Genomic DNA, 56214 nt, shown 5'->3' on the forward strand with positions numbered 1-56214 from the left:
TCGGCTGGTCAAGGTGTTGCCGGGCCAGTCTGCCTCCGGGGAGCCTTACTGGGGCAGTGAGCACTGGTCCATCGCGGGTTTGCCGGTGCAAAAGGTGGGTGATGTCGAGGTCATTGGCCCGCTGCTGCCAAAAGCGGGGGGCTCGGGCAGCTTTCTAATCCGCAAGAGTGTGCGCAGTGGCCGTACCAATCAGCGGGTGCGGATTGCGCTGCATTTACGCCTGGCGTCCTTGACCGAGCTGCTGGTCAGTGCGGGCATGAGCGGTGTGGTTGCGCCGCTGTTGCGCGTACCCGGCGCAGCGTTTGTCGACCCTACTGGGCGACAGGTCAAGGCGCCGGTCCAATGGCATGAAGGGCCGGTCATTCTGCCGGGCTGGCAGTTGGTGTTCAGCGTTGAACCGGGGGCGATCCTCAAGCCGCTCAACGATGCCCGATGGTGGCTGTACTGGGTCGCTGCGGGTTTCATCGGGTTTATCCTGGTCGTATTTTTCACCCTTTCCCGGCAATTGCGTTCACGGGTCAGCACGCTGTTACAGGGCGCCCATCAACTGTCCATGGGCGACCTCACCTATCGTCTGGCCCAGCAACCCCGGGATGACGAAATCAGCCATGTCGCCCGGGCGTTCAACGTGATGGCCGAACGTCTGGCCCAAGTGATGGAAAAAACCGTACGCACAGAAAACCTCGCGGTGCTCGGTACCTTTGCCACCGGTGTTGCCCATGAGGTGCGCAACCCGCTGGCAACCATGAAAACTACCGTCCAGGCCCTGCTGCGCCGTGAGCAAGAGCCGCAACGGCGCCTGTTGCTGAGTGATCTGGTCCAGGAAATCGACCGCCTTTCACGGGTGACCAATGACTTGCTGGAGTACGGCAGACCGCGCCCGGCCATGCCGCGAGAGGTGGCAGTGGCGCAACTATTTGCGCAGACCGCTCACTTGGTGACGCCGCAGATGCAGGCGCGCAACATCGATTTCCAGTGCACTGCGCCACCTGACTTGCGGGTGTTTATCGACCCGGATCAGGCCCAGCAGGTGTTGCTCAATCTATGCCTGAACGCCCTGCAAGCCAGCAGCGAGGGGCAAACAGTCAGGCTCGACGCCGAGCAGTGGCAAGGGCGGGTACGTATCGTGATCACGGATCAGGGGTGCGGGATTTCCGCCGCCGACTTGCAGAATATTCGCCAGCCCTTTTTTACCCTTAAAGCCCGTGGCACGGGGTTGGGGCTGAGCATTAGCCAGCAACTGCTGGAGGCCAACGGCGCCCGAATGGAAATCGCCAGCACCGTGGGCGAGGGCACTCGGGTGGTACTGGATTGCCCGGCTGCTGCGAATGACACAGGCGATGAGCATAATTCGTAGCAGTTGCCGAAGGAACGAAGCCGCGTCCGGCGTGATGCGGCACCCCGACCAAGCTGTCATAAAGTCGGGGCATGCGCGGAGTCAGGTAAATCACACATTCAGGTTTTACGATCGATTCGCAATCGAACGCAGCCTTCGGCTACTGCTACGGGTTTTGTATCGGCCTGAAATCTACAGAGAACGAATTGAAGTGAGTCGCTGATGCCCGATGTTCACGTTTTAATCGTCGATGATGAAGAAGCGCTGGTGCGCTCGCTCAGCTATGCATTGCGCGAGGAGGGTATGCGCATCAGCACGGCCAGCAGTGGTGAAGCGGCACTGCAACATCCCCTGGATGACATCGACATTGTCCTGCTCGATCTTGGCCTGCCGGGCATTGATGGCATGGCCACCCTGGACGGCTTGCGCCAGCGCAGCCCGTTGCTGCCGGTGATCATGATTTCAGCCCATGGTGACACTCGGGCCGCGGTGCAGGCAGTCAAGGGCGGGGCAACGGATTACCTGACCAAGCCATTTGAGCTGGATGACTTGCTTGCCACTATCAGCAGCACTCTGGCCCTTGATGTGCCGGAACCAATCACCAGTGGCGAGTTGGCGGCAGGCCTGCAAGGGCAGAGCGCGGTGATGTTGGCGCTGCATGGGGCCGTGCAGCGTATTGCCCGCAGTTCGGCAACGCGAATTCTGCTGCTGGGCGAATCCGGCACTGGCAAAACGCTGGTGGCCCAGGCCCTGCACGGCTACAGCTCGCGCGCTGGCAGCGCCTTTATCGAGGTCAACTGCGCGGCCTTGCCGGAGCAGTTGATTGAGGCTGAGCTGTTCGGCTCCGAAAAGGGTGCCTACACGGGCGCCCACCAAAAGCGGGCCGGGCTGGTCAGTCAGGCCAATGGCGGGACGTTGTTCCTGGATGAAATTGGCGAGTTGCCCCTGAGCCTGCAAGCCAAGCTTTTGCATTTTCTGGAGAACGGCAACTACCGCGCCGTGGGTGCCAGTCAGGCCAGCAGCGCGGATGTCAGGGTTGTGGCCGCCACTAATCGGGACCTGGCCGACGATGTGCGCCTGGGGCGGTTTCGTGAAGACCTGTTCTATCGTCTGAACGTGATCACCCTGGATATCCCGGCCTTGCGTGAACGTGAAGAAGATCTGCTGCTTCTGGCCCGGTATTTTGCCCAGCGTCAGGCGCTTGAAGAGGGCGTGAGTCCGATCCGGTTCTTGCCTGACAGCGTCGAGCGGCTGCGCCGTCATCGCTGGCCCGGCAACGTGCGCGAGCTGAAGAACCTGGTGGAGCGTCTGACTATTCTTTTGCCGGGGCAGGGGATCAGTGCCGCGATGCTGCCCGTGCAGTTGCAAGAGTCTGCATTGCCCGACAACACGGCGCTGGTGCTGGGCGATCAACTCGAACGTGCCGAGCGTGAGCTGGTCACCGATGCCTTGACCCGTACGGCGGGCCACAAGGGCCTGGCCGCGCAACTGCTGGGGATTTCCCGGCATGCACTCAAGCGTCGCCTGCAACGCCTGGGCATTGAGCGCTCGCCCGAGCGCTAACCGCTCAGGGTTGCGCGCATGTTGAGCGGTTAGCGCTCAACATGCGCGCCAGACGCCAATCTGTCGCCGCGGCCGCAGGCTGCGTCCGGCGTTCATGATTTTCGGTCGCTTCGCAACCGGACGCAGCTTTCGGCAGCGGCTACAAGGCCGTGTTCGCTCTGGTTTACCGGCTTGGCACACCCTTTGCTGTATCCCTCTCGCTGCTTAACAAGAGGCGTTTTCAACGCCCAAAGGAATTTATGCACCCGATGCGTTCATGGCATTTTTGCGTCCTGGCTTTGGCTGGTCTGCTGATGGGTTCGCCTGTGTGGGCCGAGGTCGGTCGACTGGAGCTCGGCGTGCCGGCGGCCCAGGCCGACCTGACGATGGGTTGCCTGTATCCGATGACCGAACGTGCGGCCATCTACGGGCGAGACAGCATTGCCGGGATTCAGGTTGCCCTCGACGAATTGCAGGCCCGCCAGCAGGCCGGTGAACCCGTGCCACGCTTGCGGGTGATCATTGATGATGACCAGTCCAAGGCCTCGTACGGGGTCAGCCTGGCCAAAAGCTTCATCCACAAGGATGGTGTGCAGGTGCTGTGCGGCATGGTCTCGTCCGGGGTCGCGCTGGCAGTCAGCCAACTGGCCCGCCAGGAAAAAGTATTGATGATCGGCACTGATCATGCGTCTTCGCGCATGACCCTTGAAAACGGCCACCCCTATTATTTTCGCGTGACCAACGATACCTGGACGTCCATGGCGGCCGGTGCCCGTTACCTGCAAGCACTGCAGAAAAAAACCGGCTGGAAGCGCCTGGCCTTTATCGGCCCCGATTATGAATACGGTCACGTGTCGCGGGATGACCTGCATGCCGCCCTGAACCAGCTGGGCGTGAAATTCGACGATGTGATTGAGCTCTGGCCGCGCCTGTATGAGCCTGATTACTCGCCCTACATCACCGCGCTGGAACAGTCGAAACCCGACATTATCGTTTCGGCCATCTGGGGCGGCGACTTCCATGCCTTCGTCAAACAGGCCGCGGGTTCCCGCTTGCTGGAAACCTCGCGACTGGCGAACTTCGACACTGGGGCCAATTTCGATTTTCTGGTTGCCCTGGGCGACAAGGCCCCGGCGGGGCTGATCCTGTCTGCCCGGCATCACAACAATTGGCCGGACACCGAGCGCAACCGCTCGTTTGTTGAGCGCTTTCATCGGTTGAACGGGCGCTATCCAACCTATGCCGCCCAAGGCGCCTACACCGGCGTCATGGTGTTGGCCAAAGCCTTTGAAAAGACCGGGGGCGTAACTGACAGCCAGGCGTTGATCCGTGCACTGGAAGGCCTTGAAATCGCCTTGCCGGAAGACCCGCCCGGCACGTACTCGCGCATCGACCCTGTGACCCATCAGATCCAGCAGAGCCAGGCCATTGGCTCGCCGGTCCCCACTACCGCTTACCCGCCTGCCCAACTGATGCTGGGTGACTGGTCGGTGTATTCGGCGCAAGAGCTACAGCTCGACAGCGCCACGCTGAAGCGGCGACTGGCCGCACGAAAACCCGTTGACGAGCCTTAGCCGCTCACTCATCCATCGAGAACCAAGCATGAATAATTCCAAGAAAAGCATGTTGAAACACCCTTTGGCATTTGCCATCACTGCTGCCGGTCTGGCCCTGTCCTTGAGCGCGGGTGTGCAGGCCGCTGAAAACGGCAAGTTCCGCATTGGTATCGTGACCTTCCTGTCCGGTCCGGCGGCCGGTCCGTTTGGTGAGCCGTCGGCCAATGCCGCCAAGGTGCTGGTCGAAGGCCTGAATAAAGGGCAGTTGCCTGCACCCTACGACAAGCTGGGGATCAACGGCGCTGAAATCGAAGTGGTGATCATCGATGAGGCAGGCGGGGCCGCCAAGCAGGTCGAGGAATTCCGCAACCTGGTGCAGCGTCAGAAGGTCGATGCGGTGGTGGGGTACATCTCGTCCGGCGACTGCCTGGCCATTGCGCCGGTGGCTGAAGAGCTGGGGGCGATGACGGTGTTCTACGATTGCGGCACGTCGCAACTGTTCAAGGAAGACAAAACCCCGCAGTACGTATTCCGTACCAGCCTTGATGCGGCAGTGGACAACATCGGCGCGGCGCGATACCTGGCCAAGGTTCGTCCGGATGCGCAGAAGGTCGCCGGCATTCAGCAAAACTACGCCTGGGGCCAGGACAGCTGGAACGACTTTACCCATTCCATGGAGCAGTTGATGCCCAAGGCCAAAGTGGTTGAGTCGCAGATGCCCAAAGTGTTCCAGGGCCAGTACGGCGCTGAAATCTCGGCGATTTCGGTCAAGCGCCCCGACATCATTCATTCCAGCTTCTGGGGTGGCGACATGGAAGCGCTGGTGCTGCAAGCCAACGCCCGAGGTCTGCTCGAAGACGCAACGGCCGTCCTGACTTGCGGCGAGTCGGCCATCGACCGCTACAAGGATCAGGCACCCAACGGCATGATCATTGGCGGCCGTGGCCCGTTCGGCGCCTTTGCCCCGGATAACGAACTCAACCGCTGGTTCAAGGACAAGTACGTAGCGGCTTACAAGACCGCGCCGACTTACCCGGCCAGCAAAATGGCCCAGGCGATTCTCGGCCTCAAGCACGCGGCTGAAAATGCCAAGGTCGAGTCCGGAAAAATCCCGACTCCGCTGCAAATCGCCACGGCGTTCAAAGGCTCAACCTTCGAGTCGGTGTCCGGCACTGTGCAAATGGCTCGAGCCGATGGTCACCAGGCCATGCAGGGCATCGCCTACGGCGAGTACCAGTACGACCCGGCGAACAAAAAAGGCAGCGTGCAAAACGTCATCGCCTTTTCCGGTGAGTGCGTGACCCCGCCGGATGGCACCACTGCGCTGGAGTGGATCAAGGCCGGTTTCCCTGGCGCTCAGTGCAACTGACCACTCTCGGGGATGTGCGTCCTGAACCGATTTTGTAGCAGCTGCCGAAGGCTGCGTCCGATTGCGAAGCGATCGTAAAACCCCGCTCCGGGTTTTGACTGAATGATCGCGTGCGCGGGTTTACGACGACTGCGTCGCCGGACGCAGCCTGCGGCAGCTGCTACGAGTTATCGGGGCGCCTCACGTCCTCCTGCAGAATCAAAGACAAGGTAGGACCTCTATGATGAGTCTTTTCGCGGTGCTGATTGACGGCACCATCTATGCCTCGTGGCTGTTTCTGGTTGCGGCAGGGCTCACGGTGATTTACGGGGTGATGCGCATCCTGAACATGGCCCACGGCAGCTTCTATGCCATTGGCGCCTACACCGCTGCGTCGCTGGTGGGCTGGTATTTCAACAACGGCATTGGCCCGGTCTGGGCTGGCTATCTGCTGATGCTGGGTTGCGCGCTGGTAGCGGGCCTGATCGTCGGCCTGATCATCGAGCGGGGCCTGTTGCGCTTTATGTACGGACGCGACGAAGTGCTGATGGTGATCATCACTTACGCGCTGCTTCTGGTGCTTGAAGACACCATGAAGATGATCTGGGGCGTGAACCCTTACTTCGCTTATCAGCCTTACGCCGAGATGGGCCGCAGCGCCCTGGCCGGACTCAAGGTCTCCAATTACGACCTGATGCTGGTGGGGGTTTCCGCCGTGCTGGGGCTGTGCCTGTGGCTGTGGCTGGAGCGCACGCATCAGGGCAAGGTGCTGCGCGCCGTGATTCACGACCGCGAAGTGGCAATGGCCATGGGGGTCAATGTGCGGCGCATGTTCACCCTGGTGTTTGTGCTGGGCACCATGCTCGGCACGCTGGCGGGCGCGCTGACTGCGCCGGCTATTTCGGTGGTGCCGGGCATGGGGGTGGAAGTCATCGTGCTGGCATTTGCCGTGGTGGTGATCGGCGGTATGGGCAGCATCGAAGGCGCCGCGATCGGTGCATTACTGGTGGGCTTGAGCCGGGCCGCGGCGGTGCATTACGCCCCGGAGTTCGAACTCTTTGTGATTTACGGGGTAATGGCGCTGGTGCTTGCAGTGCGTCCTCAAGGGCTGTTCGGCCGTGTACTGGCGAGGAAAATTTGATATGCGCCTGAGTAAAACCGAATTGATTCTGCTCGGCGTCGCCGTGCTGCTGGCCGCCGGTGGGTTTATCGCGCCGCAATGGCTGGTGTTCCTGCTGACGATGGCGCTGGCCAAGGCCATGGTGGTTCAGGGCGTGGTGATGCAAATGCGCGCCGGTCTGGTGACCTTCGGCCAGGGCCTGTTCTTCTGTGTGGGCGGTTACGCCGTGGGCATGAGCGGGCACTTTCTGGACATCACCGATCTGGCCATGTTGTTGGTGATCGGGGTGGGCGCCGCGGTGCTGTTGGCCATGCTGCTGGGGCTGTTGATGACCCGCTACCGGGAGATTTTCTTCGCCATGCTGTCCTTGGCGTTCTCGATGATCCTCTACGGCGTGCTGGTAAAAAGTTCGGCGCTGGGCAGCACCGACGGCTTTAACGTCAAGGCCTGGACCTTGTTCGGCTGGACCCCGGCTTCAGGGCAAGCGCCGCTGGCGTTGTTTGTCATCATCGTGGCCTGCTCGGGATTGCTGGCGGTGTTGCTGCATCGCTACAGCCGTAGCAGCGCCGGGATGATGTGCGAAGCCATCCGTGAAAACGAAGTGCGGGTTGAATACCTGGGCCAGTCCCCACGCTGGGTGCTGTACATGAACTACGTTGCAGCGGCAGCGGTGTCGGCATTGGGCGGTGGTTTCATGGCCCTGTCTGCCGGGCATATCGACCCTGAAATGGCCTACTGGATCACCTCGGGCGAGTTCGTCTTTATCGCGCTGCTGGGCGGCACAGCCCATGTGGCGGCGCCGTTTATTGCGGCCATTTTGTTTGCAGTGGTGCGTACCTACGCCATCGAGCTGGTGCCACACAGCTGGCAGATGATTTTGGGCTTCACCTTGTTGGCAATCATCATCTTTCTGCCTAAAGGCTTATGGAGCCTGTTCACCGGGCAAGCACGGAGAGCAAAAGCATGACTTGCATCCTCGAAACCAAGGGCCTGTGCAAGTCGTTCGGCGCAGTCACGGCTGCCAAGGATGTGAATGTTCGCATCCATAAAGGCGAAGTGGTCGGCGTGATCGGCTCCAACGGCGCGGGTAAAACCACCTTTATCAACATGGTCACCGGCTACCTGAAACCCAGCAGTGGCGAGATTCTGTTCAAGGGTCAGTCGATCATTGGCCATACGCCCCGGGCAATCACCCGTTCCGGCATGGCCCGTTCGTTCCAGGTGGCGCAGTTGTTCCCGCAACTGAGCGTGCTGGATAACCTGCTCATCGCCGTGTCGGCCGCACAAAGTCCGTTTCCATCGTTACTGGCACCGATGCGTAATGCGTCCCGCATCGCCCAGGCGGATGCGATCCTCGCCGAGTTCGATATCAGCCGCTGGCGGGATACGCCGGTCACGGCTGTGCCGCAAGGCGTGCGCAAACTGATCGACATTGCCATGGCGCTGATCGGCGACCCGCAGATGCTGCTGCTTGACGAACCCACCAGCGGAGTCAGCGCCGAGGAGAAAACCGCGCTGATGGACACCGTGATGCGGGTTGTCGCTCAGCATCAGGTCACGGTGCTGTTCGTCGAACATGACATGGACGTGGTTCGCCGCTATGTGTCGCGGATCATGGCTTTCTACAGTGGTGAAGTCCTGGCCGATGGCGCCCCCGAGGACGTGCTGGCCAACGCACGGGTGCAAGAGTTTGTGACCGGTGGCCCGAACGCTCACAAGAGGGCAGCGCAATGAGTCTGGATATTCGCAATCTGCAAGTTTCGATCGAAGGCGTGCCCATCCTCCATGACGTCTCCCTGCAGGTGGGAAGCGGGCAGATGGTGGGCCTGATCGGCCACAATGGTGCGGGCAAAACCACCCTGATCCGCGCCATCATGGGTCTGCTGGACGCCGATTCAGGCTCGATCACCTTTGCTGGTCAGGACCTGCGCAGCCTGGCCGGTTTCACCCGCGCCGGGGCGGGTATCAGCTACCTGCCCGAAGACCGGCGCCTGATCCCGTCGCTGACCGTGGAAGAAAACATCCTGCTGCCAGTCTGGGCCAACAAATTGGCTGACAGCCAGCGCCGCCTGGAATGGGTCTACAGCCTGATTCCAGAAATCGCCCAGTTCCGTGACCGCAAGGCCATGCAGCTGTCCGGCGGGCAACAAAAGCTGGTGGCACTGGCGCGTGCATTGATGCCGGGCAACAAGTTGCTGCTGCTCGACGAGCCTTTTGAAGGTGTGGCGCCGGTGCTCTCCCGCCGCTTGAGCGAAGTGATCGCCAAGCTGGGGCAGGAAGGACTGTGCGTGCTGATTTCTGAATCTGATGACACTCACTCTGCCGATCTGGTCGATGCGTTGTTTCGCATCGAGCGCGGCAGTGTGACCGTAGGGTAGGGGCCACCATGTCAAAATTTATCTTTGAAACCACTGCGCGGGTGATCTGCGAAATCGATGGTGCGTTGCGCCTTGGCGCCCTGTGTCGCGAATTGAAAGCCGAGCGCGTGCTACTGATCAGCGACCCGGGACTGCTGCGTGCGGGGCTGCTGGATGCGCCGTTGCAAGCCATGCGCGACAGCGGTTTGCAGGTCACGTTGTACAGTGACGTGCAGGCCGATCCGCCTGCGGCATCAGTGCAGGATGCGGTTGAGGTTGCGCGTCAGTGCCGGGCACAGGTGGTGATCGGCCTGGGTGGCGGCAGTTCCCTGGACACGGCCAAGCTGGTGGCCTTGCTCTGCGGCCAGACGCAGTTTTTGGAGGACATCTACGGTATCGGTCTGGCCAAGGGGCCACGCTTGCCGCTGATTCAGGTTCCGACCACGGCAGGAACGGGGTCAGAGGTGACGGCGGTAGCAATTGTCACCACCCCCAGCCATGAGAAAAAGGGCGTGGTCAGCCCCTTGCTTTATCCCGACATCGCTTTGCTCGATGCCCGGCTAACGGTCGGCTTACCCCCAGCGGTCAGCGCCATGACCGGGGTCGACGCCATGGTGCATGCCATCGAGGCGTACACCAGCGTGCACAAAAAGAACGTGTTGTCCGATGGTCTGGCCGTGCAGGCCCTGACCCTGCTGGCCGCCAACATGGACCGGGTACTGGCCGAACCGGACGACTTGCAGGCGCGTTCGGACATGCTGTTGGGCTCGATGCTGGCCGGCATGGCATTCGCCAACGCGCCAGTGGCCGCGGTGCACGCGCTGGCTTATCCACTGGGCGGGCATTTTCATGTCCCTCATGGGTTGAGCAATGCCCTGGTACTGGTTCCCGTACTGAACTTCAACCGCTCAGCGGCCGAACCGCTGTATGCGCAACTGGCCGCGGCGGTGTTGCCGGGGCAGCGGTTTGCCAGTGCGGCTGAGGCTTGCGATGGCTTTATCGATTTCATGACCCGCCTGGTGGCACGCATGCCCTTTGCCCAGCGCCTGCATGAAGTGGGCGTCACGCCTGAGGACCTTGACCGGTTGACCGATGACGCACTGAAAGTTGAGCGGCTGCTGATCAACAACCCGCGTCCCCTCGATCGCGACGATATCTACAGCATCTACGCCTCGGTGCTGTAAGCACGCTCACTCCAGGAGTTAAGCATGAACCATGAATTCAGAAGTGTGCCGCGCATCATCTGTGAGGCCGGAGCATTACAGGAAGTCGGCTCCGTATTCAGAGGCCTGGGTGCACAGCGCGTGATACTGGTGTGTGATCCGGGCATTGTCAGCCTGGGTTTTGCCGGGCAGGCTCAGGCGGTGCTTGAGACTGCGGGTTGCGAAGTGGCAGTGTTTGATCAGGTCGCGCCCGATCCGTCATCGACGCTGGTCGAGCAGGCAGTCAAACAGGCGCAAGGTTTCAAGGCCGATGGCGTGCTGGGGCTGGGCGGTGGCAGTTCGCTGGATGCGGCCAAACTGGTGGCATTGCTGATCAACAGCGAGCAATCCCTGGAAGACTTGTACGGGACCGACAAGGCTCAGGGCCAGCGCACGCCGCTGGTGTTGATGCCCACCACCTCGGGCACCGGTTCTGAGGTGACGTGGGTCTCGGTGATTACCGACGCTCAACAGCGCAAACAGGCGGTTTATTCGCCCCAGTTGCTGCCGGACGTGGCGATTCTCGACCCGCAACTGACCCTTGGTCTGCCAGCGAAAGTGACTGCGGCTACGGGGCTGGATGCGATGGTGCATGCCATTGAGGCCTACACCAGTCGCACCCGTAAAAACCCGATTTCTGATGGGCTGGCAACATCGGCCTTGGCGCTGCTCGGTGCCAACCTGCCCAAGGTTCTGGCCAACGGTCGGGACCTGGAAGCGCGTACCGCCATGTTGCAAGGTTCATTGATGGCTGGCATGGCGTTCGTCAATGCGTCGGTAGCGGCCATTCATGCGTTGGCCTACCCGCTGGGTGCACGGTTTCATATCCCTCATGGCCACGCCAATGCCCTGGTCATGGCGCCGGTGATCCGTTTCAACCTGGCCAGCGCTCAGCGCCACTACGCCGAACTGGCCGCGCACCTGCTGCCAGGCCAGCATTTTGACAATGAGGCCAGCGCCGCCGAAGCGTTTGTCCAGGCCGTTGAGGGGCTGGTCAAAGACAGTGGTCTAGAGCAGCGCCTGTCGAATTTGAACGTGGATCAAGCGTCACTGCCGGTGATGGCCAGCGAGGTGGTGGTGGGTATTCGTCGGCTGATCGACAGCAATCCCTGTGACATGACCGAGCAAGACGTGGAGGCCATTTACCGAAGCATTTACTAGTGGAACCCGTCGCAGCCTCGCTTCGCTCCTCAGCGACTACAGGTTTCGTCGTCAACTACGCGTCGTAGCAGTTGACGAGTAGAACGAGGCTACGTTCGATCGAGAAGCGGTCGCAAAGCCAGTACACGCGGTATGCCTGATAAACCGTGAAAGCTGATTTTACGACGGCTACGTCGGGGTACCGCATCACGCTGGACGCAGCCTCGTTCTACTCGTCAGCTGCTACAGAAACCCTTCCGTCATTGAGCAATGACGCGCCTGTCGCCAATCAGGCGCGTGCTGCTTCAGTGCGTTGCCAGTGTGTCCAGCGACTTGTCGACATACCCCTTGGCCAGCTCCACCAAGTGCATGACCGACAACACCAAATCGCGCGCAGGCCCGCTCAGGCCATTCCCCGCCTCATTCGCGCAAGCACCCGCACAGCGCAACAAGTCTGACGCCTGGGCCAAAGCCGCTTCTGAATTGACACTGTGCGGGATGGCCAGCATGGCCGTGCCTATAGGGCGATAAGGCTTATGGTTTTGCAGGTAGTAATTGAGCGCACGTTCGACGGCGGCACGGTCCAGCAACGGGTCGTGACTGTCAGCAGCATCGAGGGGTAAAGCAGGGGGATCGGGGGTGATTTTTTTCATGGCGTAACTCCGATTGTACTCAAGGAGCTGCCAGCACTCGCGACTAAGCAAATGGGAGGCAGCCGTGCGCAGGTTAGTCGACCGGTACATTCGGAAAAACCGGCGCGCTCGAAGGCGCCCTGCGCACGGCCACCATAAAACGCAGGCCGTAAAAAAGCGCCTCGCGGAGGTGGCGCCTTGCGCCGAATGTACACGTCGGGCGACTAAACCCAACCGCTGTTTTGCAGCGATTGGCCGAGACTATTCCCCGAAATGGACAGGCGCAAGCGAGCGGAATCTTCTCGGATGTTTCACAAGAATGAAAGCGAAACGTCGTACGAAATGACTGATTTCCAAGGCCTGAACACCCCGTGTAGTCGCTGCCGCAGGCTGCGATAAGGGCCGAAGGACCTTCAAGCAGGGTCGCTGCGCAACTCCTCGCAGCCTCGCTTCGCTCCTCAGCGACTACAGGTTTCGTAGTCAGCTGCTACGGATCGCGAGTACCACCCACCTCGCCCCAGGGGCGAAATCAATATTTCAGTTGGACACAAATGCTGGATATGTAATCGAAATACCTGTTTTGCGCGCAGCCACTAGAGGCGCGCGTTTGACCGGCATCAGAGTACCTACAGAATTGCTCAACGCCACAAATTGACTTTGGCCAGATCGATCAGCTCCCGTGCGCGGCCGTCCATCACTGTTTTGAGCATAAACAGGCCGAAACCCTTGGCCTGTTCGAAGGTTTTGGTCGGCGGCATGACCAGCTCCTGACGAGCGCTGACCACGTCCACCAGCACCGGGCCATCGTGGCTGAGCGCTTCACGCAACGCCGCTTCCAGCTCTGCGGGATGCTCCACCCGAATCCCTTTCACGCCCATGGCCTGGGCCATTGCCGCAAAGTTCGGGTTTTTCAGGTCGCAGCCTACATCCGGGAAGCCCGCTGCTTTCATTTCCATTTCCACAAAGCCCAGGGTGCCGTTGTTGAGCACAATGACCTTGATCGGCAAACCCACCTGATTGAGGGTCAGAAAGTCGCCCATCATCATGGTGAAACCACCATCGCCAGACATTGAAATGACCTGGCGATCAGGGAATGTGGCTTGCGCACCGATGGCCTGCAGCATGGCATTGGCCATGGAGCCGTGGTTGAACGAGCCGATCAGGCGACGTTTGCCGTTCATCTTCAAATAACGAGCAGCCCACGCGGTGGGCGTGCCGACATCGCAGGTGAAAATCGCATCCTCTGCCGCCAGCTCACTGACCAGACGATTGAGGTATTGCGGGTGGATGATCGAACTGTCGGGGCCGCTTTCAGCCAGTGCATCGAGGTCGTCGCGGGCTTTTTTGTAGTCATCGCGGGCAGCATCGAGGTGGGCGCGATCCGGGTTTTGCATCACTTTGGGCAGCACTGCTTCAAGCGTCAGCTTTACATCGCCCAGCAGCCCCAATTGCAGCGGGCAACGGTTGCCCAGTGCTTCAGGGCGCAAGTCAATTTGTGCGATATAGCTGTGCTGCGGGTAAAACTGGCGATACGGAAAATTGGTCCCGAGCATCAGCAAGGTGTCGCAGTTCATCATCGCCTTGTACCCCGAGGCGAAGCCGATCAGGCCGGTCATGCCGACGTCATAAGGGTTGTCGTATTCGACATGTTCCTTACCGCGCAGGGCATGCACGATGGGCGCTTGCAAGCGTTCGGCCAGTGCCAGGATTTGCGCATGGGCGCCGGCACAGCCTGCGCCGCACAGCAGCGTGACTTTCTTGCCATCATTGAGAAACGACGCCAGCCGGTCGATATCGGCCGGGGCAGGGCAAATCATCGGCTGGGCAGGCTTTAGCCATTGCGGCACCTTGGCCTCGGTGGCCTGCAGCGCCACATCGCCGGGGATTACCACCACCGCCACTCCGCGTTTGGCAATGGCCATGCGCATGGCCCGCTCCAGAATCTGCGGCAACTGCTCGGCGCGGGACACCAACTCGACGTAGTGGCTGCATTCCTTGAACAGGCTTTCAGGGTGGGTGGCCTGGAAGTAATCGATACCGATTTCACTACCGGGAATATGGGCGGCCAGTGCCAGCACCGGTACACCGCTGCGATGGGCGTCGAACAGGCCATTGATCAAGTGCAGGTTGCCTGGTCCGCAACTGCCGGCACATACCGCCAGCTCGCCGGTCAGATGGGCCTCGGCCCCGGCGGCAAAAGCGGCGGACTCCTCGTTGCGCATATGGATCCACTCGATCTGCTCCTGGCGGCGCAGGGCATCGGTAAACCCGTTGAGGGAATCGCCCACCACGCCAAACACGCGTTTTACGCCGGCTTGCTGCAGGGTTTCGGTGATGAAATCGGCAACCGTTCTGGTCATGGGGCTGGCTCCTCGAAGCAGTAAGGTGGATCAAGCAGGATAGACACTGCATGCGACCTTGCCGGTCTTTGAAACGTTCACCGGCCTTCGGCATGGGAATGTTTAGCGCAGGTGTAACCAAAGGTATAAAACTCTGCATTTAAACAAACGGGCCTGCCGTGTGAGGCTGGGTTCCCTTTTTGGCAACGGTTGCAGGTATGAGGCGTGGTCTGAGCAGTATTCAGTGCCAACGGCAGTCGCGCGCTCCTGCCGTGCGGCGTGTGCCATGCCTACCCTCAGAACTGGCCTTCTGGGCCCTGTTTCACTGCCGCCATGCCCGCCCGCCGGATGCTCGTTAGCCGTTAAATCCTGACTGTCGCGTACCCTCAAGGGGGGCGCCTGCCTGATACGAATCTACGAGTATTGCCATGAGTGCCTCAACCACGTTTGCCCCGCTCCAAGACGCCCTGGATTTTCTGGAACAGCACCCGGACATCGAGATGTTCGAGCTGTTCATCATCGATAACAACGGCGTGCCTCGTGGCAAGTTGCTGCACCGCGACGAACTGCTGGCGGTGTACGAAAGCGGTCGGCCGCTGCCGAGCACAATTTTGGGGTTGAGCATCAATGGCGATGATGTGGAAAACACCGGGCTGGTCTGGGATGTGGGTGATATCGATTGTCGCGCTTACCCCATCAGCGGCAGTTTGCAGCGCATGCCGTGGCGCTTGATTCCGACAGCCGCGGTGCAAGTCAGCATGCACCCGCAGCAGGGCATGCCCGCCACCGTGGCAGACCCCCGGCACCTGTTGGCCAAGGTGATCGACGGCCTCAAGGCCGATGGTTACTACCCGGTGATGGCGGCAGAGCTGGAGTTTTATCTGCTCGATCAACAGCGTGACAGCAACGGTCGGCCGCAACCGGCGCGCGATGCCGATGGTCAGCGTCCGCGTGCCACTCAGGTCTACGGGTTGCGTGAGCTGGAGCAAATCGAGCCGTTTTTGGCCGATCTTTACAGCGCCTGCAAGTTGCAAGGGATTCCGGCCCGTACGGCGATTTCCGAATACGCACCGGGGCAAGTGGAAATCACCCTGGAGCACCGCAACGATGCGTTGCAAGCGATGGACGAGGCCGTGCGCTACAAACGCCTGGTCAAGGGCGTGGCGCACAAGCACGGGATGGTTGCCTGTTTCATGGCCAAGCCCTTTGATGATCTGGCTGGCACCGGCATGCACATGCATGTGAGCCTGGCCGACAAGGAGGGCAACAACCTGTTTGCCAGTGAGGCCCCGCAGGGTACGCCGTTACTCAAGCAGGCGGTGGGGGGGATGCTCAGTACCTTGCTCGATTCGTTATTGATGTTTTGCCCGAATGCCAACTCGTATCGCCGTTTTCAGAGCAACAGCTATGCCCCGCTGGCAGCGACCTGGGGCGTGGACAATCGCACTGTCAGCTTGCGGGTCCCGGGCGGTCCTGCGTTTTCGCGGCACATAGAACACCGTATTTGTGGTGCCGACGCCAACCCGTACCTGGCCGCCGCTGCCATTCTGGCCGGTATTCATCGTGGTATTCGCGAGCAGATGGATCCTGGCGCTCCGATTGAAGGCAATGGTTATGCCCAGGCCACCGAAATGCTGCCGACCGACTGGCTGACCACCTTGCGCGCGCTGGAGGGTTCGCAGTGGGCGAAAGAGGCATTGGGGCCAGAGTTCTTGAAGGTGTACCTGGCAGTCAAGAACTCCGAATACCGGCAGTTCATGGGCGAGGTTGGTGAACAGGACTGGCGTTGGTATTTGCAGCAGGCGTAATGACTGACCACGAATCCGCGTAGCAGCTGCCGTCGGACGCAGCCTCGTTCCTACGGCAGCTGCTACGAGGTTTTGGGTGATCAAATGGTTTTCATGCTTGCGTGACAATTTTTTCACTGGTGCCCCGATAATCTCTGCGTCGATCATCATCAAACACAAGAGTTCGCGGGCCATGTCATCGCAGCCACCTTCTACCCATATTGAGCATGAGTTCGCCGAGCGTTATGACCGCGAGCATGCGAAGGTCTGCCTGCAAACACAGCCCCTGGGGGTTGTTCGCCGGCTGGCGTTGTGGCGCGAAAAACGTTTGGTCCGTCGTGCGCTGAAGGTGGCGGGCGAGCCGGGGCTGGTACTGGATCTGGCTTGCGGTGCAGGACTTTTCTGGCCCGTGTTGGCCGAGCACGGCAATCGGGTGATCCTGGCCTCGGATTCGTCGCAAGCCATGCTCAATCATGCCCAGACCCACCACCCGGCCAGCTTGCTGGCGCGTATCAAGCTGTTTCAAAGCTCGGTGTTCTCCATCGATATTTCCGAGAACGCGGTGGACTGCATTTTTTGCATGCAGCTGTTCCACCATGTGCGTGACGCAGATCATCGGCTGGCTATTTTGCGTGAACTTCACCGGGTCAGCCGTGACAGCCTGATTTTGTCAGTGCCGATTGGTAGTGAGGCGCAGCGGGTCAATGACCCGCAACGCATCGTGGTGAGCAAGGGCGATATTGAAGCTCAGTTCAAACGGGCGGGTTTCAGTATCTTCAAACAGTACGAAGTGCTGCCCGGTTGTGGGATGGGCAGCATCTACATCCTGCGTAAGGACACTTAATTCAGGGCTTTCAAAATGTCGTACGCCAATTCGACACGTGCGTCGTTCGGGTAGTTTTTGTTGGCCAGGATGACAATCGATTTTTGCTCTGAAGGCACGAAAACCGCATAACCCCCGAAACCGTTGGTTGAGCCGGTCTTGTTGACCCACACCGCTTGCTGTGGCGCCAGTGGCGGGTTGAGGGCGATGGCGCCGTTGTTTTCGTAGGCCATTTTGTTCGAGTTGCCCACCCGCAATGACTTGAGTTCGACGGGATAAGCGTACTGCTCCCAGATCAGGTCCTGAGTCATGGGCCCCACGCGAAAATAACCTGTGCGTGTATCGGTCAATGCCCTGCGAATCAAAGGGCTGGCGTTGCCCTGTCCCAGACTCAGTTCGGTGAAGTGGACAAGGTCACGGGCAGTGGTCTTCACGCCGTAGGCTTCGTTGCCGAGTACACCCGGGTTCAGCCTCACCGGTTCATCGTCCTTGTTATAGCCTTGGGCATACAGTGGCATTTTGCTCGCGGGCACCGTCAGGTAGGTGCTGTTAAGCCCCAGCGCCGGGAACAGGTGTTGTTCCATGGCCTGGGTAAAAGGCATGTTCATGCTTTTGGCGGCAATCACGCCGAGCATGCCGATGCTCGGGTTGGCATAACTGCGTTGTGTGCCCGCCGGGAACACCGGCTTCCAGGCTTTGAGGTAGTCCATCAGTTGGCGTTCGTCCTGCACGCTGTCAGGCACCTGCAAAGGGAATCCGCCTGCCGTGTGGGTGGCCAGATGGGTCAGCGTCACCTTGCCAAAAGGCGTGCCCTGGAGTTCGGGCTCGTAGGTGGCGACCGTATCGTTGAGCGAAAGCTGCCCCTTGGCTTGGGCATAAGTGGCCAGGGTGGCAGTAAATACCTTGCTGATGGAACCGACCTCAAACAGCGTGTCGGGGGTGACGGGTGCTTGAGTCGCCTTTGACGCCACGCCGAAATTATAAAAGTGTTGCTTGCCGTTGACGCTGATTGCGATGGCCATGCCGGGTACTGCGTACGCTTGCATAACGTGTCTGGCGCCGTTTTGCACTACGGCATCGAGTTCGGGCTCAGGGGTTTGAGCCAGGGCAGCATTGGCAAAGGCACAAAGACCTACCAGCGAGAAAGTCATTGCTGACAGCTTGCAGGACATTTTCATTGGATCCTCCTCGGTTTTTATAGGGCGCAAATCTACTCGTCTCGACACCGTCTAGTCCGATCGGCTTGTCACATAATGTGTTGTAACAAATCGTATGGAGCCTGAAGTCAGGCAACCTACCGGTAATAATGGCAAGTAGGTGCAGGATTTTGACTCAACTTTCGTAGGTTTTTTCGCGTACAACATGACGAGTCGATGTCCGGAAATCCATGAGGGCGATATATACTGCGCGCCATTCTTCAAGGGAGAGCCGTGTGGCCATCGATATTCACTGGATTCGCGACAACGATAGCCTCGGCCAACATTGCGCCGAATGGCAAAAATTGCCGTTCGTAGCCCTCGACACCGAATTTATGCGGGTCGACACCTTTTATCCCATTGCCGGCCTGATCCAGATTGGCGACGGTACACGGGCTTATCTGATTGACCCGTTGACCATCGACAACTGGCAGCCACTGGCTGACCTGCTGGAAAACACATCGGTTGTTAAAGTCCTGCACGCGTGCAGCGAAGATCTTGAGGTTTTGCTGCGCCTGACTTCCAGCTTGCCGGTACCTTTGTTCGACACCCAACTGGCAGCGGCCTACCTGAACCTGGGCTTCTCCATGGGCTACTCGCGCCTGGTCAAGGAAGTGCTGGATATCGACCTGCCCAAAGGCGAAACCCGCTCTGACTGGCTGCAACGCCCTTTGTCTGAAACCCAGATCAGCTACGCCGCCGAAGATGCCGTGCATCTGGCTGAAGTCTACAAATTGCTGCATCCGCGTCTGTCGGCAGAAAAATACAGCTGGGTGCTGGAAGATGGCGCCGAACTTGTCGCCAACCTGCGCCGCGAAGTTGACCCTTACGAGGTGTATCGCGAAGCCAAGTTGGCGTGGAAACTGTCGCGGGCTCAGTTGGCTGTATTGCGTGAAATTTGCGCTTGGCGCGAGCACGAAGCCCGCGCCCGGGATCTGCCGCGTAACCGTGTGATACGTGAGCATGCGCTATGGCCGCTGGCCAAGACGCAGCCCGACAATCTGGTCGCGCTGGCTCGTATTGAAGACATGCACCCGCGCACCGTGCGTCAGGATGGTGAGTTTTTGCTTGATCTGATCAAGCGTGCTGGCAGTCTACCGCCAGAAGAGTGGCCGCCCGCTGTACCCGAGCCTTTGCCGGTCGAGGCGGCGCTGCAGATCAAGCGTCTGCGTGCCATCGGCCAGGCACAGGCCGAGCGCCTGAACATTGCGCCGGAACTGATGCTGCGCAAGAAAACCCTGGAAGCCCTGCTAAAAAGCGGCTTCCCCAATGGCCCCTATCAATTGCCGGAATCACTGCGCGGCTGGCGCCGTGAGCTGATGGGCCAGGCCTTGCTCGATTGCCTGGCCACCGCTGGAGAACTGTCTTGAAACGTATTTGTTCTATTTATCGCAGCACCAAACGCAACGAAATGTATCTTTATGTGCTCAAGGCCGATGCTCTGGAGCGCGTGCCGGAACCTTTGCTGGCAGCCTTTGGCAAGCCATTCCATGCCTTTGACCTGGTACTGAGCCCGGAGCGAGCCCTGTCTCGCGAAGACATTCACAAGGTGCTGGAGAACCTGGAGACCCAGGGCTACCACTTGCAAATGCCACCGGCCGAAGACGAATATATCGAGCACTTGCCCGAAGAGCTGCTACGTCGCAACGACCCGATGTAAGTGCAGCGCCAGGTGTCCGGCTCCGGGCACCTGTCTTAAACGGACTCATTTTGATTGGCGGTGGCCGAACGCTCCGAGGCAAACCTCGGCGACGGGTGCTGGCAGTGGTTTAGAAAGGTTAGAAACATGCGCATCCTGATCGCCGAGAAAGACTACCCGCTCTACACCCAACTTCTGCAACGTATCGCACCGGATCTTGAGGTGCACTCCAGCGGGGACTCCGAACAACTGTCGCGCCTGGCTGGCGAGTGCCAGGTATGGCTGGGGCAACCGGATCTGTTGGCCACCCTGTTGCGTCAGGGCCATACGCCGGACTGGTTGCAGTCGACCTGGGCGGGGATTACACCGTTATTGGCTGACGGTTTGCCACGTTCATACCGTCTGACCCGTGCGGTCGGTATTTTTGGCCAGGTGATGGCCGAATACGTGTTGACCTACATGCTCGGCCACGAGCGTGAAGTCATGGCCCGTCTGGTCAGCCAGGTCGAACGCAAGTGGGACAACCGCATGGGCCAGAGCCTGGTGGGGCGCAAGGTATTGATCGTCGGGGCCGGGGATATTGGCCAAACCGTGGCTCAATTTCTGCTGCCCTTTGGCGTTGAGCTGTATGCCATCGCCACGACCGCGCGAGAATTGGCGCCGTTCAAGGAAGTAGGCGTGTTGAGCGATTTGCCGCGCATGGTGGGGGAGATGGATTACGTGATCAATCTGCTGCCCAATACGGCCGACACCCATGACGTCTACGATGCGCAGCTGTTTGCACAATTCAATCCCAATGCCGTGTTTATCAATGCCGGGCGCGGCGTTGCGGTGGTGGATGCCGATTTGGTCGAGGCCCTGCGAGTGGGGCATCTGGCGGGTGCGGTGATCGATGTTTGCCGTCAGGAGCCACTGCCAGCCAAACATCCCTTCTGGACCGCCTGGGGGTTGCTGCTCACAGGCCACAGCTCGGCGCCAACCTCGCCACCGATGATGGTGCAGCTGTTTGTCGACAACTTGCGGGCGTTTCAGGCGGGCGAGGCACTGCGTGGCGAAGTGGATTTCGAACGCGGGTATTGAAACCTGTGGGAGCGGGCTTGCTCGCGATGGCATCAACGCGGTTGACCAGATAGCGCGCGTCGTTTGCATCGCGAGCAAGCCCGCTCCCACAAGGGCCTTGATTACAGGCTGAAATCGCCTTCAGCCACCAGCTTGCTCAGTGGCTCGCGCTGGCTTGGCACTTCTTTGGCCTGCAGGTAATCCACCAACGTCGACTTGTCGCCGATCTTGCCGATGGCAACCATGGCCTGCACCGCGTAACCCTCAGGGATTTTCAGCTCTTTACGCGCCCGCTCGAAATCCAGACCGCTCATGCCGTGGGTATGCCAGCCGCTCAAATGCGCCTGCAGTGCCAGATGGCCCCAGGCCGCGCCGGTGTCGAACGCGTGGGTGGGTGCAGGTTTTTCTTCGGTGGTGCCCGGTGCGGCATAGGAGGTTTTGGAAACAATCACCACCAGTGCGGCGGCGTGCTTGGCCCAGCCCTGGTTGAACTCCACCAGCAGGCTCAGGTAACGGTCAAAGTCCGGAGTGCCGCGAAGGGCAAACAAGAAGCGCCAGGGTTGCGCGTTGTAGGCCGAAGGCGCCCAGCGCGCCGCTTCGAAAAAGCTCATCAGGGTCGCTTTGTCGATGGTCGCGTCGGTAAAGGCGCGGGGTGACCAGCGCAGGGTAAATTGCTCGTCAATCGAGTGATCGGCTTTACGGCTGTTAGCAGGCATGGCGGTTTCCTGAGGTAAATGTTACGTATTAATTCAGGGCCTAAAACTACTGTGATGTCGTCAAGGTGACAAGTCTGACGACAAGCCCTTGGCCCCAAGGGCCTTGGGCACTAGACTGGCGGCCTTTTCCACTCCCTGATGTTGATGTTTGAGCCATGGCCGCAATCGTTGAACCGTTCTGGATCCGCAAAACCCTCGATCAACTTGATCAAGAGGAATGGGAGTCGCTGTGCGACGGCTGCGGGTTGTGCTGCTTGCAAAAGCTCGAAGATGAAGACGACAACAGCGTCTACTACACGCGTATTGCCTGCAAACTGCTTGATCTGAAGACCTGTCAGTGCACCGACTACCCTAACCGTCGTGATTCGGTTCCGGACTGCATTCAGCTGTCGCCGGGCAAGGCCGAGGAATTCAAATGGCTGCCACCGACCTGCGGCTACCGCCTGGTCAGCGAGCGCAAGGACTTGCCGCTCTGGCACCACCTGGTCTGCGGTGACCCGGACGCTGTACACCATGAACGCATTTCGCAGTCGGGGCGCATGCTTGCTGAAGGCAGCGTGCCTGAAGACGACTGGGAAGATCATCTGATTTTCCGCGCCGGTTAAGTGCCGCAGCGCAGCAAAGGAGTGTGTATGGCGCTGCATTGCAAATGGCCCCGGGGCCTGAGTCTGCTGCTGATATTGGCCTGCGGACCGCTGTGGGCTTCGCAAAAAGTCGATCTCAACTACCACGTGCGACTGTTGCCCAAAAGCGATCAGGCCGAGGTACGGCTGACCCTTGGCGAGGGGGCGGCCGTGCGCAGCCTGGATTTCGACCTCGGGGAGCAGGGCAGTTACACCGATTTCAAGGCCGACGGACAATGGCAATTGAGCGCCGACCCTGCCCACGGTCGCGGCGTGTGGCGTCCCGCACCGGGTAATGCCAGCCTGAGCTACCGTGTGCGCTTGAACCAGCCGCGCAAGAACGGCAGCTTTGACAACCGGATAACACCCGATTGGGCCTTGTTTCGCGGCGAACAGCTGGTTCCGCCCGCCAACCTCGATCAGCAAGATGGCGTCGAACTGGTGTCTCGCCTTGAGTTCGAGTTGCCCAATGGCTGGAAAAGCGTCGAAACCGCCTGGCCGCGTATCGGCAAGAACCGCTTCCGCATCGATGATGTCTCGCGTCTGTTTGACCGTCCCACCGGCTGGATGCTGGCGGGTAACCTGGGCAGCCGTCGCACCACAGTGGGTGAAACCGAAGTCACGGTAAGTGCGCCCAAGGGCCAAGGCATGCACCGCATGGATGTGCTGACCTTGTTGACGTTTGTCTGGCCGCAAGTTCAGGCCGTGTTCCCGCGCAACCCGCCCAAGTTGCTGATTGTCGGTGCGGGCAACCCGATGTGGAAGGGCGGTGCTGCGGCGCGCAACTCGATTTACCTTTACAGCGGACTGCCGCTGGTCAGTGAGAATGGCACCAGCACGCTGTTGCGTGAAGTGGTGCAGGTATTCAGCGGCATCAATGACGAGCCGGGCCACGACTGGATCGGTGAAGGCTTGAGCGAGTACTACGCCATCGAACTGATGCGCCGTGCGGGCGGCATGAGTGACGAGCGCTATCAAACCCTGCAGCACAAGCTCACAGCAGCCGGTAAAACCGTCACCCGACTGCGCGGCCAGCAGGCCGGCCCGGCAATGGTTGCGCGGGCCGTCACGCTATTGCAGTCGCTGGACCGCGAGATTCGTTTGCAAACCCATAACAAACGTTCGCTGGATGACGTCAGCCAGGCGCTGATGCGCATGGACAAGGTCAATACCGCGAGTTTTATCCAGTTGAGCGAAAGCGTGCTCGGTGGCCACTCCGAGGTGCTGGACACCCCGCTGTTGCGCTGACCCCAACCTCTGGTGTGGGAGCGGGCTTGCTCGCGATCGGATCGCTGCGGTTTAACTGGCACATCTCGTCGCCGCCATCGCGAGCAAGCCCGCTCCCACCGTGTTTTGCCAGCTTCTTTACGCCTTCTTTACGCCCCCGCATCCCTCTCGATCTCGATCCTTTACGCCCTCACTCCCCACACTCTCTCCCTACGCGGCAAGTGCCGCTTCGGGAGAGTTGCCATGGGCGTTCTGGATGGGGTGTCACTGCTGTTGGCAGTGTCGCTGTTCGTTTATCTGCTGGTTGCGCTGTTGCGCGCAGACCGGAACTAGGAGCGGGTATGCACAGTTATGACTATGGGCTGATCCTCGCCTTTTTTGCCTTGGTACTGTTGCCGGCGCCGTGGCTGGGACGCTTTTACTACAAGGTGATGGAAGGCCAGCGTACCTGGCTGACCCCGGTAATGGGCCCCGTCGAAAAAGTCTGCTATCGCATCGCCGGGGTAGACCCGGGCATTGAGCAAAGCTGGCAGAAATACACGTTGGCCCTGCTGGTCTTTAACCTGATGGGCTTTGTGTTGCTGTTTGCGATTCTGTTGCTTCAGCAGTATTTGCCCCTTAACCCGCAGCAGCTGCCGGGCCAGGAGTGGACGCAAGCGTTCAACACTGCCGTCAGTTTTGTCACCAACACCAACTGGCAGAGCTACAGCGGTGAAGCGACCCTGAGCTACTTCAGCCAGATGGCCGGCCTGACCGTGCAGAACTTCGTCAGCGCGGCCACCGGTCTGGCCGTGCTGGTTGCGCTGTGCCGTGGCATCAGCCGTCGCTCGGCGCATACCCTGGGCAACTTCTGGGTCGACATGACCCGTGCCACCCTCTACGGCTTGCTGCCGCTGTGTGTGGTGCTGGCGCTGTTTTTGGTCTGGCAGGGCGTGCCGCAAACATTCGCTCATTACGTCAATGCCGTGACCCTGCAAGGCGTGGATCAAGTGATTCCCCTTGGGCCTGCCGCCAGCCAGATTGCGATCAAGCAATTGGGCACCAACGGCGGTGGCTTCTTCGGGGTGAACTCCGCGCACCCGTTCGAGAACCCAACGGCCTGGAGCAACCTGTTCGAGCTGGCCTCGATCATTCTGATCCCGGTGGCGCTGGTGTTCACTTTCGGCCACTACGTCAAGGATCTGCGCCAGAGCCGGGCGATTGTGGCCTGCATGCTGGCCTTGTTCCTGATCGGCGGCGGCACGGCGCTGTATGCCGAGTATCAGCCGAACCCGGCGCTCAACAGCCCGCTGGTTGAGCAGACGGCACCGCTGGAAGGCAAGGAAGTGCGCTTCGGCACCACCGGTACGGTGCTCTGGACCGAAACCACGACGTCGGCCTCCAACGGCTCGGTCAACGGCATGCACGACAGCCTCAACCCGCTGACCGGGATGGTGGCGCTGGTCAACATGATGGTCGGCGAAGTGATCTTCGGCGGCGTGGGCGCAGGGCTCTACGGCATGTTGCTCAACGTGTTGATCGCGGTGTTCCTCGCCGGTCTGATGATTGGGCGAACCCCCGAGTACCTCGGTAAAAAGCTGCAAGCCAAGGAAGTCCAGTTGCTGGTGGTGACCTTACTGGTAATGCCGGTGGGCGTGCTGGTACTGGGTTCGATTGCCGCCGTGCTGCCCAGTGCTGTGGCCTCGGTCAGCAACCCAGGGCCCCACGGTTTCAGCCAGGTGCTTTACGCCTTTACCTCGGCCAGTGCCAACAACGGTTCGGCGTTTGCCGGGCTCAATGCCAACACGCCGTTCTACAACCTGATGCTGGGGCTGGGCATGTTGATCGGGCGCTTCGGTTACATCCTGCCGGTGCTGGCGTTGGCCGGTAGCCTGGCGCAGAAGAAGTCCGCGCCCATCGGCCAGAACAGTTTTCCAACCCACGGCCCGCTGTTTGTGGCGCTGTTGACCATGACCATTTTGCTGGTGGGCGGCTTGACCTTTTTGCCGACGTTGGCCCTTGGCCCTATCGCTGAACAACTGACCCCGGGCTTCTAAGGAGACGATGATGACAATGCCTGCTCCTGTTTCAAAGTTGACACCCACTCCTGAGGCCAAGGCGCCCGAATCACCCAAAACCTCGTTCGCCGACATCTGGCGCCCGGCGCTGCTGCAAGCCTTCGTCAAGCTCGACCCGCGTCAGCTCAAGCGCTCGCCGGTCATGCTGGTGGTTGAACTGACGGCGATTTTCACTACGGTGCTGTGCTTTATGCCAGAGCCTGCGGTGCCCACCGCAGTGGCCGTGCAAATCGCCCTGTGGCTGTGGTTTACCGTGTTGTTCGCCAACTTTGCCGAAGCGTTGGCCGAGGGCCGGGGCAAAGCCCGGGCCGACAGCCTCAAGGCTGGCAGCGTAGGCTTGAGTGCTCGTCGGCGTACCGCCACGGGCAGTTTTGAAGTGGTGCCCGCCACCCGTTTGCGCAAGGGCGATGTGGTGCGCGTCGAAGCGGGGGAGATGATCCCCGGAGACGGCGAAGTCATCGAGGGGATTGCCGCGGTCAACGAAGCAGCGATTACCGGTGAGTCTGCGCCGGTGATCCGTGAGTCGGGCGGTGATCGCTCGGCGGTGACCGGCAACACGCGACTGGTGAGTGACTGGCTGCTGGTGCAAATCAGCACCAATCCCGGCGAGTCGACCTTGGACCGCATGATCGCCCTGGTCGAAGGTGCCAAACGCCAGAAAACCCCCAATGAAGTGGCGCTGGATATCCTGTTGATCGGCTTGACCCTGATCTTTCTGATCGTGGTCGTGACCTTACAGCCGTTTGCCTACTTTGCCGGTGGCAGCTTGCCGCTGGTGTTTTTGGTGGCGCTGCTGGTCACGCTGATCCCGACCACCATTGGCGGCTTGCTGTCGGCCATTGGCATTGCCGGGATGGACCGTCTGGTGCGCCTCAACGTGATCGCCAAGTCAGGGCGGGCGGTTGAAGCAGCGGGTGATGTACATGTCCTGATGCTCGACAAGACCGGCACGATCACCTTCGGTAACCGTCGCTGCACGGCGTTGTATGCATCCCCCGGCGTGACGGCCAAAGAGCTGGCCGAAGGCGCGTTGCGGGCCTCGCTGGCGGACGAGACGGCCGAAGGCAAATCCATCGTTGAGTTCATCCGGGGCCAGTACGCCCTGCCTGAGCTGCCGGGGTCTGACTTCAGCCCGGTGCCGTTCACGGCCGAAACCCGTCTGTCGGGGATCGATTACAACGGCCAGGTGTACCGCAAAGGGGCTGTGGATTCGGTGCTGGCGTTTGTCGGTCTCAAGCGCGGCGAACTGTTGCCCGCCCTGTCGCGGGAAATCGACAAGATTGCCCAGAGCGGCGGCACCCCGTTGCTGGTGTGCGCCCAAGGAAAGTTATTAGGTGCGATCCATCTCAAGGACGTGGTGAAACCGGGAATTCGCGAGCGCTTCGCTGAATTGCGCACGTTGGGGATTCGCACCGTCATGGTCACGGGCGACAACCCGCTGACCGCCGCAGCGATTGCCGCCGAAGCGGGAGTGGATGACGTGCTGGCAGAGGCCACACCGGAGAAAAAACTGGCGCGTATTCGTCATGAACAGAATGACGGGCGGCTGGTGGCCATGTGCGGTGATGGTGCCAACGACGCCCCGGCCCTGGCCCAGGCTGATGTCGGCATGGCAATGAACGACGGCACCCAGGCTGCCCGCGAAGCGGCAAATATGGTCGACCTCGACAGCGATCCGACCAAACTGCTTGATGTGGTGCAAATCGGCAAAGAGTTGCTGGTGACCCGTGGCGCGTTGACCACGTTCTCGATCGCCAACGACGTGGCCAAGTACTTTGCGATCCTGCCCGCGTTATTTGCTTCGATCTATCCGCAATTGGGCGTGCTGAACGTGATGGGGCTGAGCAGTCCGCAGAGCGCGATTTTGTCGGCCATCGTGTTCAACGCATTGATTATCGTGGTGCTGATCCCGCTGGCATTGCGTGGCGTACGTGTTCAGGCGGCCAGTGCTGCGCACTTGCTGCGTCGCAACTTGCTGATCTATGGCGTGGGCGGGCTGGTGGTGCCGTTTGTGGGCATCAAGCTGATCGACATGCTGCTCACGGCGCTGCATCTGGTTTAAGCATTGGAGGATTTCCCCATGACTACTTTTCTACGTCCGGCCCTGAGCCTGATGCTGTTGATGACCGCCATCACCGGCGTGATCTACCCGCTGACCGTCACCGGGATTGCGCAACTGGCGTTCCCGGAGCAGGCCAATGGCAGCCTGGTGCGCGACAGCGCTGGCAAGGTGCTGGGCTCGGCGCTGATCGCTCAGGACTTCAGTGGCGACACCTGGTTTCACCCCCGGCCATCGGCGGGGACCTATGCCACAGTGGCCAGTTCGGCCAGTAACCTGGCGCCGAGCAACCCGGCACTGGCCACGCGGGTCAAGGACAGCGCCACCCAGCTCGCCGTGCCGGGGCAGGGCCCGGTGCCACTGGCTTTGCTGACCACCTCGGGCAGCGGGCTGGACCCGCACTTGCCACCAGAGGCAATACGCTATCAACTGGCCCGTGTAGCTGCTGCGCGCAATGTGCCGGTGCAGTCCGTCGAGCAGCTGGTGGCTGAACATACCGAGCAGCCGCTGGTGGGGCCGCCGGTGGTTAACGTCTTGCTGTTGAATCGGGCGTTGGCGCAGCTCAACAACTGACACCTTCATGTGTGGGAGCGGGCTTGCTCGCGATGGCAGCACTGCGGTTTATCTGACGACCGCATCGTTTGCATCGCGAGCAAGCCCGCTCCCACAGGTCACATACACACACCCGATTTACAGGTAAACCCATGAGTCATTCCGGTCGCGCCGATGCGCTGTTAGCTGATTTGCCACGCGCAGGCCGTGGCCGGCTCAAGGTGTTCCTTGGCGCGGCACCCGGCGTGGGCAAGACCTACGCTATGTTGCAAGCCGCTCACACTCAGTTGCGCCAAGGGGTTCAGGTGCTGGCCGGGGTCGTCGAAACCCATGGCCGGGCCGAGACCGAGGCGTTGCTCAATGGCTTGGCGCAGCAGCCGATGCTGCGCTCGGAATATCGCGGCGTGCAGCTCGAAGAAATGGACCTTGATGGATTGCTCGCGGCCAGGCCCAAGTTGGTGCTGGTCGATGAGCTGGCCCACAGCAACGCCCCTGGCAGCCGGCATGCCAAGCGCTGGCAGGACGTGCAGGAACTGCTGGCTGCCGGAATCGATGTGTACACCACGGTCAACGTCCAGCACCTGGAAAGCCTTAACGATCAAGTGCGGGGTATCACCGGGGTGCAAGTGCGTGAAACCCTGCCGGACTGGATCGTGCAGGAAGCCTACGAACTGTTGCTGATCGATCTGCCGCCCCGTGAACTGCTGGAGCGTTTGCGCGAGGGCAAGGTGTATGTGCCGGAACAGGCGCGGGCAGCGATTGATGCGTTTTTCAGCCAGACCAACCTCAACGCCCTGCGTGAACTGGCGATGCAGACGGCGGCCGTGTACGTCGACGATGAACTGGACAAAGGCTATCGCCAGCAGGGGCAATCGGCCCCGGCGTTGCGCGGCCGGTTACTGGTCGGGATCGATGGCGATGAGCATGCCGAGCGTCTGGTGCGTCACGCCAGCCGGGTTGCCGAACGTAGGCATTTGCCCTGGAGCCTGGTGCATGTCGACAACGGCACGGTACGTGACGAGCAATCACGCCTGCGCCTGCAAAGCGCTCAGCAACTGGCGGAGCGCCTTGGCGGCGAAGTGGTGTTGCTGCGTGCCGGTGAAGTAGCCAAAACCCTGATCCAGCACGCCGGTGAGCGCCGTGCCAGCTTGCTGCTGGTGGGCCAGTCGCGTTTGACCTGGCGCCGGCGGCTTTTGGGTGGCGGGCTGGCGGCGCGCTTGTTGCGCGATTCCCATGGCCTGGAAATCAACGTGCTCGATAACGAGCAATCTCCAGCGCCGACCGTCAGCCGGCGTGAACATTCGCTGGTGTGGTTTGACTACGGGCTGGCGCTGGTTGCCACGGTATTGGCCAGCGCCCTGGCCTGGGGGGTGTCCAGCGTGCTGGCGCTGCCCAATATCTCCCTGGTGTTCCTGGCCGCTGTGTTGCTGGTGGCTGTACGCAGCAGTCTGGGGCCGTCACTGGCCTGTGCGGCCATGTCATTTCTGGCCTATGACTTTCTATTCATCCCGCCCAATTTTTCTTTCAGCATTCAGCGCGAAGAAGACGTGCTCACGCTGGTGTTCTTTTTGCTGATGGCGGCGTTGACCGGCAACCTAGCGGCCCGTCAGCGTCGGCAATTGCAGGCCTTGCGCGATACCCAGCAAGAAACCACCGAGTTACTCGATCTGTCGCGCAAGCTCACCGCCGCCACCGATCGCAAGGCCGTGGTCAGTGCGGCCGGTCAGCACTTGAGCGGCTGGAAAGAGCTGGATGTGTGCCTGCTCAATCGCAATGACAATGGCGGCTGGGACGTTGAAACAGGCGGGCCGTTGCAGTTTTCCGAAGCCGAGCGCGCCGCTGCGGACTGGGCCTGGACCCATGACCAGCCCGCAGGCAAGGGTACGGGCACCTTGCCGATGGGGCGTTGGTGGTGGTGGCCGATAAGCGCCGAGGAAGGACCGTTGGCCTTGCTCGGGGTGTGCCCCAAGCAAGGGCAGCAACTCAGCGGCCAGCGACGTCGTTTGCTGATGGCTTTGAGCCAACCCCTGGCTCAGGCGCTGGCTCGCGCACGTTTGGCCCAGGACCTGGAAGCTGCCCGCCTGCACGGCGAAACCGAGCAGTTGCGCAGTGCGCTGCTGGCGTCGGTGTCCCATGATCTGCGCACGCCGCTGACCAGCATGCGTGGCAGCATCGACACCTTGCTGGCATTGGGAGAGGCAATTCCCTTGGCCGACCGGCGCGAATTGCTTGAGGGCACGCGTGATGAGGCGGAGCGGCTGGATCGCTATATCCAGAACCTGCTGGACATGACCCGGCTGGGCCACGGTGCATTGAAGCTGGCCCGTGATTGGGTATCGCCCGCCGACATTGCAGGCAGTGCGCTGAACCGTCTGCGTGCGGTGCTGGCGCCCTTGCAGGTGCAGGTGGATGTGCCGCCACAATTGCCGCTGCTGCACGTACACGGTGCATTGATTGAGCAGGCGCTGGTCAATGTGCTGGAAAACGCCGCGCGCTTTTCACCGCCCCACGGGCATTTGCAACTGACGGCAGGCGCGGACGAAAGTGAGCTGTGGTTTGCCGTCGGTGATCAGGGACCGGGAATCCCGGAGGAAGACCGGGCGAAGATTTTCGACATGTTTTACACCGCTGCCCGTGGCGATCGTGGCGGGCAGGGCACGGGCCTTGGTCTGGCAATCTGCCAGGGCATGGTGGGCGCCCACGGCGGGCGCATCACTGTCGGCGACGGCATCGGCGGGCAGGGCACGTGCATCACCTTGTATTTGCCGGTCAGCGTGCAGCCGGGCCTCGAGAATGAAGGGCCGGAACGTGAAGACTGATATTCTTGGGCCACCTCTTTGCCACGATCAGAAGCCATGAGCCACAGCGCGACTATTTTGGTCATCGACGATGAACCGCAAATTCGCAAGTTCTTGCGTATCAGTCTGGTATCCCAGGGCTACACCGTGCTTGAGGCTGCGACAGGCGCCGAAGGGTTGAGCCAGGCGGCGCTGAAGCGACCCGATGTGCTGGTGCTTGACTTGGGCTTGCCGGACATGGACGGCCAACAGGTACTGCGCGAATTCCGCGAGTGGTCCAGCGTGCCGGTGCTGGTACTTTCGGTGCGCGCCAGCGAAGCGCAAAAAGTCCAGGCACTGGACGGCGGGGCCAACGATTACGTGACCAAGCCTTTCGGTATTCAGGAATTTTTGGCGCGGATCCGTGCGTTGCTGCGTCAGGCGCCTGCGGGCGAGGTTCAGGCGTCGGCGCTCGAGCTCGGTCCGTTGACCGTTGACCTGGCCTTTCGCCGGGTGTTGCTCGAAGGCGTCGAGGTGGCCCTGACACGCAAGGAGTACGCCGTGCTGGCGCAACTGGCGCGCCATCCCGGGCGGGTCATCACCCAGCAGCAATTGCTCAAGGATATCTGGGGCCCCACCCATATCGAGAACAGCCATTACCTGCGCATCGTTGTCGGCCATTTGCGTCAGAAGCTGGCGGATGACCCGACCCGGCCCCGGTTTATCGTGACCGAGGCCGGGGTCGGTTATCGGTTGTTGGACGCCGCGTCCTTTTCATAACGGTCCAGGGTGTCCTTGGCGATCATTCTGCCCAGTGCGATCAGCTCCGCAGCCTTGTAGAACTCAAAAAAACGGCACACCCGCTTGGGCACGTTGATCAGAATGTCCGGCGGGTAACCGGCAATCTTGTATTGCGCCAACGAGGTCTGCATCACTTCGAAACTCTGGTTGATCAAGTCCAGCAGTGAGGCCGGGCCCACGTTGTCGATGATGACTGAGCCGGTAGCCGACTTGGGCGAACCCTCTCCTGAACCGGGCCTGGCAGGTTGGCCCGAGTCAAGCCAGGGATTGGGCTGTTCCTGACTCAGCGGTTCGACCAGTGGCTTGAGCATTTCCTGCTCAAGGTTGAGCAACTGCTCGGCGTGTTTGTTACGAAACGGTATGCGCGAGCCCAGTGATGTCATCAGGTTGTCAAAGCGCCCTTTAAACGCGGCCGGGCGCTGGATAACGGGCAGTTGGTAATTGCTTTGATGGGTTGAGTTGAGGTTGACGGCGATGATCAGGTCGCAATGGCTGGAAACCACCGGCACGATAGGGAGCGGGTTGAGCAGGCTGCCGTCGACCAGCATGCGGTTGCCTTGCATCACCGGGGTGAACAGGCTGGGAATTGCCGCCGAGGCACGCATGGCCTGGTGCAGGCAGCCCTCCTGAAACCAGATTTCTTGCTGATGGGTGAGGTCGGTGGCGACAGCCGTGTAGGGGATGCGCAGGTCTTCGATGTTGATTTCACCGACGATGTTGCGGATATGGCCGAAGACTTTTTCGCCGCGAATCGCGCCCAGTCGGAAGCTGACGTCTACAAGGCGCAACACGTCGAGGTAGTCCAGGCTTTGAATCCAGTCGCTATACAGATCAAGCTTGCCGGCCGCATAAATTCCGCCGACCACCGCGCCCATCGAACAACCGGCGATACAGGCAATGTCATAGCCCCGACTCTCAAGCTCTTCAATCACGCCAATATGGGCATAGCCTCGTGCACCGCCGGAGCCCAATACCAATGCAATACGTTTTTTCATGAGCCCCACCTTTGCCTGACAGTGACCCACAATGCCTTTTTGTGAGTCGTAGGGACAGCTTTTGACATGAACCCGTATCTAGAGGCTAGGCTAGGCTCTGTTGATGTTTTGATCTTTGCGTTGTGGCACTTTTGTGCAGGTTGTTCGTCTGAGATTGCACTAAACATTTAATTTTGAGGAAAAAACCATGAAAGCATGGATGTGTGTGCCGTTGATTGCACTGGCATTGGCAGGTTGTGCGGGAACCAAGGCTTATCGCGATACCTGTGCCACGAACCTGGATGCGGCCTGGCATGAGCTGGATCTGGCCAAGGCAGAAGGCTTTGCCGGCACCGTCAGCTACTCCAAGGCGTTGTCCTTGTTGACGGCAGCCAAAACCCAGCAGCAGTTTGAAGCCTTTGAGGGCTGCACCAACAAAGCCGAAAAGGCGCGTTTCTATATTCGTGAATCCCGCGCCGGACGTTGAGCCGGCGCAGTGAGGGTGGAGGGTGAGGATGTCTGAGCTGGTTGACCGGATAGTTGCAAACGTTGTGCGCCTGGAGGTCAGGCTGCTGGCCTGTCAGGCGCGTCTTGAAGCCGATACGGACCCTGAGGCCCTGCATGATCTGCGCACCACGGTGCGTCGTTTACGCAGCCTGTTGCGACCATTGCGTGGCTTGCCGGGCGTGGTGCAACTGGAAATGTCGGCGTCCCAGGTGGGCGTTTTGACTACCCCCTTGCGCGATCTTGAAGTGCTTGCGGCGCACTTGCAGGACAAGGGCTACCCGATTCAGGCACAACGTCGTCTGCAACAGTTGTCCGGCAGTTATGCCCGGGTGGCTGACAGTGAGCAGTTGGCTCAGCTGTTGATGATCCTCGATGTGTTTCCACGCTTTCTGCGGGCCGCCGAGCGTGAAGGCTTGCTGCGCGGTTTGCGCAAGCGGATCGAAAAGGTCCTGGAAAAGCAGTGGCAAACCCTGGAAACAGCCCTCAATGATCCGGGCCATGACCGCCATCGCGTCAGGCTGTTGATCAAGCGCGTGCGCTATGCCGCTGAGGCCTACCCTGAGTTGAATCAGTTGCCGCCTCTGGTTGTGACGCGGCTCAAGGGCGCGCAACAGGCCTTGGGCGAGTGGCACGATGCCTGGCAGTGGTTGTTGCAAGCCGAACAACAGGCCGATTTGCAGCCTTGTGTCGCTCAATGGCAGGCGACCCTTGAACGGGGTGAGAAACGGGCTGACAAGGCGCTGGTCAAATTGAGTGCGGCTTGCTTCCACTCCTGATCTTTGGCCGATTCAGCGCTGTGCAGAGTCAGATGGATGGGTAGTATCCCGTCATATTTTTCTGTTTTGAGGTGCTCATGCAGTTTTGCGAATTGGTTGCGGCAGTGCGCAACACGCCCCTGAACGTAACAATCCCGGCAGACTGGGGGCAGGGACGTGCCAGCTTCGGTGGTTTGGTGGTGGCTTTGCAGTACGAAGCCATGCGCGCTCATGTGTCTGACGAGCGTGCGTTGCGTTCGCTTGCGGTGAGTTTTGTCGGCCCTGTCGAGGCGGATGTGCCGATCAGCTTTGAGGTCGAAGTGTTGCGTGAAGGTCGGGCCGTCAGCCAGGTAGTGGGTCGCGCTGTGCAAAAGGGTCAAGTAGTGACCCTGGTACAAGGCAGTTTTGGCGCATCACGGGAGTCAGCGGTGAGCGTCGACAGCGTGCCAGCTCCTGAGATGAAGGCCCCGGCCGAATGCCCGCTATTGCCCTATATCAAGGGCGTAACCCCTGAGTTCATGCGTCACCTGTCCATGGCATGGGCCGTTGGCGCCTTGCCGTTTACAGGCCGCGGTACGCGGGAAATGGGAGGGTGGATTCGTCTTGCCGGGGATGTGCAGGACGAACCTCTGACAGAAACCCACTTGCTGGCACTGGTCGATGCCTGGCCACCAGCGCTGTTGCCGCTGCTGAACAAGCCTACAGCGGGCAGCACGCTGACCTGGACCATCGAGTTCGTACAGCCATTGCCCCAAGCCAGCACGCTGGAGTGGTGCAAATACCTGGCGGTCATCGAGCATGCCCGTGACGGCTACGGTCATGTGGCTGCCAATTTGTGGACGCCGGGTGGCGAGCTGATAGCAATCAGTCGTCAGACCGTAGCCGTCTTCGGCTGATCAGAAGGTCTGGCTGTTATCCGTCTTGCTGTCGAGCTTGCTGCCCTGGTGTTGCAGGATCAGCGCCGCAAACAAGGCAACCAGACCGATCACCGCGCTCGTGGCGTTCTCACTGAAAACCCCCGACACCAGCAGCAGAAAAGCCACTATCAAGATAGGTATCGCGATCAGGTTGATTGCCTGATGCGTGCTGCCCTGATGGCTTTGCGGGTTGGAGCGCCATTGCCAGGCCGGTAAGTTTGGATGACGTTTGCCCATGATTGCTCTCCTTGTTCGAGGGTTCAGCTGTCGCTGAACCGGATAAACAAATCATAGATTTATGGCCGTCCTGCGGCGAATCAACAATGGCTATCAGCCTTATAGCTTTAACTGTCCAATGGCTTTATTCAGTTGGGCGGCCAAGGTTGCCAGCTCATTACTGGTAGTGGCCGAGTCGATGGTTTGTTGCACAGTGTTTTCGGTGACATCACGAATGCTCACCACTGCGCGGTTCATCTCTTCCGCCACCTGGCTTTGCTGTTCGGCTGCCACGGCAATCTGCGTGTTGCTTTCGCGCATCTGCGCCACGGCATGGGTGATTTCGGCCAATGCCACGCCCGCTTCCTGAGCTTGTTGTACACAGTCGTCGGCTTTGAATGAGCTTTCCTGCATAAAGTCCACTGCGTCACGGGTACCCGCCTGCAAGGCCGAGACCATTTTGGTGATTTCGTCGGTGGAGGTCTGCACCCGCTTGGCCAAGTGCCGCACTTCATCGGCGACCACCGCAAAGCCCCGGCCCATCTCGCCTGCGCGAGCGGCTTCAATGGCGGCGTTCAACGCCAGCAGGTTGGTCTGTTCAGCAATGCTGTGAATCACACCGACCACGCCATTGATTTTTTGGCTGTCTTGCGCCAGCTGCTGAATCATCTCGGCAGTGGTTTGCACCCCGGTGGACAGGCTGGCGATGGATTGCTGTACGCGGCTAACCACCTGCTGGCCGCTACCGGCCAGGTTGTCTGCCGTTTGCGACAGGTCGCGGGTGGCGCCTGCGTGTTGCGCAATGTGATAGACCGTGGCCGACATTTGATTGATCGCGGTAGCGGCCTGGTCGGTCTCGCTTTGCTGGCCGAGCATGCCGTGGCGTACCTCGTCCATGCTGCTGGCCAGGCGGGTGGCACCGGCGTCCAGTTGCGCCGCAGTCTGGGCCACGGTGTTGACCACGCGCTGATAGCCGGCCTGCATGGCGTTGAAGGCGCTGGCCATCTGCCCGACTTCATCGGTACAGGCCAGAGGAACCCGAGCAGACAGGTCGCCGGTTTTCTCGACATGCAGCATCACGTCCTTGAGGGTATTGAGCTGGCTAAGCAGGAAGCGGATCAGCAATTGTGAGGCGCAGAGCATGGCCAGCATCAGGATCAGCACGGCGGCGGCATAGTTGGGCAGTCGCTCGACAAACACCTGCGCCAGACTTGGCGCATAGGCCAGCACCGCAATCTTTTGCCCGTCATCGCGGGTCACCACGTCGGCGCCCAACAGCAGATCGTGGCCTGACAGCGGCATGGGATTGATCGAAACCCACCCGTTGGCCTGGTTGAGCTGTGGCAGGGCTTGATCGTTGACGTTGGGGATCTGGTTGGGCTCGAGGCGCAGCAAATGCCTGGCCTCAGGCAGGGGTTGCCCGGAGGGCCATGCTTTGAGCAATTGAGCCTGATCCCGGGCGCTGACCTGAGCGGCGGCCCCGCGCGATTGCTGCTCAAGCTGCACGGCGTAGAGCACCAGCAGCAGTGTGGTGACAAAAGCCACCGCATTGACTGCCCAGAATTTGTATTTGAGCGAGATGTTGCTAAGCCAGGTACCCATGGGAGGTCTTCTCTGATTTGGCGCAAACAATGTTGGCAAGGTGCCATCATTGTGCCGCTATTCAGTGACGATCTTGTTGATGTGGGTCAAGAGAGCAAAGCTCTTTGTAGATACTCTGGTGTAGGCCAAGCCCTATTGTGGGAGCGAGCCTGCTCGCGAACGACCTTCGCGAGCAGGCTCGCTCCCACAGTTGCCGTTGTCCTGCAGCTGCCTCGTTCCTTCGCCAGCGGCTACGAGTTTTAAACCAGTACCGGCAACCCATAAAATGCCCGTGCGCAGGCGGTCGTGTGTTCGGCCAGGTCCTGTTCGCTTTCACCACGATGCACGGCCACTTCGCGCAGCACGTCGGTCAGGTAAGCCGGTTCGTTGCGGCCATTTTTCGGTTTGGGTCGCAGAGTGCGTGGCAGCAAGTAGGGCGCGTCACTTTCCAGCATCAGGCGACCCCGGGGGATGTCCCGTACCAGCGGGTGCAAGTGGGTGCCGCGACGCTCGTCGCAGATCCAGCCGGTAATGCCGACGTGCAGGTCCAGATCGAGATAACTGAACAGCGCCTTTTTTTCGCCGGTGAAACAGTGCACGACAGCGGCCGGCAAGCGATCACGGAAGTCGCGCAGGATTTCGAGCAGACGCTGATTGGCATCGCGCTCATGCAGAAACACCGGTAGTTGCAGGTCAACGGCCATTGCCAGGTGTTCTTCCAGCACTTTCTCTTGCTGGGCACGGGGCGAGAAATCGCGGTTGAAATCCAGGCCGCATTCACCGACGGCACACACACCGGGCTCCTTGAGCAAGGCGAGCAACTGGCGGGCGCTGTCGCCGTTCCAGTCACTGGCCGAGTGCGGGTGAATGCCAGCGGTGGAGAACAGTCGCTGACCGCTTTCATCCAGGTCGCGGCACAGTTGCAAGGCCTGTTCGCTGCCTTCAACGCTGGTGCCGGTCAGCACCAATTGGCACACGCCCGCCGCGTAAGCACGGTCCAGAACGGCCTGGTGCTTGCCGTCGAAGCTTGGGTTGGTCAGGTTGACGCCGATATCGATGAGTTGCATGGTGCTACCTCAGGCCACAAGCCGCGAAGCATATCAGAGCTGTAGATTTATAAGAAAAACCAAGAACTACAGACAGTTATGGTTGTCTTTGAATGCCGCAACAACGCAATGCCCGGTTTTCTACAGGACGCATTGACTGTTTTGCGCGCTGTTTCCAGCGCTTAAAAGCCCCAAATGGGGCAACCGGTTGTCGGGTAATCCGACAGGGTGCTGGGCTGTATTCTTTCCGGAGAACGGATGACAAGACCGACGCTATTGATTGCGCTGTGCCTGCTGCTACTGCTACTGCTACTGCCACTACCGGCACTGGCACGATTGGCCGGACCCTTGCAGGTCGGGCAGCCGAGTCAGGTCCGCGATCTGGCGCAAATCCGCAGCAGTCAGGTGCTGCGGGTGTTGGTCAACCAGAGCCGCAACAGCTCGGGAGAAGTGCAAGGCCAGGCCATCGGCGTTGAATACCATCGTCTGCGTGCGTTCGAACGCTTCCTCAACAGCCATGCCCGTGATGGCCAGGAAATTACTCTCAAGATCATTCCCAAAGCCAAGGACCAACTCCTGGGCGCCTTGTCCCGTGGTGAAGGCGATGTGGTTGCCCCGGGGGAGTTGATTGATTTCAAGCCCAGTCGCGCCATCAGCGCCAGCGAGCCGATCGTCGACGATGTGCCATTGCTGTTGGTGGGGGTCAAGGGCGAACGTCGCTTCACCCGTCTTGAACAGCTGTCGGGCCGAACGGTGGCGTTGACCACGGGCAGCGCGGCTGGCGCCTCGGTCAATTTGATCAATCAAAAACTCGCATTGCGCAAACTGCCGCCGGTGAAGATCGAATGGGTAGACCCGACTCTGGCGGTGGAAGATGTGCTGGAGATGGTGCAGGCCGGCATTTTTCACCTGACCATCGTTGAGCGCCCGATTGCCGAGCGTTGGGCCACCTTGATGCCCAAGCTGCGGTTTGACCGTAAGGTGCTGGTCAGCGAACCCGACGCGATGCGCTGGTATGTGCGTCGCGATGCCTTGATGTTGCGTGCCAGTATCGACCGCTTTCTGGACGGCTATAAGGCACCGGCCGATCAGGACGTGGCGTTTGAGCGGGTGTATCGACGTTTGTATCGGGTGCATTACCCCTTGGCCCGAACCGACCGCCAGAAGCTTGAAAAGCTGCGTCCGGTGTTGCAAAAGCATGCTCGCCAGCAAGGTATGGACTGGTTGAACCTGGCGGCGCTGGCATTCAAGGAGTCAACCCTGAACCCGAATGCCAAGGGCGTTGGCGGAGCGACAGGGCTGTTGCAAATTACCCCCTCTGCAGCGCAGCGGGTGGGGGTCAACAACATTCATAACGTCGATAACAATGTACAGGCCGGTGCCCGGTACCTGGCTCTGATCCGCCGCAAATTCTTCGCCAGCCCCAAACTCAACGAGCGTGAGCGCATGGCCTTTGTCCTGGCGGCGTACAACATGGGCCCCGAGCGGGTACAAGGCATGCGCGCAGAAGCCAGGCGACGGGGGCTGAACCCTAATCAATGGTTTTTTCAGGTGGAACGAATTGCCATGGAGCAGGTGGGAATGGGCGCTGTCAGCTATGTTAATAGCGTGAATAAATACTATTTGGCCTTTGATCGGGTGCGCGACTCTCTGGAGCCCGCAAAAGCTGAGCTGGCCTCACGAAAATAATCGAAAAAACTGATTGTTATCTTGGGTTTATTCGACTTTTCACATTCTAAAAACTGATTAGTATGGCGGGCATTCCCCAACTGATTACCTAAAGGACTTCACCATGAGCAAATTGATCCATACCGTACTGGGCAGCCGCGCAGGTTATGGTTTGACTGTTTTGCGTATCTTCGTAGGCATCATCTTTGCAGCTCACGGTTCGCAGAAACTTTTCGGCTGGTTTGGCGGTGGCGGATTGGCCGGCACGGCGCAATGGATGGAAAGCATCGGCCTGGCACCCGGTACGTTGATGGCGGTGCTGGCGGGCGGTACCGAGTTTCTGGGTGGTCTGGCGCTGATCGTTGGCCTGCTGGCTCGACCTGCGGCATTAGGCCTGTCGTTTACCTTGCTGGTGGCGATTTTCTCGGTGCATATCCATAACGGTCTGTTTATGGCAAACAACGGTTATGAATTTGCCTTGGCTCTGTTGGGCGGCACCCTCGCTGTATTGTTCGAAGGTGCAGGCAAGTTGTCCCTCGATCGTGCGATTACCGACTGAAAATCGAATGTTCGTAAAAAGACCCGCCCAGAGCGGGTCTTTTTCGTTTTACATGATTGTTGACAGTTGTAAGCAGGTTTATCTAGGATGTTTCTTGCGCCGATTTAAACAGCTACTTGCGGGGCGCCAGAGGGTCTAGAGACCGTCTAAGAGGCTTGAAGCACGCCTCGAAATACCGCTAAAGCGCTGGTTCGGTGTTGCCTCTCACCTGCCACGCAGAATCTTGAGGCGGAGAACCGATACAGATGAGTCACCCACGTCCCCTGGTACGTCTTGCGCCGATCTCGGCCAGCCCTGCTTTGCGCAATCCAAAAATCCTTCTTGGCGGTAAACACCAGCCCACACTGCTGCGCTGTCTGGACGGCTGGCCGCGTCGAAAGGGCCGGGCTACGGCATTTTTGATCCAGTTTGTCGAAGAGGGTGATCCGCTGGCGCGCTTTGCTGCTGACAGTTTTGACCTGGCAGTGATCCAGTCCCCCGATGCCGACAATGCCGAGCAGGTGATTCATAACCTGACCCGCGTTTGCCGCCAGGGGCTGATTACACTGCGTTGATTACACCTGACCCCCTGAAACCCTGTAGCCGCTGACGAGTAGAACGAGGCCGCGTCCGAGCGCGCAGCGGTCGTAAACCCTGTATACGCGGTATACCTGACAAACCGAGTCGCCAGGGTTACGACGGCTGCGCCGCCGAACGCAGCCTCGTGGAGCTCGTCAGCCGCGATGGGCCATGGATGGCCCGTCGCGGCGTGCCCCCATGACAGTGCCGGAGTGAGGGAACCACCGAGCCTGGGCGAGGCGGCCGTATGGTAGGGCAAGCCTTTTTGGTTACTTTTTCGGCGTTTGGAAAAAGTGACCCGCCGTAAGGGCGGAACCCGTAGAAAGTCGTGACATATCGAATGGATATGTACTCGGCATCGCTGCGGGCGCATCGCAAAACAACGGGCACACGGGGTACATATCCGGCATTCGCGGTTAACTGAAACGATGGTTTCGCTTTTACAGCGAGGCACTTTTGTCAAACAGCCACAAAAGTACCCCAAAAGGCCTTGCCCCAGCGTACGGCCCTCGCTGCGCTCAGGTGTCCCTCACTCCGGTCCCGCTCCGTGGGCACGCCGTGACGGGCCATCCATGGCCCAACACGGCTCTCCCGGCATCCATGCCGGTCGACCCACTACGCAGAACCTGCGCTCGGCCTCCCGAAGGGCAGGCAGATCAAAAAACCAGTGCAAAAACAAGATCAACGGCCCGCCGAGGCGGCCTACAGGCCGACCTGTTTAGCGAAGCACATTTCTCTAAACAGGCCGGTTGGCAACAGAGTATCTACAGTGTTTTCAAGCAACAAAGTAGCGACAGGCTTTGCGGTTCAGAATCGATCCAGGCGGTAGGGCTCCAGTGCCGGTAAAGCACGGGCGCTGCCGGGCAATGCCAACTGCGCAATCAATTCCGCAGTCACTGCTGCCTGTGTCAGGCCAAGATGTTGGTGGCCAAAGGCAAGTAGCACCTTGCCGTCACCTACCTTGTCGATAATCGGCAATGAGTCTGGCAGCGACGGCCGAAAGCCCATCCACGGCGTGGCGGCTTGCGCGTTCAGGTCACGACGGAACAACCCTTTGCTCAGCCGATGTAACTGCCAGGCGCGCTCCATGCTAGGTGGCGCCTGCAATCCTGCAAACTCAACAGTACCCGCCAGTCTCAGACCGTCAGTCATCGGGGTCATGATGAACTTGCGCTCCAGCGAGGTGACGGCAAAAGGCAGCCGGTCATGTTCGTGGGGCAGCATCAGGTGGTAACCGCGCTCGGTATCCAGTGGGACCTTTTTGCCGGTCAGGTCGGCGGTGAGTTTCGCCGAATGGGCGCCGCAGGCAATCACCACTCGCCGGGCCGTCACACGGCCCTGAGGGGTGACCAGACTCACACCGGTCTCGTTCAGGTGCCCGCCCGTGACCTGTTGCGTGAGGAACTGCACACCGCAGGTTCTGGCGGCGTTCACCAGTTCGCATACCACGCGGTAGGGGTCGATAAAGTGCCCGGTCGCCGGGAAAAACAACCCGCCCTGAATCTGCTCGCTGAGTTGCGGCGCGGTCTCGTGTACCGCCTTGGCCTCCCAGAACTCAACCGGTACCTGTTGCTGACGCATGCGTGCCTGTAGCGCTTGGAGCGCGGGGCGTGATTCAGGTCGCTCGTAGACCAGCAATGAGCCGTCTTCGCGCATCAGGCCGGGGCAATCAATGCCGTCCAGCAGCCGGTGCCAGGCATCCAGGCTGCTTTCATTGAGGGCTCGGATACCGGCCACGGTGCGCTGGAAAGGCGCCGGGCGCAGGTTCAGCAGCAGCCGGGTAAACCAGGGCAGGGCACGGGGCATGTATTTCCAGTCCAGGCGCAGGGGGCCCATCGGATCCATGAGCATGGCCGGCAACCGCTTGAGGATGGACAGGTCGGCAATCGGGAACACCTGTTCGGTTGCCAGATGCCCTGCATTGCCAAACGAGGCCCCCTGGCCCGGCTCCTGCTGGTCGATGACCACTACCCGCAGACCCTGTCGCGCCAGCTGAAGGGCGCAGGCGACGCCGATAATGCCGGCGCCGACCACTGCAATGTCAGCGTTCTGGTGCGCGCTGTTTGAGCTGAAATGATCAGGCATTTTGTTGGGCTTCTCTGTGGCCATCGAGCAGGCGGCGCAGTTGCAGAGGATTGTCGTGCTTGAGTGCGGTGGGCAACAAGCTGTCCGGGAAGTCCTGATAGCAGACCGGGCGCAGGAAACGCAGGATAGCCGCGGTGCCGACCGAGGTGGTTCGCGTGTCGGAGGTGGCCGGGAATGGGCCTCCGTGGACCATCGCATCACACACCTCAACACCGGTGGGCCAGCCGTTGACCAGCAGGCGTCCGGCTTTGCGTTCCAGAGTCGGCAACAAGGCCCTGGCACTTTCCAGGTCTGCGTCATCCAGTTGCAGGGTGATGGTCAACTGGCCTTCCAGATGCTCGAAGACCTGGCGGATCTCTTCATCATCGGCGCATTGCACGACCAGCGACGCGGCCCCGAATACCTCGGCCTGCAACGCCGGATCGGCGATAAAGTCCCGGGCCCGGGTGACAAACAGGTGGGCCTGGCATTGGTTGGGCGTATCGCCTTTCAAGCCTGCTGCGGCTTCTTGCGCGCTGCTCAGTTCGTGCAGCGCGCCGACGCCAGCTTCATAAGCCTGGAAAATCCCGGGAGTGAGCATGGTCTGCGCCGGGCTGCGCTGTATCAGTGCGGCAGCGGCGTTGATGAAACGATCCAGGGCGGGGCCCTGGCGGGCAATGACCAGTCCCGGGTTGGTGCAAAACTGGCCAGCCCCTTGAGTCAGGGAGGTCACGAAGCCTTGTGCCAGCGCTTCACCGCGAGCCTGCAAGGCCGCGGGGAAGAGTAACACCGGATTGATCGAACTCATTTCTGCATACACAGGGATGGGTTCAGGGCGTGCCTGGGCCGCCTTGCACAAGGCCAGACCACCGCTGCGTGAGCCGGTAAAACCGACGGCTTTGATTCGTGGGTCGGTCACCAGGGCAATGCCCACCTCGCGACCGGAACCGAACAGCAGCGAAAACACGCCGGCATGCAGTCCCGATTTTTTCACCGCCCGGGCCACCGCGTGGCCGACCAGTTCGCTGGTGCCGGGGTGTGCGCTGTGAGCCTTGACCACAACCGGGCAGCCGGCGGCGAGAGCCGATGCGGTGTCGCCACCTGCGACGGAGAAGGCCAGCGGGAAGTTGCTGGCACCGAATACGGCTACCGGCCCCAGCGCCACCTGGCGTTGACGCAGGTCTGAACGGGGCAGGGGTTGACGTTCAGGCAAGACGCTGTCGACTCGCACATCAAGCCATTCACCCGCGCGCACGGTGCGGGCAAAGGTGCGCAGCTGCTGGCAGGTCCGGCCGCGCTCGCCGAGGATGCGCGGGCGTTGCAGCCCGGACTCGCTGACGGCGCGGTCGATCAACTCATCGCCGATGGCTTCGATTTCATCGGCGATGGTTTCAAGAAAAGTGGCACGAGCGGCCAGTGGCGTCTCGCGAAAGCTATCAAAAGCCTCCCACGCCAAAGCGCACGCCTGCTCGACATCTTCGCCGGTGCCGCCGAGGTAGGCCGGTTCCAGCGCTGTGCCGGTGGCGGGGTTGATCGCCCGGATCGCTTCGCGGCTACCGGTGATGGCTTGCTGACCGATCAGCATGTTGCCTGTCAGAGTCATGGCGTGTTCCTGGAAAAATTGGGCTGGGGGTGTGGAAGCGAGCCTGCTCGCTCCCACAGAAGCACCGCTCGTTTAAGGGAACGGGGTTGAGCGATCAGGCCACGTTCTGTTCGGCTGACCAGTTTTTGTACCACTGACGGAACAGGGCGTACTGGTTCTCGGCGTAGTGACGCTGAGCATCGCTGAGCGCATCGGTCTCGTTGAAGTGCAGGGTGTATTCGGTGTCGCCATTGAGCACCATCAGGTGCTTGTAGTAGAGCACCAGGTCGGTGCCTTCATCGAACGACGACAGCACGGCAAGGGCAGCCTCCAGCTCACGGGCCATACGGCGGGCCTTGGGGTCGCCCAGGGCCGCTTGCTTGCTCAGGGCGACCAGTTGCAGCACTTCGCGTGGCAGGGCGTTACCGATACCGGTAATGGCACCGGTGGCGTTGCAGTTGACGAAGCCATGGACCACTTGGGTGTCGACACCGACCATCAGGGTCACGTCGTCGTCCTTGGACGTGATGTGTTCAGCGGCGTAACGCATGTCGGCAGCACCGCCAAACTCTTTGAAGCCGATCAGGTTCGGGTATTCGCGACGCAGTTCAAAGAACAGGTCGGCGCGGGTGGCGAAGCCGTAGTAAGGGCTGTTGTAGATCACGGCCGGTAGCTGTGGAGCTGCTTGCAGGATGGCGGCGAAGTGAGCTTTTTGCGCAGCAGGCGAGGCCGCACGGGACAGCAGGCGAGGAATCACCATCAGGCCCTGGGCACCGACTTTGGCGGCGTGTGCGGCGTGGGACACGGCTTCGCGGCTGTTGACGGCGCCGGTGCCAACGATGGTCGGAATACCGGCAGCCACCAGGCGTGCCACGCCTTCCTGACGCTCGGCTTCGGTCAGCAATGGCCAGTCACCCATGGAGCCGCAGTACACGACGGCGCTCATGCCGATATCGATCAGTTCGCGGCCCTTGGCGACCAGCGCGTCGAAGTCCGGTTTGCGATCGGCGGTGCAAGGGGTCATCAGTGCAGGCATGCAACCGGTGAAAATGTTATCGCTCATTGTTGTAACTCCTGGAGTCGTTTATTCAGAGGTGGGTGGAACTGGGGGCTTAAATGCCCCACGCGAACGGATCTTTTTCGTCGATCAGCAACGTGCTGTCGGCGGTCATGAAGGCTTGGCCGGTAATGAACGGGCGAATGCGCTCGCCTTCCCATTGGTAGCTGCCAACAAACTGGCTGGCGGTAATGCTGGCTTGCACCCAGGGCTGGCCGGGGGCCAATTTGCCATCGGCCGCCAGACACGCCAGTTTGGCGCTGGTGCCGGTACCGCATGGCGAGCGGTCGTAGGCCTTGCCCGGGCACATGACAAAGTTGCGGCTGTCGGCCTTGTCGTCGTCGGCAAACAGTTCGATATGGTCGATCAGGGCGCCGTCTTCGCCGTGGATACCCTGGGCCTCAAGGGCTTTAAGCATCGCCCAGGTGTACTCGGTCAGGGCTTCGACGTTGTCCAGTTGCAGCGCATGGCCGTGATCGGACACGAGGAAGAACCAGTTGCCGCCCCAGGCGATATCGCCATACACCCGGCCGTGTCCCGGTACTTCAACGGCGACCTGTTTGCGGTAGCGGTAGGCGGGCACATTTCCAACGGTCACGCTGCCGTCTTCATGCAACGTGGCGCTGACCGGGCCGACCGGGGTGTCGATCTTGTGCTCTCCGGTCTCGATCATCCCCAGATGGTGCAGCGAAGCGACCAAACCGATGGTGCCGTGGCCGCACATGCCCAGGTAGCCGGCATTGTTGAAGAAAATAACGCCGCAGGTGGCATCCGGCGACACCGGCTCGCAATACAGCGCGCCCACCAGCACATCGTTGCCACGGGGCTCCAGCAGGCATGCGCGGCGCCATTGGTCATGCCGGTCGCGCAGTTCATCGCGCTGCTCGACCATGGTACGGCCGGCCAGTTGCGGAAAGCCTTTGATCACCAGGCGGGTGGGTTCGCCGCCGGTGTGTGAATCAATGATATGTACGTGCTTCATAAACTTATCCCTTGGAAGAGAACAGCGGCTGGGAAGACGGTGGCTAACGGTGTCTCAGGACGAAGTCTGGATTAACGCCCCCGTGGCGTGCCGGGGTGGCGTCTGGCTGGAAAGCTCCGGGGTGTCTTCGCTTTCCTCGTCGTCTTCCAGGCGGACCTTATGTGCCGGTACGCCGGTGGCGGCCCCCCAGTAATAGATACCCGTGGCGCACGCAGCGACGACCAGGGTGTCGAAAGGGTGAGCGAGCACGCCCAGGCCACCGAAGGTGCCGAGCTTGGACAGCACGATGGTCACGGCATAGAAGCCGATCAGCCACAAGGAAGAGCGTACTTGCTGGGCCAGGCTCAGGTGGTTGGTCGGTACAAAGCGGGCGCACAGCAGGTACACCACAAACATCACGATCTGCAGGCCGAGCAACCAGGACACGGTCTTCCAGCCTGACCAGTAGACGATCAGCGCAGCGACGATGAATGACAGCGGCCCCAGCACGGCCATCCACTTGACCCTGAAAGGGCGCGGCATGTCGGGTGCATTGCGGCGCAGTGCGGCCACGGACACCGGAGCGACGGCGTAGCTCAATACCAGCGCGGCGGATACCACGTTGATCAGGGCTTCCCAGGAGGGGAACGGCAGGGTCCAGAACACCGACAGGCCAAAGGTCAGCCACAGCGCCGGGCGCGGGATGCCGGACTTTTCATCGATGCGGGTGAACACTTTGAAGAACGTGCCGGTTTGCGCCCAGCCATAGATCACACGCGGTGTAGCGTTCATGTAGATGTTGCCGCAGCCGCTGGGGGAGATCACCGCATCGGCCACCACCAAATAGGCCAGCCAGCCCACACCCAGTGCCAGGGCGATGTCGCGATAGGGCAGGGCCAGTTCCTTGGTCACACCGGCCCAGCCGTTGACCAGCATCTCGGTCGGCACGCCGCCGAGGAAGGCGACCTGCAACAGCACATAAATCACAGTAGACAGCAGAACCGACAGGATCAGGGCAATCGGGATGGTGCGTTGCGGGTTCTTGACCTCGCTGGCCACCGAAATGATCGGGGTCAGGCCCAGGTAGGCAAAGATAATGCCGCCCGCGGAAACAGCCATCTGCACGCCCGACAGACCGAAGGGAGCAAAGCCCTGGGAATAGAGGTTTTCCGGCTTGAAGAAGGTGAACAGTACGCCGATGACCAGCAGCGGCACGATGAACTTGAATACGCTGACCAGATTGTTGGCCATGGCGAAGGTCTTCACGCTGCGATAGTTGAGCATGAAGAACAGGCACAGCAGGCCGAACTGCAGGAGCCAGCCCAGGATCGAAGGATCACTGGAGCCTGCCTTGGTCAGCTCGGGGAACCATGCTGCGGCGTATTGGCGAGCGGCGACCACTTCAATCGCCACCAGGCTGGAAAATGCGATCAGGGTGATAAAACCCATCAAGTACCCGAGCAGCGGGCCATGGGAGTAAACCGGGTAGCGGATAACACCACCGGCGCGCGGCAGGGCAGCGCCCAATTCACAGTAAACAATGCCCAACAGCAGCACAGAAAAACCGCCCAGCAGCCAGGAAAATATCCCCGCGGGCCCCGCAATTGCAGAAACGTGGCTGGCTGCGAACAACCAGCCGGAACCGAAGATGGCACCCAGACCGATAAAGGTCAGGTCCATCAGTGAGAGCTGTTTCTTGAATTTGCCTTTACCTGACATGGAGTCGCCTTATTGTGAGTTTTTGGTTAGGCAGGTGTGATGTCATTTGCCATTGCGCCAAAACCACTGGCGGGTGTGCAATGGCGCTAGATTGAACGTCCGGGCGGATTTGCGATTGATGTTTTCCATTGAAGCCGATGACGAAATCAGCACAATATGCACAGGTGGGTTGAGCCTGTTCGAGTAGTGGGGGAGTGAAATTCATGAAGCAGAATGCGTTTGCAATCCTGAGCCAGGGGAGCGAGCTGAGTCGTCCTGAGAGCCTTGAGCAGTTGCTGTCGGGTGTGGCGCTTTTGTTGCCGATGCTGGATGTGATTCCCAATGCCGCGATCTTTATCAAGGACATTCAGGCGCGCTATGTCCTGGCAAATCGCACGCTGGTGCAGCGTTGCGGGCTCAAGCAGCTGCAACCCTTGCTGGGCAAAACCAGCGCCGAGGTCTTCCCTGAGCAATTGGGGCCTGGCTATACCGAACAGGATCGACGCGTGCTGGAGCAGGGGCTGGTGCTGGAAGATCAGCTGGAGCTGCATTTGTACGGCAGTCGGGAGCCGGGCTGGTGCCTGACGCACAAGCGACCTCTGTATAACCGTGACGGGGTAATCATTGGCCTGGCCGGGATCTCGGTTGACCTGCAGTCGGCCAGTGACACCCATCCGGCCTATCAGCGGCTGGCGGCGGTAGACGAGCACATTCGCACGCATTTCAATCGTCGCGTCACCCTGGGCGAGTTGACGCGCATTGCCGGGATTTCAGTGGCGCAACTGGAGCGTTACTGCAAGCGAGTGTTCCACCTCACGCCGAGGCAGATGATCCAGAAGGTACGTCTGGAGCACGCCCATCGCCTGTTGCTGACCGACATTCCCATTACTGAAGTTGCACTGCAGTGCGGCTATACCGACCACAGCGCGTTCACCCGGCAGTTCAAGGCATTGACCGGCTTTACGCCGCGTCAGTACCGACAGGCCACGGCACCCTGAGGGCCAGGGTTACGGGTAATCAATCGCGACGATGTACACCCACTGCTCCCCGGTGGGTGTTTGTACCTGGACTTCGGCATCCAGTGACTTGCCGATCAGCGCCCGGGCCAGGGGTGAGTCGATGCTGATCAGCCCTTTCTTGAGGTCAAGCTCATCGGGCCCGACGATGCGGTAGCGCGACTGCTTGCCGTCTTCATCTTCAATGGTGACCCAGGCCCCGAAATACACCTTGTTCGGATCGCTGGGTTTTTCGCTGACCACCTTGAGGCTTTCAAGGCGCTTGGTCAGGAAGCGCACACGGCTGTCGATCTCGCGCAGCATTTTTTTGCCGTAGGTGTATTCGGCGTTTTCCGAGCGGTCGCCCTGGGCTGCGGCTTCGCTGACAGATTGCGTCACCTGCGGCCTGCGAACGTGCCACAACTCGTGCAGCTCTGCGCGCATCCGCGCTTCACCTTCAGGGGTGATCAGCGCGGTGCCGGCAGGGCGGGGAGGGCGATAGCGGCTCATGGGCAATCCGTGTGCAGAGAAGGGCGCGAGTCTATCAGCCCTCGCGCAACACTGTCAGCGGGCTGGCATTGAGCGCCCTGCGCGTACCGAATACACCTGCGCCACCTACCATCAGGGCGCCCAGCACGGGTAGCAGCAGCAGCCACGGGTGCGGGGACCACGGCAGGTCAAAGGCAAAGCGGTAAAGCACCAGGCTGACCAGTTCGGCACCCAGCGCTGCGAGCAAGCCGCTGGTGGCACCCAGCAGGCCGAACTCGATCCTCCTGGCCTTGATCAGCAGTTGCCGTTCGGCCCCCAGTGCCCTGAGCAGGGCCCCCTGGCGAATCCGTTCGTCCAGAGTGGATTGCAGGCCGGAAAACAGCACTGCCATGCCTGCTGCCAGGACGAACAACAACACGTATTCCACGGCAATGGTCACTTGCGCAAGGATGCTGCGCAGCTGCTCAAGCAGGGCTTCGATGGGCAGAATGGTCACGGCCGGGAAGCTGCGCGACAGATCGATGATTTCCTTGTCGTGCCCCGGTGCCAGGTAAAAGCTGGTGAGGTAAGTAGTCGGCAGGTCCTGCAGGGTGCCGGGTTGGAAAATCATGAAGAAGTTGGGTTGGAAGTTATCCCAGTTGATGCTGCGCAAGCTGGTGACACGGGCTTCGCGATTAACCCCGGCAACGGTGAAGGTCAGGTGATCGCCCAGTTTCAGTTTCAGGCTTTCAGCAACCTTGGCTTCTACCGAGACGCCCGGTATATCCCCGGCAGGTTGTTGGGTCCACCAGGTGCCTGCGGTCAGTTCGTTGTCGGCTGGCAGGTCGGCCGCCCAGGTCAGGCTCAAGTCGCGCTGAATGGCTTTGTCGCCGCTGGAGTCCTTACTGACGATATCTTGCGCCGGCTCGCCATTGATACTGATCAGGCGCCCCGGAATCACCGGATACAGCGGCGCAGCCTGGGCCTGAAGGGTCATCAGGTGGGCGCCGAAAGCGTCCTTGTCCGCCGGCAGGATGTTGAGTGCAAAGTAGTTGGGCGCGTTTTTAGGCAGCTGGTTTTGCCAGGTGTCGAGCAACTCGCCGCGCAGCAGGGCAATCAGGCCCATCGATAGCAGGATCAGGCCAAAAGCCAAGGCCTGGCCCGCTGCCGCCAGCGGGTGACGCAGTAATTGGCCCAGCCCCAGGCGCCAGGGCAGCGAGGCCCGTGCCAGCAGGCGGCGCAGGCTTTGCAGGCCCAGCAGCAGGATGCCGCCCAGAACCAGCGCAGCAATCACGCCCCCCCCGAGCAGGGCGAAGGTCAGCACCATGTCCAGGCTCATGCGCCACATGATCAGCCCCAGTGCCAGCAGTGCAGCACCGTAGACGGTCCAAGTGCTGGCGGGAATCGGCAGCATGTCGCGACGCAAGACTCGCAGTGGTGGTACGCGGCCCAATGCCGCCAGCGGCGGCAATGCGAAACCCGCCAGCGCCACCAGCCCGGTGCCCATCCCGGCGATCGCAGGCATCAAGCCTCCAGGCGGTACGTCAGCGGGCAGCAAGTCGTGCAACAAGGCGAATAGTCCAAGCTGCGCGAGCCAGCCAAGCACGGCACCCGCAAGGCTGGCCAGCAGACCGAGCACTGCCAGTTGAAGGGTAAACAGCCACAGGGTTTCGCGCCGCGACAGGCCCAGGCAGCGCAGCAGGGCGCTCGCATCAAAGCGTCGATTGGCAAAGCGCGTCGCTGACAACGCCACGGCTACGCCCGACAGCAGAACCGCCACCAGGCTGGCCATATTCAGGTAACGCTCGGCCTTGCCCAGCGCGCCACCGATCTGCTGGTTGCCATCACGGCCGTCCAGCAGGCGCTGGTTGGGGTCCAGGCCGGGTTTGATTGATTGGCGATAGGCTTCAAGGGCTGGGGCGTCACCGCGCCATAGCTCGCGATAGGTGACCCTGCTGCCCGGTTGCACGATGCCGGTGTCAGCCAGATCGTCCAGGTTGATCAGTACCCGTGGGGTCAGGCTGTAAAGATTACCGGCACGATCAGGCTCGTAGGTCAGGACGCGGGTGATGCGCACGGTTTTTGAGCCGACATCGATTTCATCGCCGATCTTGAGATCCAGCGCGGTCAGCAGTCGGGCTTCGGCCCACGCTTGCCCAGGCTCTGGGCCGCCACCGGATTGTTCTTCGGCATAGGGTTGGGCGGCGCTTTTCAGTTCGCCGCGCAACGGGTAGGCATCGTCTGCCGCCTTGATGCTGGACAGCTGAATGCCGTTGTCGGTAGCGATCACGCTGGCAAACTCAACCACGCGAGCGTGTGCGAGTCCCTGATCGATACCGACCTTGATTTGTTCTTCACGGGCCGGGGAGCTGCCATCCAGCACCAGGTCGGCGCCCAGGAACTCGGTGGCGCGCAACAGCATCGCACCATTGAGGCGGGCACCGAAGTAGCCGATGGCGGTGCTGGCTGCGACCGCAACCAGCAGGGCAAAGAACAGCACGCGCAACTCGCCTGCGCGAGCATCGCGCAGCAATTGGCGTACGGCAAGGCTTAGCAGGCGCAACAGCGGCAGGCGTGCCATCAGGGCTCCAGAGGGCCGACCAGATGGCCAGCTTCAAGACGGATCAGGCGCCGGCACCGATGGGCCAGGCGTTCGTCATGGGTCACCAGCACCAGGGTGGTGCCGCGTTCCTTGTTGAGTTCGAAGAGCAGGTCGGTGATGCGCTCGCCGGTGTGACTGTCCAGGTTGCCGGTGGGTTCATCGGCAAACAGCACATCCGGGTTGGCCGCAAACGCCCGTGCAATGGCGACTCGTTGCTGCTCACCGCCGGAGAGTTGGCGCGGCGAATGGCTCAGGCGCTGGCCAAGGCCGACGCGATCCAGCAGATGGCGGGCATGTTCGCGGGCATCTTTTCGGCCCTCTAGCTCCAGGGGCAACATGACGTTTTCCAGGGCGTTGAGGCTGTCGAGCAACTGGAATGACTGGAACACGAAACCCACGTGTTCGGCCCGTACCCGAGCGCGCTGGTCTTCGTCCAGCGTGCTCAGTGCGCGACCGGCCAGAATCACTTCGCCCTGACTGGGCAGGTCCAGGCCTGCCAACAAGCCCAGCAAGGTGGACTTGCCCGAGCCGGATGCACCGACAATCGCCAGGCTGTCGCCCTTGTTCAATTCAAGGCTCAAGGGGTGCAGGATGGTTAACTCGCCTTCCGCGCTGGGAACCACTTTGCTAAGGTTCTGCGCGGTGAGAATACTTTCGCCCATGGAGAATCCAATGCGTGTGTGGTTTTTAAGTGCTGCTCTGGCCCTGATGTGCATGGCGCAGACGGCAACGGCGGGAACAATCTTGATCGTTGGCGATAGTATCAGCGCGGCTTTCGGCCTGGATACCCGTCTGGGATGGGTGTCGTTGCTCGAACAGCGGCTCAAGGAGCAAGGATACGACGATAAGGTGGTCAACGCCTCAATCAGCGGTGACACCAGCGCTGGAGGGCTTGCGCGGCTGCCTGCACTGCTTGCAGAGCATAAGCCAGAGGTGGTGATTGTAGAGCTGGGCGGCAATGATGGCCTGCGTGGCCAACTGCCTGCTCAATTGAAACAAAATCTTGCAGGGATGATCGATGCCTCTCAACAGGCGGGTGCCAAGGTGCTGCTTTTGGGAATGCAATTGCCGCCCAATTACGGTGCGCGTTATACCCAGTCCTTTGCTGCGGTTTACGCTGAGTTGGGCAAAGAAAAAAAGGTCACTCTGGTGCCGTTTTTCCTTGAGGGCGTAGGGGGCAAACCCGAGCTGATGCAGGCTGATCGCATTCACCCGGCGGTCGGGGCACAGGGGCTTTTGCTGGATAATGTGTGGCCGGCGCTAAAACCCCTGCTTTGATGCTTTTCTAGTGGCAGTGTTTCGGCTAAGGTGGCGCCCCCCCGATTTGGAGCCCCCGATGTCGCGTCCTGCCTGGTCTTTATATGCCTATCAACTGATCGAGCCTGACGAACAGCTCGATTTGTTCGCCTGCCAGGAGGTACGGGTGCATCTGGTGACGCGTCAACTGGAGCTGGGAGGCACCATTGACCGTACCTTGTGTGGCTCATTGCTACCTGCACAACCGCGTTGGTCGGATGTCACTCGCAAGGTCTTTCAGGATCACCGGTTATGCCCTCTGTGCCGGGCAATTATCGAGTCGCAGCGACGTGGTACGGAGCCTATCTGGCCAGAGTTGCGCTTTGAACTATGATGTTACCTGTTTGATGCCCTAGCCGGCTCACGCTCCCCGTGGGCGCGGTGTACACTCCCTTTTTTGTCCCCCGTTGATTATGCGAAGGATGTTCCGGATGTTGTCGCGCCTACCTGCCGTCACCCGCTACCTGTCAGTTGCCGCACTCTGTGTTGCGGGTCCCGCTGTCGCGCTTGAATTCCCGCTGCCACCGCCTGGCGAAGATGTTGTCGGCGAAGTGCAGGTCATCAAGGGCAAGTACGAAGACTCCTTTGCTGATCTGGGAAACAAGTACGAGCTGGGCTATTCGGAAATGATCGCAGCGAACCCGGGAGTGGATGCCTGGTTGCCGGTCAAGAAGAACCTGGATGGAACGATAGTCGACACCGATATTGTGTTGCCAACCCAGTTCATTCTGCCGCCGGGCAAGCGTGAAGGGATCGTGATCAACCTGGCCGAGTATCGTTTGTATTACTTCCCCAAGGATCAGAACAAGGTCTACACCTTTCCGCTGGGGATTGGCCGCGAGGGGTGGGGCTCGCCTTTGGGGCAGACCAAAATCACTGCCAAGACGCCCAATCCGACCTGGACGCCACCGGCTTCGATCAAGGCCGAGCACGCCCGAAATGGCGACCCGCTACCGAACGTTGTGCCTGCCGGGCCAGATAACCCATTGGGCCCTTTCAAGTTCACGCTCGGCATGCCGGGCTACTTGATCCATGGTTCGAACGCCAAGTTTGGTATTGGCACGGGGACCAGCCATGGCTGCTTCCGGATGCTTAACCAGAACGTGCTTGAAATGTCGCGCATGGTGCCTGTCGGGACGCCTGTGCGAATCATTAACGAGCCGTACAAGATTGGTGTCAGCGGCGGGAAGGTCTTCCTTGAGGTGCATGAGCCCCTGAACGTCAAGGATGGCTCCCTGTTGGCTGTCAGCGACAAGTCCCACTTGACCCCTGAAGACTTGCAGAACAAATACGCTGCATTCATGAACTTTTTGCTCAAGCACAAAGACCTGGAAAACAGCATCCAGATCGACAAGGACAAAGCGTTCCCTGTTGTGGGTGCCGAGACGGGTATACCTGCAGAAATCGGCATATCCAATTCCACAGTGGTGGGTGGCCAGTCTTTGGACTACGTGCAGTAAAACGCACTAAAAACGCGCATTAAAAAGCCGCCGCGGTTAATACCTTCGGCGGCTTTTTATTGACTGCTTAGTAACCGGCAGGCAATAAAAAAGCCGACCTATAAATAGGTCGGCTTGATAATAATCCCGAAGGACTATTACTTGCGGCTTGCTTTTTCAAGCATGCGCAGAGCGCGCTCGTTTGCTTCATCAGCAGTCTGTTGTGCTTTTTGAGCAGCAGCCAGAGCTTCGTCAGCTTTACGGTAGGCTTCGTCAGCACGAGCCTGGGAGCGAGCTGCTGCGTCTTCAGTTGCAGTCAGACGGGCTTCAGTTTCTTTAGATACGCTGCTGCAACCGGTAGCCAGAACTGCGGCCAATGCCAGAGCAGAGAATTTCAGAACGTTGTTCATCGTGTTCCCCTTCAAGGACTTTCTAATTAAAGCTGCTCCTTCAAAGTGAGGAAACAGCCGGCGTACATAGTACCCATTACTTGTAGTAAGTAAAATGACCTAGCGCAAGAACCAAAAAAAATATTTGGCAAGCATTGTTGATCGGCTAGATTTAACTGATTGTGCTTGTAAAACAGTCAGTTTGGAGTGCAGTCAGCGGCATGCTCGTGATGGCACAACGTGACTTTAAGTGTGGTTCTACGTCATAGCCTCAACCTTCCGAAAAATGTTCAGGGCTTCTTTAAGGTTGTCGGGCTGAAGAAACGTTTGAGCTGGCTTGATTTGCTGGCAGCAGCCGACCCCATGAACTGAACATTTGCATTGAGAGTGACTACTCTTCCATCAGGCCTGTTCACACATTCTGTGCTGGCAGCTCGTGCGTGACGGCGTAGTAGTTCCCTCGGCGGAAAAACAACAGTAAGGTAGGGGTCACGGTTCAAGACCCGCGAAGGAGCAATGATGAGCGAGGCGTTGTCTATCCACCATGACCAGGCAGGTCACCAGTTTGAGACCACTGTCGACGGTCATCGTGCTTACCTGACCTACATGGATCTGGGCAAGCAGACTCTGGATATCTATCGCACGTTCGTGCCCAATGCCCTGCGTGGTCGGGGTATAGCGGCAGCATTGACGGAGCAGGCGCTCGATTACGCCGACAAGATGGGATATGAGGTGATTCCTTCATGTTCGTACGTCGAACGTTATATGGAGCGTCACAAGCGCCCTCAGGCCAATACCTGAAACCAGACTCATGAAAACGCCGGGCTTGCCCCGGCGTTTTTGTGTGCGCCTACAACTGCACGGTAATGGCGCTGGTGGGGCGTGTGCAGCACAGCAGGATGTCGCCGGGTTGCGGTGCATCCAGTGGTTCCTCCAGATACTCCACAGTGCCTTCCTGCAGTCGGACCTGACAGGTATTGCATAGGCCCGCCCG

General features: G+C 60.1%; 52 protein-coding genes (2 of these 52 only partly in view). 34 read left to right on the top strand and 18 right to left on the bottom strand.

Annotation, left to right across the window (positions count from 1 at the left end; all coding sequences use genetic code 11):
- The 10 genes from RGV06_RS22065 to RGV06_RS22110 form a co-directional block, all read left to right on the top strand.
- A protein-coding gene (locus RGV06_RS22065; protein WP_019827527.1) for a sensor histidine kinase crosses the window boundary here: on the top strand, positions 1–1357 show its 3' portion. It extends 383 nt beyond the left edge of the window; only the last 1357 of its 1740 coding nucleotides appear in the window; its start codon lies beyond the left edge, outside the window; it ends in the stop codon at positions 1355–1357.
- Between the two features lie 201 nt (positions 1358–1558).
- Complete coding sequence (locus RGV06_RS22070) at positions 1559–2899, top strand: sigma-54-dependent transcriptional regulator (protein ID WP_198821213.1); 1341 nt, start codon at positions 1559–1561, stop codon at positions 2897–2899.
- Between the two features lie 248 nt (positions 2900–3147).
- Positions 3148–4452, top strand: a complete 1305-nt coding sequence (locus RGV06_RS22075; RefSeq protein WP_019827530.1) for an ABC transporter substrate-binding protein — start codon at positions 3148–3150, stop codon at positions 4450–4452.
- A gap of 28 nt (positions 4453–4480) precedes the next feature.
- Positions 4481–5803, top strand: coding sequence for an ABC transporter substrate-binding protein (locus tag RGV06_RS22080; RefSeq protein ID WP_019827532.1), 1323 nt, complete (start codon positions 4481–4483; stop codon positions 5801–5803).
- Positions 5804–6023: 220 nt separating this feature from the next.
- Entirely contained in the window at positions 6024–6923 is a 900-nt protein-coding gene (locus tag RGV06_RS22085; protein ID WP_322151396.1) for a branched-chain amino acid ABC transporter permease, read from the top strand.
- 1 nt (position 6924) lies between these two features.
- Positions 6925–7869: a branched-chain amino acid ABC transporter permease gene (locus RGV06_RS22090; protein ID WP_322151398.1), complete on the top strand. Its 945-nt coding sequence runs from the start codon at positions 6925–6927 to the stop codon at positions 7867–7869.
- Positions 7866–8636: an ABC transporter ATP-binding protein gene (locus RGV06_RS22095; RefSeq protein WP_019827538.1), complete on the top strand. Its 771-nt coding sequence runs from the start codon at positions 7866–7868 to the stop codon at positions 8634–8636. Before RGV06_RS22090 ends, RGV06_RS22095 begins: the two co-directional genes overlap by 4 nt.
- Positions 8633–9280, top strand: coding sequence for an ATP-binding cassette domain-containing protein (locus RGV06_RS22100; RefSeq protein ID WP_322151401.1), 648 nt, complete (start codon positions 8633–8635; stop codon positions 9278–9280). Before RGV06_RS22095 ends, RGV06_RS22100 begins: the two co-directional genes overlap by 4 nt.
- Positions 9281–9288: 8 nt before the next feature.
- Complete coding sequence (locus tag RGV06_RS22105) at positions 9289–10443, top strand: iron-containing alcohol dehydrogenase (RefSeq protein WP_048350861.1); 1155 nt, start codon at positions 9289–9291, stop codon at positions 10441–10443.
- A 24-nt stretch (positions 10444–10467) separates the two neighbouring features.
- The gene (locus RGV06_RS22110) at positions 10468–11622 is read left to right on the top strand and encodes an iron-containing alcohol dehydrogenase (RefSeq protein WP_019827541.1); all 1155 of its coding nucleotides are present in this window, start codon (positions 10468–10470) and stop codon (positions 11620–11622) included.
- A 284-nt stretch (positions 11623–11906) separates the two neighbouring features.
- Here the strand turns inward: RGV06_RS22110 and RGV06_RS22115 are convergent, their stop codons facing one another.
- Positions 11907–12254 carry a DUF6124 family protein gene (locus RGV06_RS22115; protein ID WP_019827542.1) on the bottom strand — a complete coding sequence of 116 codons (348 nt, stop codon included), beginning with the start codon at positions 12252–12254 and terminating at the stop codon, positions 11907–11909.
- A 617-nt stretch (positions 12255–12871) separates the two neighbouring features.
- Positions 12872–14593 carry a ubiquinone-dependent pyruvate dehydrogenase gene (poxB, locus tag RGV06_RS22120; RefSeq protein ID WP_046810286.1) on the bottom strand — a complete coding sequence of 574 codons (1722 nt, stop codon included), beginning with the start codon at positions 14591–14593 and terminating at the stop codon, positions 12872–12874.
- 407 nt (positions 14594–15000) lie between these two features.
- On the opposite strand from poxB, the gene RGV06_RS22125 reads away from it, so the two are divergent.
- Both RGV06_RS22125 and RGV06_RS22130 read left to right on the top strand, forming a co-directional pair.
- A complete protein-coding gene (locus tag RGV06_RS22125) occupies positions 15001–16380 on the top strand; it encodes a glutamine synthetase family protein (protein ID WP_048350858.1) in 1380 nt (459 codons plus the stop codon).
- Between the two features lie 172 nt (positions 16381–16552).
- Positions 16553–17203, top strand: coding sequence for a class I SAM-dependent methyltransferase (locus RGV06_RS22130; RefSeq protein WP_322151405.1), 651 nt, complete (start codon positions 16553–16555; stop codon positions 17201–17203).
- Here RGV06_RS22130 and ampC read toward each other — a convergent pair.
- Positions 17200–18360: a class C beta-lactamase gene (ampC, locus tag RGV06_RS22135; protein ID WP_019827546.1), complete on the bottom strand. Its 1161-nt coding sequence runs from the start codon at positions 18358–18360 to the stop codon at positions 17200–17202. The two genes, RGV06_RS22130 and ampC, sit on opposite strands and share 4 nt — an antisense overlap.
- 254 nt (positions 18361–18614) lie before the next feature.
- Here ampC and rnd point away from each other — a divergent pair, with 254 nt between their 5' ends.
- From rnd to RGV06_RS22150, 3 genes are all read left to right on the top strand, one after another.
- A complete protein-coding gene (rnd, locus tag RGV06_RS22140; protein ID WP_322151408.1) occupies positions 18615–19748 on the top strand; it encodes a ribonuclease D in 1134 nt (377 codons plus the stop codon).
- Positions 19745–20038, top strand: coding sequence for a YcgL domain-containing protein (locus tag RGV06_RS22145; RefSeq protein ID WP_019827548.1), 294 nt, complete (start codon positions 19745–19747; stop codon positions 20036–20038). The genes rnd and RGV06_RS22145 overlap by 4 nt, the downstream gene beginning before the upstream one ends.
- A gap of 126 nt (positions 20039–20164) precedes the next feature.
- The gene (locus RGV06_RS22150; protein ID WP_019827550.1) at positions 20165–21097 is read left to right on the top strand and encodes a D-2-hydroxyacid dehydrogenase; all 933 of its coding nucleotides are present in this window, start codon (positions 20165–20167) and stop codon (positions 21095–21097) included.
- 101 nt (positions 21098–21198) lie between these two features.
- Here RGV06_RS22150 and RGV06_RS22155 read toward each other — a convergent pair whose 3' ends face one another.
- On the bottom strand, positions 21199–21792 hold the full coding sequence (locus RGV06_RS22155) for a nitroreductase family protein (RefSeq protein WP_019827552.1): 594 nt from the start codon (positions 21790–21792) through the stop codon (positions 21199–21201).
- A gap of 155 nt (positions 21793–21947) precedes the next feature.
- On the opposite strand from RGV06_RS22155, the gene RGV06_RS22160 reads away from it, so the two are divergent.
- The 8 genes from RGV06_RS22160 (at position 21948) to RGV06_RS22195 (ending at position 31867) form a co-directional block, all read left to right on the top strand.
- Positions 21948–22397 carry a YcgN family cysteine cluster protein gene (locus RGV06_RS22160; RefSeq protein ID WP_016780096.1) on the top strand — a complete coding sequence of 150 codons (450 nt, stop codon included), beginning with the start codon at positions 21948–21950 and terminating at the stop codon, positions 22395–22397.
- A 27-nt stretch (positions 22398–22424) separates the two neighbouring features.
- Positions 22425–23663 (top strand): hypothetical protein, encoded by a 1239-nt coding sequence (locus RGV06_RS22165; RefSeq protein ID WP_322151413.1) that lies wholly within the window; start codon positions 22425–22427, stop codon positions 23661–23663.
- A 222-nt stretch (positions 23664–23885) separates the two neighbouring features.
- Positions 23886–23975, top strand: a complete 90-nt coding sequence (gene kdpF, locus RGV06_RS22170) for a K(+)-transporting ATPase subunit F (RefSeq protein WP_037032648.1) — start codon at positions 23886–23888, stop codon at positions 23973–23975.
- A gap of 8 nt (positions 23976–23983) precedes the next feature.
- Positions 23984–25678, top strand: coding sequence for a potassium-transporting ATPase subunit KdpA (gene kdpA / locus RGV06_RS22175; RefSeq protein ID WP_046810290.1), 1695 nt, complete (start codon positions 23984–23986; stop codon positions 25676–25678).
- A gap of 10 nt (positions 25679–25688) precedes the next feature.
- Positions 25689–27761, top strand: a complete 2073-nt coding sequence (gene kdpB, locus RGV06_RS22180) for a potassium-transporting ATPase subunit KdpB (RefSeq protein ID WP_322151416.1) — start codon at positions 25689–25691, stop codon at positions 27759–27761.
- An 18-nt stretch (positions 27762–27779) separates the two neighbouring features.
- Positions 27780–28331: a potassium-transporting ATPase subunit KdpC gene (gene kdpC / locus RGV06_RS22185; RefSeq protein ID WP_322151418.1), complete on the top strand. Its 552-nt coding sequence runs from the start codon at positions 27780–27782 to the stop codon at positions 28329–28331.
- A gap of 131 nt (positions 28332–28462) precedes the next feature.
- Complete coding sequence (locus tag RGV06_RS22190; protein WP_019827559.1) at positions 28463–31129, top strand: sensor histidine kinase; 2667 nt, start codon at positions 28463–28465, stop codon at positions 31127–31129.
- A gap of 36 nt (positions 31130–31165) precedes the next feature.
- A complete protein-coding gene (locus tag RGV06_RS22195; RefSeq protein ID WP_046810293.1) occupies positions 31166–31867 on the top strand; it encodes a response regulator in 702 nt (233 codons plus the stop codon).
- Here the strand turns inward: RGV06_RS22195 and RGV06_RS22200 are convergent.
- On the bottom strand, positions 31834–32883 hold the full coding sequence (locus RGV06_RS22200) for a patatin-like phospholipase family protein (protein ID WP_019827563.1): 1050 nt from the start codon (positions 32881–32883) through the stop codon (positions 31834–31836). The two genes, RGV06_RS22195 and RGV06_RS22200, sit on opposite strands and share 34 nt — an antisense overlap.
- A gap of 187 nt (positions 32884–33070) precedes the next feature.
- Here RGV06_RS22200 and RGV06_RS22205 point away from each other — a divergent pair, with 187 nt between their 5' ends.
- The 3 genes from RGV06_RS22205 to RGV06_RS22215 all read left to right on the top strand — a co-directional run bounded on the left by RGV06_RS22205 (position 33071) and on the right by RGV06_RS22215 (position 35020).
- Positions 33071–33349, top strand: coding sequence for a hypothetical protein (locus RGV06_RS22205; protein WP_322151421.1), 279 nt, complete (start codon positions 33071–33073; stop codon positions 33347–33349).
- Positions 33350–33377: 28 nt separating this feature from the next.
- Positions 33378–34145: a CHAD domain-containing protein gene (locus RGV06_RS22210; protein ID WP_322151423.1), complete on the top strand. Its 768-nt coding sequence runs from the start codon at positions 33378–33380 to the stop codon at positions 34143–34145.
- A 77-nt stretch (positions 34146–34222) separates the two neighbouring features.
- Positions 34223–35020, top strand: coding sequence for an acyl-CoA thioesterase (locus tag RGV06_RS22215; RefSeq protein ID WP_019827569.1), 798 nt, complete (start codon positions 34223–34225; stop codon positions 35018–35020).
- Here the strand turns inward: RGV06_RS22215 and RGV06_RS22220 are convergent, their stop codons facing one another.
- The 3 genes from RGV06_RS22220 to RGV06_RS22230 form a co-directional block, all read right to left on the bottom strand.
- Positions 35021–35278 (bottom strand): terminase, encoded by a 258-nt coding sequence (locus RGV06_RS22220; protein ID WP_322151425.1) that lies wholly within the window; start codon positions 35276–35278, stop codon positions 35021–35023.
- 99 nt (positions 35279–35377) lie between these two features.
- Positions 35378–36859: a methyl-accepting chemotaxis protein gene (locus tag RGV06_RS22225; RefSeq protein ID WP_322151428.1), complete on the bottom strand. Its 1482-nt coding sequence runs from the start codon at positions 36857–36859 to the stop codon at positions 35378–35380.
- Between the two features lie 239 nt (positions 36860–37098).
- A complete protein-coding gene (locus RGV06_RS22230) occupies positions 37099–37905 on the bottom strand; it encodes a TatD family hydrolase (protein ID WP_198821197.1) in 807 nt (268 codons plus the stop codon).
- A gap of 237 nt (positions 37906–38142) precedes the next feature.
- Between RGV06_RS22230 and RGV06_RS22235 the strand changes: the two genes are divergently transcribed.
- The 3 genes from RGV06_RS22235 to RGV06_RS22245 all read left to right on the top strand — a co-directional run bounded on the left by RGV06_RS22235 (position 38143) and on the right by RGV06_RS22245 (position 40665).
- On the top strand, positions 38143–39573 hold the full coding sequence (locus RGV06_RS22235) for a transglycosylase SLT domain-containing protein (protein WP_322151430.1): 1431 nt from the start codon (positions 38143–38145) through the stop codon (positions 39571–39573).
- A 103-nt stretch (positions 39574–39676) separates the two neighbouring features.
- Positions 39677–40111, top strand: coding sequence for a DoxX family protein (locus tag RGV06_RS22240; protein WP_019827579.1), 435 nt, complete (start codon positions 39677–39679; stop codon positions 40109–40111).
- Between the two features lie 245 nt (positions 40112–40356).
- Positions 40357–40665, top strand: a complete 309-nt coding sequence (locus RGV06_RS22245; RefSeq protein WP_046810299.1) for a hypothetical protein — start codon at positions 40357–40359, stop codon at positions 40663–40665.
- Between the two features lie 811 nt (positions 40666–41476).
- Here RGV06_RS22245 and RGV06_RS22250 read toward each other — a convergent pair.
- The 5 genes from RGV06_RS22250 to RGV06_RS22270 form a co-directional block, all read right to left on the bottom strand.
- Positions 41477–42754: an NAD(P)/FAD-dependent oxidoreductase gene (locus tag RGV06_RS22250; RefSeq protein WP_322151432.1), complete on the bottom strand. Its 1278-nt coding sequence runs from the start codon at positions 42752–42754 to the stop codon at positions 41477–41479.
- The gene (locus RGV06_RS22255; RefSeq protein WP_322151434.1) at positions 42747–44336 is read right to left on the bottom strand and encodes an aldehyde dehydrogenase (NADP(+)); all 1590 of its coding nucleotides are present in this window, start codon (positions 44334–44336) and stop codon (positions 42747–42749) included. The genes RGV06_RS22250 and RGV06_RS22255 overlap by 8 nt, the downstream gene beginning before the upstream one ends.
- Positions 44337–44430: 94 nt before the next feature.
- Complete coding sequence (locus RGV06_RS22260) at positions 44431–45378, bottom strand: dihydrodipicolinate synthase family protein (RefSeq protein ID WP_322151436.1); 948 nt, start codon at positions 45376–45378, stop codon at positions 44431–44433.
- A gap of 49 nt (positions 45379–45427) precedes the next feature.
- Positions 45428–46354, bottom strand: coding sequence for a 4-hydroxyproline epimerase (locus RGV06_RS22265; RefSeq protein ID WP_019827589.1), 927 nt, complete (start codon positions 46352–46354; stop codon positions 45428–45430).
- Positions 46355–46408: 54 nt separating this feature from the next.
- Positions 46409–48052, bottom strand: a complete 1644-nt coding sequence (locus RGV06_RS22270) for an APC family permease (protein WP_322151438.1) — start codon at positions 48050–48052, stop codon at positions 46409–46411.
- Positions 48053–48255: 203 nt separating this feature from the next.
- On the opposite strand from RGV06_RS22270, the gene RGV06_RS22275 reads away from it, so the two are divergent.
- The gene (locus tag RGV06_RS22275) at positions 48256–49029 is read left to right on the top strand and encodes an AraC family transcriptional regulator (RefSeq protein WP_046809558.1); all 774 of its coding nucleotides are present in this window, start codon (positions 48256–48258) and stop codon (positions 49027–49029) included.
- A 9-nt stretch (positions 49030–49038) separates the two neighbouring features.
- On the opposite strand, the gene greB is transcribed toward RGV06_RS22275, so the two are convergent.
- The 3 genes from greB to RGV06_RS22290 are packed head-to-tail and all read right to left on the bottom strand — an operon-like array spanning position 49039 to position 52758.
- A complete protein-coding gene (gene greB / locus RGV06_RS22280) occupies positions 49039–49536 on the bottom strand; it encodes a transcription elongation factor GreB (protein ID WP_048350848.1) in 498 nt (165 codons plus the stop codon).
- A 34-nt stretch (positions 49537–49570) separates the two neighbouring features.
- Complete coding sequence (locus RGV06_RS22285; RefSeq protein WP_322151442.1) at positions 49571–52075, bottom strand: ABC transporter permease; 2505 nt, start codon at positions 52073–52075, stop codon at positions 49571–49573.
- A complete protein-coding gene (locus tag RGV06_RS22290; protein ID WP_019827599.1) occupies positions 52075–52758 on the bottom strand; it encodes an ABC transporter ATP-binding protein in 684 nt (227 codons plus the stop codon). Before RGV06_RS22290 ends, RGV06_RS22285 begins: the two co-directional genes overlap by 1 nt.
- Positions 52759–52768: 10 nt before the next feature.
- On the opposite strand from RGV06_RS22290, the gene RGV06_RS22295 reads away from it, so the two are divergent.
- The 3 genes from RGV06_RS22295 to RGV06_RS22305 all read left to right on the top strand — a co-directional run bounded on the left by RGV06_RS22295 (position 52769) and on the right by RGV06_RS22305 (position 54852).
- Positions 52769–53374, top strand: coding sequence for an arylesterase (locus tag RGV06_RS22295; RefSeq protein ID WP_019827600.1), 606 nt, complete (start codon positions 52769–52771; stop codon positions 53372–53374).
- 58 nt (positions 53375–53432) lie between these two features.
- Positions 53433–53726, top strand: a complete 294-nt coding sequence (locus tag RGV06_RS22300) for a hypothetical protein (RefSeq protein ID WP_003446817.1) — start codon at positions 53433–53435, stop codon at positions 53724–53726.
- 97 nt (positions 53727–53823) lie between these two features.
- Positions 53824–54852 (top strand): L,D-transpeptidase family protein, encoded by a 1029-nt coding sequence (locus RGV06_RS22305; RefSeq protein ID WP_019827603.1) that lies wholly within the window; start codon positions 53824–53826, stop codon positions 54850–54852.
- Positions 54853–54989: 137 nt separating this feature from the next.
- Here RGV06_RS22305 and oprI read toward each other — a convergent pair whose 3' ends face one another.
- Positions 54990–55241: an outer membrane lipoprotei OprI gene (oprI, locus tag RGV06_RS22310; protein WP_003172710.1), complete on the bottom strand. Its 252-nt coding sequence runs from the start codon at positions 55239–55241 to the stop codon at positions 54990–54992.
- 498 nt (positions 55242–55739) lie between these two features.
- On the opposite strand from oprI, the gene RGV06_RS22315 reads away from it, so the two are divergent.
- The gene (locus tag RGV06_RS22315; protein WP_019827604.1) at positions 55740–56021 is read left to right on the top strand and encodes a GNAT family N-acetyltransferase; all 282 of its coding nucleotides are present in this window, start codon (positions 55740–55742) and stop codon (positions 56019–56021) included.
- A gap of 49 nt (positions 56022–56070) precedes the next feature.
- Here the strand turns inward: RGV06_RS22315 and RGV06_RS22320 are convergent, their stop codons facing one another.
- Positions 56071–56214, bottom strand: the final stretch of a protein-coding gene (locus tag RGV06_RS22320) for a 2Fe-2S iron-sulfur cluster-binding protein (RefSeq protein ID WP_322151446.1). Its footprint extends 954 nt past the window's final position; only the last 144 of its 1098 coding nucleotides appear in the window; its start codon lies beyond the right edge, outside the window — the gene reads right to left on this strand; it ends in the stop codon at positions 56071–56073.

This window comes from Pseudomonas sp. CCI3.1 (assembly GCF_034313985.1).
Taxonomy (GTDB): domain Bacteria; phylum Pseudomonadota; class Gammaproteobacteria; order Pseudomonadales; family Pseudomonadaceae; genus Aquipseudomonas; species Aquipseudomonas psychrophila.

Bases quoted from the DNA above. Each gene is read 5' to 3' on its own strand.
- kdpA (WP_046810290.1), top strand. From the start codon at position 23,984: ATGCACAGTTATGACTATGGGCTGATCCTCGCCTTTTTTGCCTTGGTA.
- RGV06_RS22255 (WP_322151434.1), bottom strand. From the start codon at position 44,336: ATGACTCTGACAGGCAACATGCTGATCGGTCAGCAAGCCATCACCGGT.
- RGV06_RS22215 (WP_019827569.1), top strand. From the start codon at position 34,223: ATGCAGTTTTGCGAATTGGTTGCGGCAGTGCGCAACACGCCCCTGAAC.
- RGV06_RS22290 (WP_019827599.1), bottom strand. From the start codon at position 52,758: ATGGGCGAAAGTATTCTCACCGCGCAGAACCTTAGCAAAGTGGTTCCC.
- kdpB (WP_322151416.1), top strand. From the start codon at position 25,689: ATGACAATGCCTGCTCCTGTTTCAAAGTTGACACCCACTCCTGAGGCC.
- RGV06_RS22155 (WP_019827552.1), bottom strand. From the start codon at position 21,792: ATGCCTGCTAACAGCCGTAAAGCCGATCACTCGATTGACGAGCAATTT.
- RGV06_RS22090 (WP_322151398.1), top strand. From the start codon at position 6,925: ATGCGCCTGAGTAAAACCGAATTGATTCTGCTCGGCGTCGCCGTGCTG.
- greB (WP_048350848.1), bottom strand. From the start codon at position 49,536: ATGAGCCGCTATCGCCCTCCCCGCCCTGCCGGCACCGCGCTGATCACC.
- RGV06_RS22115 (WP_019827542.1), bottom strand. From the start codon at position 12,254: ATGAAAAAAATCACCCCCGATCCCCCTGCTTTACCCCTCGATGCTGCT.
- RGV06_RS22305 (WP_019827603.1), top strand. From the start codon at position 53,824: ATGTTGTCGCGCCTACCTGCCGTCACCCGCTACCTGTCAGTTGCCGCA.
- RGV06_RS22285 (WP_322151442.1), bottom strand. From the start codon at position 52,075: ATGGCACGCCTGCCGCTGTTGCGCCTGCTAAGCCTTGCCGTACGCCAA.
- RGV06_RS22240 (WP_019827579.1), top strand. From the start codon at position 39,677: ATGAGCAAATTGATCCATACCGTACTGGGCAGCCGCGCAGGTTATGGT.
- RGV06_RS22130 (WP_322151405.1), top strand. From the start codon at position 16,553: ATGTCATCGCAGCCACCTTCTACCCATATTGAGCATGAGTTCGCCGAG.
- RGV06_RS22315 (WP_019827604.1), top strand. From the start codon at position 55,740: ATGAGCGAGGCGTTGTCTATCCACCATGACCAGGCAGGTCACCAGTTT.
- RGV06_RS22150 (WP_019827550.1), top strand. From the start codon at position 20,165: ATGCGCATCCTGATCGCCGAGAAAGACTACCCGCTCTACACCCAACTT.
- kdpF (WP_037032648.1), top strand. From the start codon at position 23,886: ATGGGCGTTCTGGATGGGGTGTCACTGCTGTTGGCAGTGTCGCTGTTC.
- RGV06_RS22260 (WP_322151436.1), bottom strand. From the start codon at position 45,378: ATGAGCGATAACATTTTCACCGGTTGCATGCCTGCACTGATGACCCCT.
- RGV06_RS22110 (WP_019827541.1), top strand. From the start codon at position 10,468: ATGAACCATGAATTCAGAAGTGTGCCGCGCATCATCTGTGAGGCCGGA.
- RGV06_RS22200 (WP_019827563.1), bottom strand. From the start codon at position 32,883: ATGAAAAAACGTATTGCATTGGTATTGGGCTCCGGCGGTGCACGAGGC.
- RGV06_RS22105 (WP_048350861.1), top strand. From the start codon at position 9,289: ATGTCAAAATTTATCTTTGAAACCACTGCGCGGGTGATCTGCGAAATC.
- oprI (WP_003172710.1), bottom strand. From the start codon at position 55,241: ATGAACAACGTTCTGAAATTCTCTGCTCTGGCATTGGCCGCAGTTCTG.
- RGV06_RS22160 (WP_016780096.1), top strand. From the start codon at position 21,948: ATGGCCGCAATCGTTGAACCGTTCTGGATCCGCAAAACCCTCGATCAA.
- RGV06_RS22245 (WP_046810299.1), top strand. From the start codon at position 40,357: ATGAGTCACCCACGTCCCCTGGTACGTCTTGCGCCGATCTCGGCCAGC.
- RGV06_RS22220 (WP_322151425.1), bottom strand. From the start codon at position 35,278: ATGGGCAAACGTCATCCAAACTTACCGGCCTGGCAATGGCGCTCCAAC.
- RGV06_RS22165 (WP_322151413.1), top strand. From the start codon at position 22,425: ATGGCGCTGCATTGCAAATGGCCCCGGGGCCTGAGTCTGCTGCTGATA.
- RGV06_RS22085 (WP_322151396.1), top strand. From the start codon at position 6,024: ATGATGAGTCTTTTCGCGGTGCTGATTGACGGCACCATCTATGCCTCG.
- RGV06_RS22275 (WP_046809558.1), top strand. From the start codon at position 48,256: ATGAAGCAGAATGCGTTTGCAATCCTGAGCCAGGGGAGCGAGCTGAGT.
- RGV06_RS22235 (WP_322151430.1), top strand. From the start codon at position 38,143: ATGACAAGACCGACGCTATTGATTGCGCTGTGCCTGCTGCTACTGCTA.
- RGV06_RS22250 (WP_322151432.1), bottom strand. From the start codon at position 42,754: ATGCCTGATCATTTCAGCTCAAACAGCGCGCACCAGAACGCTGACATT.
- RGV06_RS22230 (WP_198821197.1), bottom strand. From the start codon at position 37,905: ATGCAACTCATCGATATCGGCGTCAACCTGACCAACCCAAGCTTCGAC.
- RGV06_RS22100 (WP_322151401.1), top strand. From the start codon at position 8,633: ATGAGTCTGGATATTCGCAATCTGCAAGTTTCGATCGAAGGCGTGCCC.
- RGV06_RS22205 (WP_322151421.1), top strand. From the start codon at position 33,071: ATGAAAGCATGGATGTGTGTGCCGTTGATTGCACTGGCATTGGCAGGT.
- RGV06_RS22270 (WP_322151438.1), bottom strand. From the start codon at position 48,052: ATGTCAGGTAAAGGCAAATTCAAGAAACAGCTCTCACTGATGGACCTG.
- poxB (WP_046810286.1), bottom strand. From the start codon at position 14,593: ATGACCAGAACGGTTGCCGATTTCATCACCGAAACCCTGCAGCAAGCC.
- ampC (WP_019827546.1), bottom strand. From the start codon at position 18,360: ATGAAAATGTCCTGCAAGCTGTCAGCAATGACTTTCTCGCTGGTAGGT.
- RGV06_RS22095 (WP_019827538.1), top strand. From the start codon at position 7,866: ATGACTTGCATCCTCGAAACCAAGGGCCTGTGCAAGTCGTTCGGCGCA.
- RGV06_RS22210 (WP_322151423.1), top strand. From the start codon at position 33,378: ATGTCTGAGCTGGTTGACCGGATAGTTGCAAACGTTGTGCGCCTGGAG.
- RGV06_RS22125 (WP_048350858.1), top strand. From the start codon at position 15,001: ATGAGTGCCTCAACCACGTTTGCCCCGCTCCAAGACGCCCTGGATTTT.
- RGV06_RS22295 (WP_019827600.1), top strand. From the start codon at position 52,769: ATGCGTGTGTGGTTTTTAAGTGCTGCTCTGGCCCTGATGTGCATGGCG.
- RGV06_RS22080 (WP_019827532.1), top strand. From the start codon at position 4,481: ATGAATAATTCCAAGAAAAGCATGTTGAAACACCCTTTGGCATTTGCC.
- RGV06_RS22070 (WP_198821213.1), top strand. From the start codon at position 1,559: ATGCCCGATGTTCACGTTTTAATCGTCGATGATGAAGAAGCGCTGGTG.
- kdpC (WP_322151418.1), top strand. From the start codon at position 27,780: ATGACTACTTTTCTACGTCCGGCCCTGAGCCTGATGCTGTTGATGACC.
- RGV06_RS22225 (WP_322151428.1), bottom strand. From the start codon at position 36,859: ATGGGTACCTGGCTTAGCAACATCTCGCTCAAATACAAATTCTGGGCA.
- RGV06_RS22265 (WP_019827589.1), bottom strand. From the start codon at position 46,354: ATGAAGCACGTACATATCATTGATTCACACACCGGCGGCGAACCCACC.
- RGV06_RS22300 (WP_003446817.1), top strand. From the start codon at position 53,433: ATGTCGCGTCCTGCCTGGTCTTTATATGCCTATCAACTGATCGAGCCT.
- RGV06_RS22190 (WP_019827559.1), top strand. From the start codon at position 28,463: ATGAGTCATTCCGGTCGCGCCGATGCGCTGTTAGCTGATTTGCCACGC.
- RGV06_RS22195 (WP_046810293.1), top strand. From the start codon at position 31,166: ATGAGCCACAGCGCGACTATTTTGGTCATCGACGATGAACCGCAAATT.
- RGV06_RS22075 (WP_019827530.1), top strand. From the start codon at position 3,148: ATGCGTTCATGGCATTTTTGCGTCCTGGCTTTGGCTGGTCTGCTGATG.